This window comes from Geodermatophilus sp. SYSU D00691 (assembly GCF_054050275.1).
The window spans coordinates 1-55676 of record NZ_JBJGYZ010000039.1 but is presented as its reverse complement, the minus strand read 5'-3'; the positions used below and the strand labels follow the sequence as shown (position 1 = coordinate 55676).

Below are 55676 nucleotides of genomic sequence, written 5' to 3'. Positions count from 1 at the left end.
CCCCCCCCCCCCCCCCCCCCCCCCCCCCCCCCCCCCCCCCCCCCCCCCCCCCCCGCCCAGGCCCCCCCCCCCCCCCCCCCCCCCACCCCCCCCCGCCCCCCCCCCCCCCCCCCCCCCCCCCCCCCCCGGGGGTCGAGCCGAGCGGGCAGCTGCCGCTCGCGGCGATCGAGTCGCCGGTTGCTGGTGCTCACGTCAGGTCCTCACGTCGGGCCGGAGGGCTCCCGGCGACCACCTGGGTGCCCTCCTGCGGCGTGTCGTGACGATACGTCCCGGACGCATCCGGTCCGGGACATGACGCAGGGTGTGCCAGCACTGCAATCCCGTTCATCACACTGACCCCGTCCGTGCCGGACGCCGCCGTCCGCGCCGTCGTCGGTCGGGCGGCGGTGGCAGGACCGTCAACGCTCGCGCGGCGTCCCGTGGTTCCTCTCGGAGCGTCGGGGTGAACCGGTCCGTTCGACCGGAACACGGGTGCCCCCGGTGCGGATTTCCCATCTCCACGGCGGGTCGTGGACGTTCCGTGACCGGCCGGTGACCTAGCCTTCACGGGTCCATCGTCCGGTTCTCAAGTCACCCGCCCCGAGCGCCGATGTCATCGACGGTGGGGAGACGCCCGTCCCCCCACCGTCGTGCCGGCAGGCTCAGGCCATCGGAGGACCACCCCGTGCGCCGTACTTTCGCGCTCCTGGCGACGTTCCTCGCCGTGACCGCCACCGTGCTCGTGCTGCCCGTCTACGCCGCTCCCTCGCCGGAGGCGGTGCCCGTCGAGACGTCGAGCGACGAGGTCCCCATGGGCTCCGTCGCCGAGCCGGCCGGCGAGGCGGAGGTGCAGGAGGGGACGACGGAGCCGGTCGCCGGCGTCGCCGACACGGTTCCCACGCTGACGGTGACCGAGACCGACACCGACGAGTTCTCGCTCGTCGGTGTGACCTGGGCGCACGATCCGGCGGTCACCGACACGGTGGTGAAGATCCGCGTGCAGGACGGCTCCGGGAACTGGGGCGACTGGACCGAGGTCACCGTCGAGGACGCCGAGCAGAACAGCTCCGCCGACTCCGGAGCGGAACTGCGCGGCGGGACCTCGCCTCTGTGGACCGGCCCGAGCACCGGGGTCGAGGCCGAACTGGTCACCCGCTCGGGCGCCCAGCCGACCGACGTCACGCTCGACCTGGTCGACCCGGGGGAGAGCGAGGCGGACGGTTCGCTCGGGGCGGCCGACATCCAGGACACCGCGGACGCCGCCATGGCCATGCCGGCGGTCTACTCGCGCGCCCAGTGGGGCGCCGACGAGAGCATCCGGACGTGGGATCCGGAGTACGCCTCGACCCTGAAGGCGGCGACCGTCCACCACACCGCCGACAGCAACAACTACACCGCCGACGAGGTCCCGGCGATCATGCGGTCGATCTACCGCTACCACACGGTCAGCCGCGGCTGGGGCGACATCGGCTACAACGTGATCGTCGACAAGTTCGGCCGGCTGTGGGAGGGCCGCTACGGCGGCCTGGCCAGCACGGTCGTGGGCGCGCACGCCGGCGGGTTCAACACGTACACGTTCGGTGTCTCGATGCTCGGCAACTACGACGTCGCGGAGCCGCCCCGGGGTGCGCTGGACGCGGTCGCCGACATCATCGCCTGGAAGTTCTCGCTGTACGGCATCGACCCGCGGGCCACCACGCAGCTGACGTCGGGCGGCGGCGGCACCGCCCGGTGGGGGGCCGGCACGGTCGTGACCGTGCCGACCGTCTTCGGGCACCGCGACGTCGGGAACACCGCCTGCCCGGGCCGCTACGCCTACGCCCACATGGACGGGATCCGCGCCCGTGTGGCGGCTCAGGTGGACTACACCATGTCGGCGATCGAACGCCGGTACCTGCGCGAGCCGGACCTGCGCGCCTCGCTGGGCGCGCCCGAGGGTGGGGAGCAGTACGGGGACGGCTACGCCTGGCAGGAGTACGAGAACGGGCGGCTCTACTGGTCCGCGACGGCCGGCGTCCACCTGATCCGCGGTGACATCCTCAAGAAGTTCATCGCGCTGGGCGGGGCCACGGTCCTCGGTGTGCCGTCGACCGACGAGGGCGTCGCCGGTGGCTGGGGCGCGTTCAACCACTTCGAGAAGGGCGTCTCGATCTACTGGAAGCTCGAGACGGGCGCCCAGCCGGTCCGCGGTGGGATCCGCGAGCGGTGGATGGCCCTGAACGCGGAGTGGCGCCTCGGCTACCCCACCGCCGCGGAGACCCCGGTGAGCGGTGGGTACCGGCAGGACTTCACCAACGGCTCGATCTACTGGTCGGCCGCCACCGGCGCGGCCTTCGAGCTCCGCGGCGGCATCGCCACCGCGTGGACCGACCAGGGTGGCCTGTCGACTCTAGGCTTCCCGGCCAGCGGGGAGAAGTACGTGTCCGGCGGCACGGTGCAGGAGTTCTCCCGCGGCTTCACCCTCGCCTGGACCCCGGCGGGCACCTACCGGGTCCAGGGCGGGATCCGCGAGGCCTGGCTCGGCCGCGGCGGCGCGACCGGTGCCCTCGGCATGCCGCAGACCAACGAGTTGGCGACGTCTGGCGGTGGCGGCTTCTACACGACCTTCACCGGGGGCTCGATCGTCTGGACGCCGTCCGCGGGCGCCGTCGTCCTGACCGGCCCCATCGGCGACCGGTGGAAGGCGGCCGGCGGGGTCAACTCCTCCCTCGGCCTGCCGACCGGCCCGCAGCGGGCGACCGCCGACGGTCGCGGCCAGGTCGTCACCTTCACGTCGGGTGCGGCGATCTACCACTCGACCGGCACCGGCGCTCACGTGGTCCGCGGTGGCATCGGCGCCCGGTGGGCGGCGATCGGCGGCCTCAGCCGGCTCGGCTTCCCGGTCACGGACGAGACCGCGCTCGGGCGCGTCGGCGGGTGGTACCAGCTCTTCGTGGCCGGCAAGATCATGTGGTCCGGTACCACGGGGGCCTGGGAGATCTACGGCGCCATCGGCGCGAAGTACGACTCCATGGGCGCCGAGTGGTCGTCTCTCGGCCTGCCCACCAGCGGCGAGTACTGGATCCCGGGTGGTTCCCGGCAGAACTTCCAGCACGGCACGCTCACCTACAACGCCTCGACCGGTGTCGTGACGGCGGCGCCCTGATGGTCGCCTCCCCTCGACGGCTGGGTGGGAGCGCTCGCCGGGCGGTCCGGATCGCGGCGACCGCCGTCGTCGTCGTCCTCGGCCTGTCCCTGGTGGGCGGGTCCGGCCCCGCCGGTGCCGCGGCGACCGACCGGGTCACCTTCCCTGCCGACGGCGTGGTCAAGCTGGCCGGGCACGGCTACGGCCACGGCCGGGGGCTGAGCCAGTACGGGGCGAACGGCGGCGCCCGGTCCGGTGCGACGTCGGCGCAGATCCTCGACTTCTACTACCCGGGGACGGCGAGCGTCCGGTCGGCCCCGTGGGGCGTCAAGGTGCAGGTCACCAACGACGGCGACGACGTCCTCGTCCTGGCGGACGCCGGCCTGGCCGTGCACGACCTCGCCACGGGAGGCGGCGGCGTCCTGCCCGGCGGTCCGGTCGCCTGGCGGATCGTGCGGTCCGCCGGGAAGTACGGAGTGCACTTCCAGCAGCCCGACGGGCACTGGGAGGCCTGGACGATCGGCGGCAGCCAGCTCTTCGACGGTCCGGTCCAGTTCTCCGGCCCGGCGATCGTCCGCGTGGTGCGGCCGGGCGACGTGCGAGGCTACCGCGGCGCGGTGCTCGGTGTGGCGAGCGGCACCGGGCTGGTCACCGTGAACAACCTGTCGCTGCAGGACTACCTGCGCGGCGTCGTGCCGCGCGAGATGCCCGCCTCGTGGCCGGCCGCGGCGCTGGAGGCGCAGACGGTCGCAGCGCGCAGCTACACGGTCGCGAAGATGCTGCGCAAGCCCGCCGGCCAGTACTGGGACATCTGCGACACCACCGCCTGCCAGGTCTACGCCGGCGCGCGGACGTGGGTGAACGGCGCGCTGACGCTCAAGGAGGAGGCGTCCACCGACGCCGCGATCAACGCCACCGACGGGATCGTGCGGCAGAGCGGCGGCGCGACGATCCTCGCCGAGTTCTCCTCGTCCAACGGTGGCTGGACCGTGGACGGTGGAGTCGCCTACCTGCAGGCACGGCAGGACCCGTGGGACGGCGTGGTCGCCTCCGCGGCGCACTCGTGGTCGGCCTCGCTGAGCAAGGCCACGCTCCAGTCGGCGTTCCCCTCCGTCGGCACGCTGGTCTCGCTGGAGGTGACCAGCCGCGACGGCCGCGGCGAGTGGGGTGGGCGCGTGCTGACCGTCGTCCTGCGCGGGGTCAACTCCTCCGGCGCGGCCACCGCGGTCACGGTCACGGGCAACCAGATCCGCTCGGCCGCCGGGCTGCGCAGCAACTGGTTCACCTTCGACGTCCCCCTGTCGGCGATCGAGACGCGCTACCAGGGCGACTCCGCGCTGCGGTCGGCGCTCGGCAACCCGGTCGGCACCGAGGAGTACGGCAACGGCTTCGCCTTCCAGGCCTACGAGCGGGGCCGGCTCTACTGGTCGGCCGCCGCGGGCGTCCGCCTGGTCAAGGGTGGGATCCTCGAGGCCTACCTCGCGGCCGGCGGTGCCGAGCGGCTGGGTGTCCCCACCACGGACGAGGGCCCCGCCGGCAGCGGCGGCGCGTTCAACCACTTCGCGAACGGCGCGTCGATCTACTGGAGCTCCGCGACGGGCGCCCAGCTCGTGCGCGGGGCGATCCGTGACCGCTGGCTGGCCATGGGTGCGGAGTGGAGCCTCGGCTTCCCGACGTCAGCAGAGGTGCCGGTCGCCGAGGTCACCGGCGCGGTCCGCCAGTCGTTCACCGGTGGGTCGGTCTACTGGTCGGCGGGGACGGGTGCGCACGAGCTGCGCGGTGGTCTGGCCACCGCGTGGTCCGCGGCCGGCGGGCCCGGTCGGCTGGGCCTGCCCTCCACCGGCGAGACCGCCGTGGCCGGCGGTGCCTACCTGCAGAGCTACTCGCGTGGCTTCACGCTCGTCTGGAAGGACGGCGCTGCTCGCCTGGTCGGCGGCGGCATCCGCGAGGCGTGGCTGGCCAGGGGCGGGGCCATGGGAGCCCTCGGCCTGCCCACCTCCGATGAGGCCGACACGCCCACCGGCGGTGGGCGGTACTCCACCTTCTCGGCCGGGACCATCGTGTGGACCGCCTCCGCAGGAGCCGTCGTCCTCACGGGTCCGATCGGCGACCGGTGGACGGCGCTCGGCGGGCTGAACTCCGACCTCGGGCTGCCGACCGGTCCGCAGCGGGCGACCGCGGACGGGCGGGGCCAGTACGTGGCCTTCGCGAGCGGTGCCGGCATCTACTGGACCACGGGCGCCGGGACGGCCTACCGGGTCGGTGGCCCGCTGGGGCAGCGCTGGACAGCGATGGGCGGCGCCAACGGTCTCGGCCTCCCCGCCATGGAGGAGGCCGCGCTCGGCCGGGGGAACGGCACGTACCAGGTCTTCGCCAAGGGCAAGATCATGTGGTCGGCCGCCACAGGTGCTCACCCGGTCTACGGCGCCATCCAGACGAAGTACGACTCCCTCGGGGCCGAGTGGTCCCGGCTGGGCCTGCCCACCCGAGGGGAGTACGCCGTGCCGAGCGGCACCCGGGCCGACTTCCAGGGCGGATGGATCGCCTGGAACTCCGCAACCGGCGTCACCACGGTGACCTACCTGTAGGTCCGCCTGCGGGGGAGGGACCCCGGCACGGAGACCGTGCCGGGGTCCCCCGGTTGGTCGGTGAGATGGCCGGGAAGCCGGACAGCGCCGACCACCCCTCCCCGGACCGGGCTCCTCCTCACCTACGGGCCACTCGGTCGCCCACCACGTCCGCCAACCCCTGGGTGCGGCGCCGGTGAGCGCTCGCGTCTCCGTGAGATCGACCGGTGCCACGGGGTCGGCGAGAGCGCGACCGTCCCCCGGTCGAGCGGCAGGAAGCCGTCGACGACGTGCCCGCTCCACGGTGACCATGCCCCTCAGGGGGAGGGCGACGAGCGGACGGCCACCTGCGCCGCCTTCCTGACCCGGGCGGTGGCCTGGTCCACCACCCACGGCGTGACCGTCACCCGCGTGCTGACCGACAACGCGCTGGGCTACCGCCGCGCGGCCGCCTGGATCACCGCCTGCGAGCAGCTGGGCATCGCCCGCCGGTTCATCCGGCCCGGCCGGCCGTCGACCAACGGCACGGCCGAACGGTTCAACCGCACCCTGCAGACCCCATGGGCCTACGCCACCGCCTGGACCTCCGACGACGAGCGCACCGCCGCCCTGGACGGCCGGCTGGCGCACCACAACGCTGCCCGGAGCCACTCCGCCCTCGGAGGCCGCCCACCGGTCAGCCGCCTCGCCGCGTGAACGACGACAGCCAGGGGCAGATCCAGACAGACGCCCTCGGCGCTCTGCGGGACGCCCTCGTCCTCTCGAGCAGCGGTCGCGACCATCCGCGCCCCGACGTGTCCGGTGCACGACGACCGAGCGGCCGGTCCTCGGAGCGAGGACCGGCCGCTCGGCGGTGCGACGGTGTCAGGCGGGGCGGGCGCTGCCCGTGGGCTCAGGGGTGCGGTTCCCGTCCCCGTTCGGACCGGCTGTGGCAGGGGCGGACGAGGACGGGTCGTCGACCGGGAGCGGCGCGGGGGATGGGTGGCCAGGCTGCCGAGCCCCGGCGTCGTCGCCCTTCCCGGCCCGGTACCGGGCGATGAGCCGCCGGCCCATGAGCTGGCCCGGCTTCTCGATAAAGTGGTAGGTCAGTGCGGACGCTCCGATGGTCACCGCCACGAGCCCCGCGTAGAGCACGGGGCCGTCGACGTCCGGCAGCGGTAGGACGAGGACGAGGGCGTGCACCAGGTAGACGGAGTAGCTGATCGTGCCGAGGTAGACGAGCACACGGGGGAAGCGGAACCGGCGCAGCAGGAACAACGCCCCGAAGGTCAGGTACGCCGAGACGAAGGTGCCGGCCTCGGTCCACCACCGCGGGACCGTCCCGGTCAGAGGTTCGGGTGAGCCCACGTGGTAGCGGTGCTCGACGAGGGTGATCGCCACCACCGCGAAGGCGAAGACCCCGACGGCCGTCCGCCGGGGCAGTTCGCCGACGTCGTAGCGGTAGAGAACCGTGCCGAGGAACATCGAGCCGAGCAGGACCAGCGAGAACCACAGGTCGTGCGGCCGGTTCAGCAGGAGCAGGAGGACGGCGACGGTGATCGTCAGCGCCACCGAGCGCTGACCGCCGCTGAGTCGCGGGACGACCACGACGACGGCCAGGGCCAGCAGGCCGAACACGACCGCGGCCCACGATCGGATCTGGTACTGCACCAGGAAGTAGGGGACGAGGAAGCCGCCGAGCACGAGCGCCGAGACGTACAGGCCGGTCGCGATCCCTGCCGACCGGCGGTGCCAGCCCAGCATGAACAGCACCGTCATGAGCAGGTAGAAGACCATCTCGTAGCCGAGGGTCCACGACGCGCCGATGAACAGCGGCCGCCCCGTGAAGATCTGCAGCATCGAGGCGTTGACCGCCGTGTCCCACACCGGGTGGAAATTGGGGTTCGGCAGGGCACCGGGGACGGTGCGCACGATGACGACGGTGAGCAGCAGGAGCGACAGGTAGAGCGGGAAGAGCCGGAACGCGCGGCCGATCCAGAACTCCTTGAGGTCGCCCCGACGCTCCATCGATGCCGGGATGATGAACCCGCTGCAGACGAAGAAGACGACGACGCCGAATTCGCCGGGCCGCCACCAGAGGTGCGAGAAGGACACCAGCTGGGGCCAGATCACCTCACCGAGGTGCTGCAGGGCCACGACGAGCGCCGCGATGCCACGCAGGGTATCGAGGAACTCGAGCCGGCCGTTCTTGGTCCGGGCCGCGTGCACCTTGTCGCCGGCCCCCGTCTCCGGGGCCGGGCTCTGCATGGCGTCGGTGGTCAACACTGGGCTCCCTGTGTGGCTCCGCGGGCGCCGCCGGCGGTCGGACGGCCCGCGCCGACGGGCGGGGGCGTGGCGGTCCCGGTCGGGAAAGCTACCCGCGGGATGAGGCGGAACGCTCCTTATCGCAGGTGGCCGGAGTGGCGTGTGTCCGCTGTGACCCCTGGTGCCTCATGCCGATGTGGCGGACCGGTACGCCTCGGCGGTCGCGGCGGCGCAGCGCTGCCAGGTGAACGCGGCCGCCCGCGCCTGCCGGACCCGCCGCCCCGCCTCGTCGTCCGGCGCGGCGCTGACGCGGCGCAGCCCCTCGGCCAGCGCCTCCGGGTCGGTCGTGTCCACGTGGTCGCCGCAGTCCCCGAGCACCTCGCGCAGGACCGGCAGGTCGCTGGCCAGCACCGGCGTCCCGGCCGCCATCGCCTCCAGCGCCGGCAGCCCGAAACCCTCGTACCGGGTGGGGAAGACCAGTGCCGCGGCGCCGGCCACCAGCGCCCGGAGGTTCTCGGCCGGCTGGTAGGGCAGCAGGAGGACGTCGCGGTCGTCGACCACGTCCTCGCCCCACCCCGGAGGCCCGACCAGCACCAGCGGCAGCACGCCGCCCGCACCGGCCGCGCGGTGCGCGGTCAGCAGCATCCCCAGGTTCTTCCGCGGCTCCCGGGTGCCGACGGCGAGCAGATAGCGGTCGGGCAGACCGTGCCGGCGGCGCCACTCCGCCGACGGCGGGACGGCGTCGAACCACGCGCCGTCCACGCCCAGCGGCGTCGGCCGGACCCGGTCCGCGGGCACGCCGAGGTCCTCGACCACCTCGGCCGCGACCGCCGCGCTCGGGGTGAGGACGGCGTCGGCCTCGCGCGCCTGACGGCGGATCAGGCCGGCGATGGCGGCGGTCCTCGCGTGCACGAGCTCCGGGTAGCGCAGGAAGGTGAGGTCGTGCACGGTGACCACCCGGCCGACCCGGCGCGCCGGCGGGCCGACGAAGTTGGTCGCGTGGAGCACATCGGTGCGGGGGAGGAGGAGCCCCGCCCCGGGTCCCCTCCCGGCCGTCCAGAGGCGCTGCAGCGCACGAGCGGGGAGTATCCGGTGCAGCCAGTCGCCCGGCTGGACGTCGGCCGGCCGCCCGCCACGCCGGACGGTGAACGCGTACAGCCGCGGCCGGACGCCGGGTTCGTCCCGCAGGGCGGCGTACAGGTGGGCGACGTACTGGCCGACGCCGGTCCGGGGCCCCAGCAGCGGGGTCCCGTCGAGGATCACGTCCATGGGGGGCTCACGATAGAGGCGGGACGGCGGTGGCCTGCGGGGCCTGGTGTGACTCACCGGTCCGTCGCAATGGGCACGCGCGCAACCACGGCACGCTTACCCTGAACCGACGTCAGGGTTCGACGATTGGGACTTCTCATGGCTACGACAGGCACCGACGTGCGGTCATCCGACGGCGGTCCGCCTCCCCGTCTGCTCGACGAGGCTCCGGCGCCCGTGGCGCGGGCGGAGGCCGTCGAGGCGCTGCCCATGGAGCGGGTCAACCCGCCCCGCCGGTTCTTCCGGGGCGCCCTGCACGACGCGCGCGACATCCTGCGCTACCGGGAGCTGCTCGCCCAGCTGGTCCGCAAGGAACTGAAGGTCAAGTACAAGGACAGCGTCCTGGGCTTCTTCTGGACGCTGGTCCGGCCGATGACCCAGCTGATCATCTACTACCTGGCCTTCACCATCTTCCTGGGGAACAGCCAGCCGGCCTACGCCATCTTCATCTTCTCCGGCCTGGTCGTCTGGGGTCTGTTCACCGACATCGTCGGCGGCTGCACCGGCTCGATCGTCGGCAACGGCGGGCTGCTGAAGAAGACCTACTTCCCGCGCGAGATCTTCCCGCTGTCGGTGGTGGGCGCCGCGCTGGTCAACTTCCTCCTGCAGATGATCGTGCTCTTCGCCGCGCTGGGGATCGCCGCGCTGGCGGGATTCCGCGTCGTCCCCACCTGGGACCTCGGCCTGGTGCCGCTGGCGCTGGTCGTCTGCCTGCTGTGGGGGCTGGCCCTGGGGCTGTTCCTCGCGGCGGCGACCGTGTACTTCCGCGACCTGCAGCACCTGATCGAGATCGTGCTGCTCGCCCTGTTCTGGCTGGTGCCGATCGTGTACCCGGTCACGCTGCCCATCCACAACTTCACCGAGAGCGGCCACACCACGTTGCTGGAGATCTACCTGGCCAACCCGATGCTCAACGTCGTCACGGCGTTCCAGCGGGCCTTCTACACCATGGGGCCGGAGTACACCTTCGACGGCAACCTCTGGGCGCGCCTGGGGGTCCTGGCCGTCGTCGGCCTCGGCGCCCTCTGGCTGGCCCAACGCTACTTCGCCCGCGCGCAGGGCGACTTCGCCCAGGAGCTGTGACATGACGACGGTCATCCGCGTCTCGGACGTCAGCAAGAAGTTCTCGCTCAACGCCAACAAGTCGCTCAAGGAGCGGCTGGTCAACGCCCGGCAGACGCAGACCCATCGCGAGGAGTTCTGGGCGCTGCGCAACATCGACCTCGAGATCGCCTCGGGCACCTCGCTCGGCCTGATCGGCCACAACGGCTCGGGCAAGTCCACCCTGCTCAAGGTGATCGGCGGCATCCTCAGCCCGACCACCGGGCTGGTCGAGCGGCGCGGCCGGCTGGCGGCGCTGCTCGAGCTCGGCGCCGGCTTCCACGGCGACCTCACCGGCCGCGAGAACGTGTACCTGAACGCGTCGATCCTCGGTCTGTCGAGGGCCGACACCGACAAGTACTTCGACGCCATCGTCGACTTCTCCGGCATCGAGGAGTTCCTCGACACCCAGGTGAAGTTCTACTCGTCGGGCATGTACGTGCGGCTGGCGTTCGCCGTCGCCGTGCACGTCGACCCCGAGATCCTGCTCGTCGACGAGGTCCTGGCGGTCGGCGACGAGGCGTTCCAGCGCAAGTGCCTGGAGAAGGTGCGCTCCTTCATGCGCGAGGGGCGAACCGTCGTCTTCGTCACCCACGCCCTCGACCTGGTCCGCGACCTCTGCGCCCGGGCGGTGCTGCTCGACCACGGCGTGGTGCAGTACGACGGGGCCCCGCAGCAGGCGATCCGGATGATCCGGGACACCTTCAACGAGCAGGCCGAGGCTGAGGCGGAGGCCGCGGCGGCCAAGGAGCAGGCCAGCGCCGCCGGCGTCACCACCTACACGCCGATGAGCATCACCGACGTCGTCATCACCGACGGGGCCGGTAACCCGAAGACCGAGTTCTCGCCCGGCGACCCGTTCGGCGTGGAGTGCACGGTGACCTCGCCGAAGCCGGTGACCGACTGGGCCGTGGGCATCAAGATCGAGAACCACATGGACCAGAACTGCTACGCATCGAACACCCACCTGATGGGCCACCAGCTGGAGCCGATCGACGGCTCGCGGCGGGTGGTGTTCAACTACAGGTCGATCCCGCTGGTCGAGGGGCCGTACCACGTGACCCTGGCCGCCCACGGCATCAACGGGCCGCACTACGTCCGGGTCGCGCGGATCCGCAACTTCAAGGTCATCGACTCGGAGTGGCAGGACGGCATCGTGCGGATGCCCGCCACGGTCGACGTCCTCCCGCTCGACAAGCCATCGGTCGTGGTCGCGTGAGCGCCCGGGCAACGGCCGCCCTCCGTGCATCAGACCTTCCCACGACGAGGAGCACCACCGACGTGCCATCCAGCTCTGTCGACCGGACCGGACGTCTGGCCTTCGTGCCGGCGCGGTACTCCTCCGAGGGGGCGGGCGGCGGCGGCGCCGAACTCGTCATGGGGCGCATGGCGCGGGCTCTCCAGGAGCGCGGCTGGGATGTCGAGATCCTGACCACGACGGCGCTGGACTACATCACCTGGCGCAACGAGTTCCCGGAGGGCACCGCGGTCGAGGACGGCCTCACGGTCCGCCGGTTCGAGGCGGTGAAGTCGACCTCGGGGCGCGAGCGGCACGAGATCGGGATGCGGATGTTCGCCGGCGAGGCGATCCCGCTCGGCGAGCAGGAGCGCTGGCTCAACGACGACGTGCGCATCCCCGGCCTGTACTCGCACCTGCTCACGCACGGGACGGACTACCGGGCCATCGTCTTCGGGCCCTACCTGTTCTGGCCCGCGGTGGCGTGCAGCCAGGTGCACCCCACCCGGTCGGTGCTGTGGACCTGCCTGCACGACGAGCCCTACGCCTACCAGAGCATCTTCCAGCCGGTGCTCAGCGGCGTGGCCGGGCTGTTCTTCCAGACCGAGCCCGAGCACAAGCTGGCGCACTCGATCTTCCCGAAGCTGGCCCCGCACGACGTGGTCGGCTGCGGCGTGGAGGTGCCCGAGGGCTACCAGCCCGAGCGGTTCCGCGCCAAGTTCGGCATCGACGCGCCCTTCCTGCTCTACACCGGCCGCCGCGAGGGCGCCAAGGGCTGGGACGAGCTGCTGCAGATGTTCAGCCGTGCCGTGTCAACCCGCGGCCTGCCCTTCCACCTGGTCACGATGGGTGTCGGGGAGGTCCGCCCGCCGGCCGAGGTCGCGGGCCGGGTCCACGACCTCGGCTTCCTCTCCGACGAGGACCGCAACGACGCGTACGCGGCCGCCGCGGCCTACGTCCAGCCCAGCCGGTACGAGGCCTTCTCCCGGACGATCATGGAATCGTGGCTGGCCGGGACGCCGGTCATCGGGGTCGGCCAGGGCGGGGTGGTCCGATACCACATCGAGCGCAGCCGGGCCGGTGTCGTCTATGGCGACGAGGCCGAGTTCGTCGAGGCGTTGGTCTTCCTCGCCCAGCAGCCCGAGGCCGCACGGCGGCTCGGCAGCGCGGGACGGGCATACGTCCTCGAGAACTACACGTGGGACACGGTGATCCCGAAGGTGGAGGAGTCGCTGAGCAGGTGGACGTCGGCCCCGTCGCGGACGGCGGCCCGGACGGGGAGCGCGGCCTGATGCGGATCCTCATGGTCTCGCCCTACCCGCCCAAGCGGGACGGCATCGCGACCTACGCGGTGCAGACGGTAGCCAAGCTGCTGGCGGAGGGGCACGAGGTCGACGCCCTCTCCCCGGAGCCCTCCGCGGCCCGCTATCACCTCGACTTCCACGCCGGCCCGCGCTTCGGCCTGGCGCTGGCCCGCCGCGTGCCCGAGTACGACAAGGTCATCGTGCAGTGGCACCCGGCCTTCTTCTACCGCTCGGCCGAGCCGCGGCACCGCGCGGCCGTCGACGCCGCGCTGACCGTCGCCTTCCGGCGCAGCAAGCGCGTCGAGGTCGTCGTGCACGAGTGGGAGGGCGAGGTCGCCACAGGACCGGGTGTGCGGGCGCGGGCCTGCCGCACGCTCTTCCGCAGCGCCGACGAGCTGTACTTCCACAGCGAGACCGAGCGGACCCGCTTCCTCGAGGCGGTGCCGGTCGACCCGGCCCGTGCCCACCTGGCCGACCACGGAGCATCGTTCATCCGGCGCTCGGAGGTGGGCCGGGAGGAGGCCCGCGCGTCGCTGGGCATCCCGGTCGACGAGACGGTCTTCCTCTGCATCGGGTTCATCCAGGAGCACAAGGGCTTCGACCGCGCCGTCCGGGCCTTCGCCGGGCTCGGCGCGCACGGCTGCCGGCTGGACATCGTCGGCAGCACCCGCCTCGACGAGCAGTCCTTCATCGCGCACCTCAACGAGCTCGAGCGGCTGTGCGCCGAGACGCAGGGCGCGTACCTGCACGAGGGCTACGTCTCCGACGAGTTGTTCGACCGCTGGATCGTCGCCTCCGACGTGGTCGTGCTCCCGTACCGGGAGATCTGGTCCTCGGGCGTGTTGGAGCGCGCGGCGCTCTACGACCGGCCGGTCATCGCCACCCGCGTCGGCGGTCTCGCCGAACAGGCCGCGGACCGCTCGGTGACCTTCGTCGAGGACGACGCCGGGCTGGCCGTCGCCCTGCGCCAGGCGGCCGGTGTCAGCGTCCTGGAAGAACCCTTCGAGATCGGCGAGGGTGACCTCTGGGCCAACGTCCAGGCGACGGTCCGCGACCGGGCAGCCCGGGCCCGCGGCGGCGAACTGCCCCCGACCACCGACCACGGCTTCCGCCCCCGGCCCGTCGAGGGGGAGCCCGCGGCCGGCCGCTCGGCGGCCGCGGTCCGCCGGATGCCGCCCTACAGCCGTCCCCCGGCCACCTCCCTGCGGCCCGGCGTCTCGCAGCTCAAGCGGACGATCCGCCGGCTGATCGGGTGGGAGATCGAGCCGGTGGTCCACCACGTGCACATGCTCCAGCAGGCGGTGAGCGCCAGCCTGGACGCGCTGGAGGAGCGGGTCGCCGCGCTCGAGGCGCGCGCGCCGTCGGTCCAGCAGGTACCGCCGGGTGGCGACGAGCGGATTCCAGCCGCCGGGTGAAGACGCAGATCCCGGGGTCGCGCCCCGGGTGGGAGAGGGAACGGACATGTTGAAGCGGATGAAGCATGGGGTCGACCGGCTGTTCCCCGGTGTGGCCGAGGACCGCCGAGCGCTGCGTCGCTCGGTCGCGCAGGTCGACGACCTCGCGCGTGAGATCCGGGACCTGAGCCAGCTCGTGCAGCAGGTCGACCTGCGGGTCAACCACTTCCAGCAGTTCGACTTCCGGCTGCAGAAGCTGCGGGAGCTGGCCTCCCGGGTGGAGCCGTACCAGCCGGCGTACGGGCTCCCGGGCCTGATCGAGAAGCCCGCCCGGGACAGCGTCGACCGCTGCCGGGCGATCGAGAACCACTTCGGGGCGACCCTGCGCGGCAAGCGGTTGCTCGACGTCGGCTCGTCGCTGGGCTACGTCTGCTTCTACTTCGCCGACCGCGGCATGGACACCGAGGGGTGGGAGGGCAACCCGGCCAACGCCGAGGTGGCCCAGCTGATCGGCGAGCTCAACGGGGTGCCCAGCCGCATCCGCACGCAGCAGTTCGACGCGGACAGCGTCCGCTCCCTGGCGCCAGGTCAGTTCGACGTCGTGACGATCCTGAGCGTGCTGCACCACGTCGTCTACCACCAGGGCGTGGCGCAGACCCAGGAGCTGGTGCGCGAGCTGCTCGCCCGTGTGCCCGTGCTGGTGCTGGAGCTGGCCCGCAAGGGCGAGGACCCGGAGCTGTTCTGGGACGAGGCGCTGCCCGAGGACGAGCTCGAGGTGCTCGCGCTGGTGCGCGACCAGGTCGAGATCGTCCCCCTCGGCATGTTCGGCACCCACCTCTCCGACAAGGAGCGACCGCTCTACGTCGTCACCCGGCGGGACACCGTCACCGTGAACAACCGGGTCTACGGCTTCAACCGGTCCAAGGCCGAGGCGTACCCGGGTTCGGCCGCGGTGTTCGACCACGACAGCCGCCGCTACTACTGGGGCGAGGACGTCTTCATCAAGGAGTACCGGTTCCCCGACCGGCACTCGGACAACGCCCGGCTGATCACCCACGAGATCTCCGCGCTGCTGAGCATCCAGGACCTGCCGAGCGCACCGCGGCTGCTCGACTACGAGGTCTCCGGGGACCGGGCCGTCGTCGTGTACGCCCGGGTGGGGGGCGAGCTCCTCGGATCGTCCGGGCCGATGCCGGCCGATCAGGTCGAGGGCGTGGTGCGAGACGTGCTGGCGTCGCTGCGCGAGCTGCACGGCCGCGACCTCTGGCACAACGACGTCCGCAGCTGGAACGTCCTCTGGGACGGGGAGCGGGCCGTGCTCATCGACTTCGCCGACGTCACCCGCGCCGACACCGACGGCGACCTGGTGTCGGTGGTGTGGCTGGCGCACGCCCTCTCCACCGGGACGCGCGAACCCACCCAGCAGGGGAAGACCCAGCTACCGCCGCGCGACTCCCTGGACCCCCGGTTCCACGCCCTGTACGACCGCGTGGCCGGCGGGGTCCGGCGGGCGACCGACCTGGCGCTGTGACCCGCGCGTGCGGGTAGCGGTCCTCCTCGAGCAGCTGCTGGCGCCCGTCCCGGGCGGCACGGGTCGCTACTCCGCCGAGCTCGCCGCGGCGCTGGCGGCCACCGCGCCGGCGGACTCGGAGGTGATCGGGTGGACCGCCTGGCACCGGGACCCGTCCGCGGCCCGTGTGCCCGGGGTGGCCGGCCCGCGGCGGCTGCCGCTGCCGCGCCGGCCGCTGGTGCTGGCCTGGGAGCACGGCCGCGGCCCGCGCCCGCGGCGGGCCGACGTCGTCCACGCGCCCACGCTGCTGCTGCCGCCCGGGGACCGGCGCCCGCTCGTGGTCACTGTGCACGACGCCGTCCCGTGGACCCACCCCGAGACGCTCACGCCGCGCGGCGTGCACTGGCACCGCACGATGGCGGCGCAGGCCGCGGCCCGGGCGGCGGCGGTCGTCGTCCCCACCCGGGCGGTCGCCGCTCAGCTCGCCGGCCACCTCGCCCCCGCCTGCCCCGTGCATGTCGTCGGCCAGGGGGTGAGCGGCGCGCTGGCGCTGCCCCGCGACGCCGCGGAACGCGCACGACGGCTGGCGCTGCCCGACGGGCCCTTCCTGCTGAGCCTGGCCACCCTCGAGCCGCGCAAGGGCCTCGACGTGCTGCTGGAGGCGCTCGCCCTGCCCGACGCCCCGCCGCTGCCGCTGCTGCTCGTCGGCCAGCCGGGCTGGGGCGGCGTCGACCCGGCGGCGATGGCCGTCCGGCTCGGGCTCCCCGCCGATCGGGTCCGCACCCTCGGGTGGCTTCCGGACACCGATCTGGCGGTGGTGCTGCACCGCGCCACCGCGCTGGTGATGCCCAGCCGCGCGGAGGGCTTCGGCCTGCCGGTGCTCGAGGCGATGGCGGCCGGCACGGCCGTCGTCAGCTCCGACGACCCGGCGCTCGCCGAGGTCGGCGGTGACGCCACCTGCCGGGCGCCGGTCGGTGACGCGCCGGCGCTCGCGGCCGCGCTGGCCCGCGTGGCCGGCGACGACGCGCTCCGCCGGGGCATGGTCGAGCGCGGCCGCATCCTGGCGGGTGAGCACTCGTGGCCCCGGGCCGCGGCCCGGCTGTGGGAGCTCTACCGCGACCTCGGCGCCGCCCGCTCCGCCTGAGCGGCCCGCGTTAGGGTTGACCGGATCCCGCCGTGCGGCCGTTCCGCACCGCAGCAGCCGCCCACCTCGTGAGGAACCGACGTCCGTGCCCCTGCCCACCCCGCGCGTGCTGGTGGATGCCACGGCGGTCCCGGAGGATCGCGGGGGAGTGGGCCGCTACGTCGACGAGCTGCTGCCTGCGCTGCGCGCCGAGGGCGGGGACGTCGTCGTCGCCTGCCAGCCGCGCGACGTCGAGCACTACGCCGTTCTCGTCGGCGCTGACCGGGTGCGATCGGCGCCCGCTTGGGCGGGTTCCGTCCCCGGCCGCCTGGCCTGGGAGCAGGTCGGGCTGCCGGCCGCGGCCCGGGCCGTGGGCGCCGACGTGCTGCACTGCCCGCACTACACGATGCCGGTAGCCGCCCGGCGGCCCGTCGTGGTCACCTTCCACGACGCCACCTTCTTCACCGACCCCGGCGTGCACCTGGCGGTGAAGAGCCGCTTCTTCCGCACCTGGACACGGATCAGCCTGCGCCGGGCGCGCCGGGGTCTCGCGCCGTCGGCGGCCACCCGCGACGAACTGGTGCGGGTGGCCGGTGCCGACGCCGGCCGCATCGACGTGGCCCACCACGGCGTCGACCACGCCCGCTTCCACCGCCCGTCGGCCGACGACGTCGCCAAGGTGCGCGCAGCCCTCGGCGTGGGCGAGGCGCCCTACGTGGCGTTTCTCGGCACCTTGGAGCCGCGCAAGAACCTCCCGGCGCTCGTCCGCGGCTGGATCCGTGCCTGCGAGCAGCGGCCGGACCCGCCGGTGCTCGTCCTGGCCGGCGGCCGGGGGTGGGACGACGAGGTCGACCGCGCCGCCGCCGAGGTCCCCGCGGGGCTGACCCTGCTCCGCCCGGGCTACCTGCCCCTCGACCAGCTGTCCGGGCTGCTCGGCGGCGCGCAGGTGGTCGCCTACCCGAGCCTGGGAGAGGGCTTCGGACTGCCGGTGCTCGAGGCGATGGCCTGCGGGGCGCCCGTGCTGACCACGCGCCGGCTCGCCCTGCCCGAGGTCGGCGGTGATGCCGTCGCGTACTGCGGCGAGTCGCCGGAGGAGATCGCGGCCGCGCTCGGGGCGCTCCTCGACGACCCGGCGCGGCGGGCCGAGCTCGCCGCGGCCGCGCAGACCCGGGCTGCCGGCTTCACCTGGGCGGCGACCGCCCGGGCGCACCTGGCCAGCTACGCACGGGCGGCCGCGTGACCGCGCCGGTCCCGGCGGACGACGTGCTCACCGTCGTCGTAGTCACCTATTCGCCCGGCGAGGCGCTCGCCGCCTTCCTCGACTCGCTGGCCGAGGCCACGACTCGGCGCTACGAGGTGGTCCTCGCCGACAACGGGTCCACCGACGGCGTGCCGGAGAAGGCCGCGGCCGAGCGGCCGGAGGTCCGGCTGCTGCCCACCGGCGGCAACATCGGCTACGGCGCGGCGGTCAACGCGGCGCTGGCCGGTCGGCGCACCGGTCACGCGCTGGTGGCGAACCCCGACGTGCGCTTCGACCCCGGCTCGGTGGACACCCTGCTGGAGGCCGTGGCGCGCTGGCCACGGGCCGCCACCGTCGGCCCGGCCATCCGCACGCCGGAGGGCGCCGTCTACCCCTCGGCGCGGGAGCTGCCGTCGCTGTCGACCGGCATCGGTCACGCCGTCCTCGGCTGGGCGTGGCCGGCCAACCCGTGGACCGCGCGCTACCGGCGCGAGCGGGAGGACCCCACCGAGCGGACCGCGGGCTGGCTGTCGGGCAGCTGCTTCCTCGTCGACCTGGCTGCGTTCCACTCCGTCGGCGGCTTCGACCCGGGGTACTTCATGTACTTCGAGGACGTCGACCTCGCCCGCCGGCTCGGGCGGTGCGGCTGGCTGCACGTCTACGTGCCCACCGCCGTCGTCACCCACGAGGGCGGCCACGCCACCCGGCGCCAGCCGCACCGCATGCAGCGGGTGCACCACACCAGCGCGCTGCGCTACCTGTCCGCCGACTTCCCCGAGCGGCGGCACACCCCCCTGCGGGTGGCCCTGCGCGCCGGCCTGGGCGCCCGGATGCTCGTCTCCTACGTCAGCAGCAAGGTGGGGGCCGGTGCCCGGCCCCAGCAGACCGTCGCCCAGCTGCCGCGTGAGCGGGCCCGGCGGCGGCTGCTGCGCCGGGCGGTCGGCCGGTCCCGGTCCGCAACCGACGAGAGGTCCTGATGCGACACGCAGTGATCATGGCCGGCGGGTCCGGCACGCGGCTGTGGCCGCTGTCCCGGGCCGAGCGGCCCAAGCAGCTGCTCGACGTGGTCGCCGAGCCGGGCGGGGGTGCGCACAGCCTGCTCGCCGAGGCCTTCACCCGGCTGCAGGCGGTGCTGCCCACCGAGAACATCTGGGTCTGCACCGCCGCCCGCTACGGCGCCCAGGTGCGCGCCGCGCTGCCGGAGCTCGGCCCCGACCGCCTCGTGCTCGAGCCGGTCGCGCGCGACACCGCCAACGCCGTCGGCCTGGCCGCCGCGCTCGTCGCCGACGTCGACCCCGACGCCGAGCTGGCGGTGGTGAGCGCCGACCACGTGATCCGGCCGGTGGAGCGCTTCGCCGCGGCCCTGCGGACGGCGTTCGACGCCCTCGCTCCCCGCCCCGACGCCCTGGTCACTCTCGGCATCGTGCCCACGGCGCCGGCCACCGGCTTCGGGTACGTCCAGCGCGGGCCGGCCACCGAGGTGTCCGGCGTCGCCGAGGCGGCGTCCTTCCGGGAGAAGCCCGACCTCGGCACCGCCGAGCAGTACGTGGCCTCGGGGGAGTACCTCTGGAACTCCGGCATGTTCGTGTGGCGCGCCCGCACGGTGCTCGACGCCCTCGCCGACCACCTCCCGGAGACGGCGAAGGGGCTGGCCCGCGTCGTCGCCGAGCCCCCGGGCCCGGCGCGGGACGCCGTCCTGGCCGAGGTGTTCCCGACCCTGCCGAAGATCAGCGTGGACTACGCCGTCCTCGAGCCGGCCGCGACCGAGCCCGGCCGGGTGCTGGTCGCCGCTCTCGACGTCGAGTGGCTCGACGTCGGCTCGTGGCCGGCGCTCGCCCTGACCCTGGAGCGGACCGCGGACGCCGACGGCGGCAACGCCGTCCGCGGGCTCGCGGTGACCCTCGACGCCGACGGGAACATCGTCTTCAGCGACGACCCGGAGCACCTGGTGGCGCTGGTGGGCGTGCGCGACAGCGTCGTCGTCCACACCGCCGACGTGACCATGGTCGCGCCCGTGGCAGAGGCCGAGCGGGTCAAGGCGCTGCTGGCCGCGGTGGAGGGGAGACACGGCTCACGGTTCAGCTGAGCGGGCGGCTAGCGTGCCGGGCATGAAGACCTACGACGTCGCCGCCGTCGTCTCGGGTGGGGCCTCCGGGCTCGGCGAGGCGACCGTGCGCGAGCTGGCCGCCCGCGGGGCCGCCGTGACCATCCTCGACCTGCAGGAGGAGCGCGGGAAGGCGCTCGCCGACGAGCTCGGCGGGCACACCACGTTCGTCCGCACCGACGTCACCGACCCCGACTCGGTGCAGGCGGCGATCGAGGACGCCACCGGCAAGGACCGCCCGCTGCGGATCGCGATCAGCTGCGCCGGTATCGGCTGGGCGCAGCGGACGGTCGGTCGCGGCGGCGAGCCGCACGACTTCGGCGCCTTCGTGAAGGTCGTCACGGTCAACCTGGTCGGTACCTTCAACGTGATGCGGCTGGCCGCCTCGGCCATGTCGCAGACCGAGCCGCTGGAGGACGGCGAGCGGGGTGTGGTGGTCAACACCGCCTCGATCGCGGCCTTCGACGGGCAGATCGGCCAGCTGGCGTACTCCGCCTCCAAGGGCGGCGTCGTCGGCATGACCCTGCCGGCGGCCCGGGACCTGGCCACCGTCGGTGTCCGGGTGTGCACCATCGCCCCCGGGCTGGTGGACACGCCGCTGCTGGGCAGCCTCCCCGAGGAGGCCCGGGCGGCGCTGTCGGCCGGCATCCCGTTCCCGAAGCGGCTGGGCAAGCCGGCCGACTTCGCGGAGCTGGCGCTCGACATCGTCGAGCACGGCTACCTCAACGGCGAGGTCGTCCGGATGGACGGCGCCTTGAGGATGGCCCCGAAGTAGCAGTGCAACTCACCACGGAGTCTTCCCTGAGCACCCCTCCGTACGAATCGGTCTGGCGGCCCGACTGGCCGCTCGACGCCCGCCGGGCCCTCTCCCGCGACCTGCGGGGGACCGGCGACCCGACCCTCCGGCACACCGACACGGGCACCTGGCGGACGACGTCCACCCCCGACGGCCCGGCGACCGTGCACGTGCGCACGGTCGCCGGACCCGAGGGCACCGAGGTGCGGGTGCGCGCCTGGGGCCCGGGCGCGGTCTGGGCCGGCACCCGGGTGCCCGGCTGGCTGGGCGCCCACGACCGGCCCGACGAGTTCGACCCGTGCGGGCACCCGCTGCTCACCGAGACGCACCGGCGCTCGCCCTGGCTGCGGCTGGGCCGCACGGGGCGCACCTGGGACGCCCTGCTGCCGGCGGTGCTGGAGCAGAAGGTGACCACCATCGAGGCGCACCGGGTGTTCCGCGCGCTGCTGCGGCTCTGCGGCGAGCCGGCGCCCGGACCGGCGCCGGAGGGCATGCGCGTCGTCCCGATCCCCGAGCGGGTGCTCGCGGTCACCGACTGGCAGTGGCACCGGTGCGGGCTCGACGGGGCCCGCCGGCGGGCGCTGCGCGCCGTCGCGTCGGTCGCCTCCCGGCTGGAGCCGTGCGACGCCGCACCCGACTCCCCGACGCTGCAGAAGCGGCTGCAGACCGTCCCGGGCATCGGGGTGTGGACGGCGGCGGAGGTCGTGCAGCGCACCTTCGGCTGCCCCGACACCGTCAGCTACGGCGACTACCACCTGAAGAACCTGGTGGGCTGGTCGCTGGCCGGACGCAAGACCGACGACGACGGCATGATGGAGCTGCTCGAGCCCTGGCGCGGCCACCGGCAGCGCGTGGTCCGGCTGCTGGAGATAGGGGGCAGCCGCCCGCCGAAGCGGGGGCCGCGGGTGGCGCCGACCGACTACCGGCGGATCTGAGGCGCTACCGTCGGCCGTCCTCGAGCAGGCCGAGCAGGTAGTCGCCGTAGCCGCTCTTGCCCAGCGGCTCGGCGACGGCCCGCAGACCCTCGTCGTCCAGCCAGCCCTGCCTCCAGGCGATCTCCTCGATGCAGCCGATCTTGAGGCCCTGGCGCTCCTCGACCACCGAGACGAACTCGGTGGCCTGGCGCAGCGAGGAGAAGGTGCCGGTGTCCAGCCACGCCGTGCCGCGGTCGAGGACGGTGACCGTGAGCCGGCCCTGGGCCAGGTAGTGCTCGTTGACCGCGGTGATCTCGAGCTCCCCGCGGGCGCTCGGGGTGATGTCGCGGGCGATCTCCACGACCTGGTTGTCGTAGAAGTACAGGCCGGGTACGGCGTAGGAGCTCTTCGGCCGTGCCGGCTTCTCCTCGATGGAGAGCACCCGGCCGTCGACGTCGAACTCGACGACGCCGTAGTCGCTGGGGTTGGCCACGTGGTAGGCGAACACGTGCCCGCCGTCGGGCTCGGGCAGGCGGCCCAGCGCGGTGCCCAGGCCGGCGCCGTAGAAGATGTTGTCGCCCAGCACCAGGGCGGCGGCGGAGTCGCCGAGGAAGTCGGCGCCGATGAGGAACGCCTGCGCGAGGCCCTCGGGCCGCGGCTGGACGGCGTACTCGAGGCGCATGCCGAGCCGGCTGCCGTCGCCGAGCAGGGCGCGGAACGCCTCGCTGTCGCCCGGGGTGGTGATCACCAGCACCTCGCGGACGCCGGCCATCATCAGCGTCGAGAGGGGGTAGTAGATCATCGGCTTGTCGTAGACCGGCATGAGCTGCTTGCTCACGGCCTGCGTGATGGGGAACAGCCGGCTGCCGGTGCCCCCCGCGAGAATGATGCCGCGCACGACCGGAGACCCTACGGCGCCGGACCTGCGGGATCGTCCCTCCATGGGATGAGGTGCACCGGGCACGCTCCCGGCGCGTCCGGCGGCCCGGGCTACCGTTGCCCCATGCGTGTCCTGGTCACTGGCGGAGCCGGCTTCATCGGGTCCCACTACGTCCGGACCATGCTGTCCGGTGGGTATCCCGGCTTCGAGGACGCCGAGGTGACCGTGTTCGACGCGCTCACGTACGCGGGCAACCTGGCCAACCTGGCGCCGGTGGCCGACTCGCCGCGCTACCGGTTCGTGCGTGGCGACATCCGGAGCGCCGCCGACCTCGACGCCGCGCTGCCCGGGCACGACGTCGTGGTGAACTTCGCCGCCGAGTCGCACGTCGACCGCTCGATCAGCGGCGGCGCGGCGGACTTCGTCTCGACCAACGTGCTCGGCGCCCACCAGGTCTTCGAGGCCGCCGTCCGGCACGGGGTCCCGCGCGTGTTGCACGTCTCGACCGACGAGGTGTACGGCTCGATCGACGAGGGCTCGTGGACCGAGGACCACCTGCTCCAGCCCAACTCGCCGTACTCGGCGGCCAAGGCCGGCGGCGACCTGCTGGCCCGCGCCTACGCCAGGACGTACGGGCTGAACATCTCGGTCACCCGCTGCAGCAACAACTACGGGCCCTACCACTTCCCGGAGAAGGTCATCCCGCTGTTCGTCACCAACCTGCTCGACGGGCAGAAGGTGCCGCTCTACGGCGAGGGCGCGAACGTCCGCGACTGGTTGTTCGTCGACGACCACTGCCGCGGCATCCAGCTGGTGGTCGAGAAGGGCCTACCGGGTGAGTTCTACAACATCGGCGGCGGCCGCGAGCTGTCCAACAGGCAGCTCACGGAGAAGCTGCTCGAGGCCACCGGCCGCGACTGGAGCTACGTCGAGCACATCGTCGACCCGCGCGGCGGCGGGCACGACCTGCGGTACTCGGTCGACCACTCCAAGACCGCGCAGCTCGGCTACGCCCCCCGGATGACCTTCGAGGACGGTCTCGCGCTGACCGTGCAGTGGTACCGGGACAACCGCGCCTGGTGGGAGCCGCTCAAGGCCGCCGCCGCGACCGCCCGGTGAGCGGCACCGCCTGGCTGATCACCGGCTCCCGCGGGCAGCTCGGGCAGGACCTCCAGGCGGTCCTGGCCGAACGCGGCGAGGACGTCGTGACGGCGGTCGGACGCGCGGAGCTGGACCTGCGGGACGAGGCCCGGGTGCGCACGGTCCTGCGCGACTGGATGGCCGCGGCCGGGTCCCGCCGCCCCGTGGTGCTCAACGCCGCGGCCTACACGGCCGTCGACGCCGCCGAGGAGCACGAGGCCGAGGCGCTCGTCGTCAACGGCGCTGCACCCGGCTGGATCGCCGAGGAACTGGCGGGCCGGGGGCGGCTGGTCCACGTCTCCACCGACTACGTCTTCGACGGGACGTCGACGCGGCCCTACGGCGTCGAGGACGTCCCGGTGCCGCGGACCGCCTACGGGCGCACCAAGCTCGCCGGGGAGCGTGCCGTGGCGGCTGCCGGCGGCGACGCCGTCGTCGTCCGGACGGCCTGGGTCTACGGGGCCCACGGCACCAATTTCCTGAAGACGATGCTGCGCCTGGAGCGGGAGCGACCGGAGGTGACCGTCGTCCAGGACCAGACCGGCACGCCGACCTGGTCGCGGGACCTCGCCGAGGGCCTGGTCGCGACCGCCGCCTCGTCGGCTCAAGGGGTGCTGCACGCCACCAATGCCGGGTCCACCACGTGGTGCGGCTTCGCCAAGGAGATCTTCGCCCTCGCCGGAGCCGACCCAGGGCGCGTCCGGCCCACCGACACGTCGTCCTTCCCGCGGCCGGCGCCCCGACCCGCCTACTCGGTCCTGGACCCGGCCAGCTGGCACGCCGCGGGACTGCCCGCGCTGCCGCCGTGGGAGCAGTCGCTGCGGAGGTGCATGGCCGACATGGGAGTAGCGGCCGGACGCGGGGTCCCTCAGGGTCGGTGAACCGCCGAGGCGGGCCCGGACGTCACCGCTCCCGCAGCTGCCGGTAGCGGGTGACGCACTGCTCCATGGTCGGGAGCAGCCCGCGCGCGAGCGCTTCGGACAGCGTGGGTGCCCCGGCGTCCTTCGGCGAGAGCTCGAACTCCAGGTCGTCGGGCCAGGGGAGGTCGAGCTCGGGGTCCATCGGGTCGATGCCGAACTCGCGATCCGGGGCATAACCGCTGGAGACCAGGTAGGTGACGGAGGTGCCGTCGGCCAGGGAGACGAACGCATGGCCGAGGCCCTCCGCCAGGTACACCGCCCGAGGGGTCTCGCTGTCCAGGAGCACCGAGTCGTGCACCCCGAAGGTCGGTGATCCCACGCGGATGTCGACGACCACGTCGAGGAGCCTGCCCGCGGGGCAGTACACGTACTTGGCCTGCCCGGGCGGAACCAGGGCGAAGTGGACACCGCGGAGCGCGCCGCGAGCGGAGACGCTGTGGTTGGCCTGGGCGAGCGGCAGCGCGGAGCCGGTGGCGCTCGTCAGGACGTCGGCCCGGTACCACTCGGTGAACCGCCCGCGGGAGTCCCCGTGCGGGACGAGGTCCAGCACGTAGCTGTCCGGTACGGCCAGTTCGCGGATCTCCACAGCGGCGACGCTAGCGGAACCGCAGTTCAGGGCCCGTCGGAACCCAGCCACAACCGCCCGACGAGGGAGCTGCCGCCCGGCGTGCCGACCGGCTCCCACCTGGTCCGCCACCCCTCGGCGTGCAGCTGCACGATCACCGCGCCGAGCAGCGCCCCGAGGTTGAGCGCAGCCGTGGTGGTGGCCCGGTCGGGCAGGTGGACGTCGACGACGCCGTCCCCCTCGCCGCCGTGCCGCAGGACGACGGGGAACTCCGGCAGGGCGGCGCTGGCGATCCGGAACGCCGCGGCGACGGCCTCCAGCTCGCCCGGGCGGGGCACGAGGTCGGCGGCCGGTTCGCGGGAGGCGAGCAGGTCGCGGGTGCCGTAGGGGAACAGGTCCCCGGGACCGAGGCGGACCAGCGGCCGGGTGCCGGGGTCGTCGCCGGGCGGCCGGGCGACCGGCAGGCCGCGCACCACCGCGACCGGGACGCCGGCGAGCTTGCCCTTCACCAGGTCGGCCGCGGCGGCGAGCTCGTCGACCACGGCGACCTGGGTGGTCTCGAGGGTGTTGCCGTGGCGGTCGACCGCGCCGCGGTGGTCCTCGAGCGGGACGATGCCGGCCGCGCCGACCGCGACATCGGTCAGGCCCTCGCGCCAGGTGCGGCCGAAGGTGTCGCTGACGACGACGGCGACGTCGACCCCGAGGAGCTCGGCCAGCCGCTCCCGCAGCCGGCGGGCGGAGGCGTCGGCGTCCTCGGGCAGCAGCACGAGGGCGTCGCCGGGCACGTTGGACGCGTCGATGCCGGCGGCCGCCACGACCCAGCCGTGCCGGGTCTCCACGATGCGCAGCGGGCCGCGCCGGGCGACGACCCGCACCGTCTCGTCGTCGATGGCCCGCTGGCGGGCGGCCTCGCGGTCGGCACCGGGTGGCACCCGGACCAGCCGGCCCTCGACCTTGGACACGACCTTCGAGGTGACGACGACGACGTCGCCGTCGGCCAACCACGGCGCCGCGCCGGCGATGGCCGCGGCGAGGTCGTCACCGGGGGAGAACTCCGGCAACCCGAGGACAGGGTGGACGGAGTAACCGGATGGAACGGCCCTGTCCAGGGCCCCGCCGCGAGCGTGCGAGGGGTGGGAGGGACGGGGTCCTTTCTCAGACACCGGCGGCGTCCAGGGCGGCGCGCGCCAGCGCGGCCGTCTTCCCGGCGTCGGACATGAGCAGCGGCACCTGCCGGACGTCGACCCCGGGCACGGTGGCGTCGTCACCGGGCGCCACGAGCCAGGCGTCGAGGAGGCCGCCCTCGCCGCGGGCGCCGTAGTGGCGGCCGACGCCCTCGGCGCTCACCTCGATGCCGAGGACGGGCAGGCACCGGTCGGCCATGCCGCGCACGACCGAGCCGCCGATGATCGGCGAGACGCCGACGACGCGGGCCGCTGTGCTCCGCAGGGCGTCACGGATCCCCGGCACACCGAGGATCGTGCCGACGGAGACCACGGGGTTGGACGGCGCGATCAGGACGGCATCGGCGGAGCCGATCGCTTCCGTCACACCGGGTGCCGGACGCGCCGAGTCGACGCCGACCTGCACGAAGGCCGACGGCTCGAGCGCCGCGCGGTGGCGCACCCACCACTCCTGGAAGTGGATCGCCCGCTGCCGGCGGCTGGGCTGCTCCGGGTCGTCGGGGTCGGCGACCACCACGTGCGTCTCGACCCGCTGGTCGCTCATCGGCAGCACCGTGATCCCGGGCTGCCAGCGCGCCGCGAGGCCGGCGGTCACCTGGGAGAGCGGGTAGCCGGCGTCCAGCATGCGGGTGCGGATCAGGTGGGTGGCGAGGTCGCGGTCGCCGAGGCCGAACCAGGCGGGGTCGGCGCCGTAGGCGGCGAGCTCCTCCTTGACCGTCCAGCTCTCGCCGGCCCGGCCCCAGCCGCGCTCCTCGTCGATGCCGCCGCCGAGGGTGTAGAGCACCGTGTCGAGGTCGGGGCAGATGCGCACCCCGTGCATCGTCACGTCGTCCCCGGTGTTGACGATCCCAGTGATGTCGGCACCCGGTGCCGCGGCCTTGAGTCCACGGAGGAAACGGGCGCCGCCGACACCTCCGGCGAGTACGACGAACTGCACGAAACGCATCGTGCCGCATGGCAGTTGTCGACTGTTCGACCGGCGTGTCGGGGGCCTTGGCGAGATTCTGACGAACGACTGTGACGCCTGGGTCACCTGTGGCGATCCGCTTACAACGAGCGAAGTTGACGGCTTCGGAGCGACACGCGTGTAATTCCCGCGGTGTCATCCAGTGCAGAGCGGCCCGGGAACGTCTCGGAGAACGCGCACCGGGACGAGAGCGAGAGGGGACGCATCGTCATGGCGGAGGTGTCGTGGTTGAGCGACTACATGGGGGCGTCCGAGCGGTCGGCTGACCGATTCGGCCTGGGGTCGGACCACGGCGTCGCGGGGCCGCTGGGTGGCCAGGGCATCGCCGGGCTGCTGGGCATCGGCCTGGAGGCCGACGCGCAGTCGTGGCAGGAGCGGGCGCTGTGCGCCGAGACCGACCCGGAGGCCTTCTTCCCCGAGAAGGGCGGCTCCACCCGCGAGGCGAAGAAGATCTGCACCGGCTGCGAGGTCAAGGCCGAGTGCCTCGAGTACGCGCTGGCGAACGACGAGCGCTTCGGCATCTGGGGCGGTCTGTCCGAGCGCGAGCGGCGCCGCCTCCGCCGCCGCGCCGTGTGAGCGAACCGCTGTCCTCCGCCACAGCCGCCGACTCCCGGGAGTCGGCGGCTGTGGTCGTATGAGGGCGTGTTCACCCGGGTCGTGAGCGGTCGGGCCCGGGTGGTCCGGGAGGTCCGCGCCGCCGCGCCGCTGATGGCCCGCCTGCGCGCGCCGGTGCCGGCCCGCGGCCCGTGGCTGACCGCCGTCCTCACGACCGCCTCGTCCTGGTCGAAGCCGGTGGCGGTCGTGGTCGAGGCGCACCGCCAGGGCCGCCCCGATGCCCTGGCCCTGCTGGGGCTGCGGTCCCGAGGCCCGGTCGTGCAGGCGACGCTGCTCGGCGACGGCCCGGCCACCCCGGCCCCCGAGGGTCGGCCGCCCTTCCGCCTGCTCGCCGCCGACCCCGCGGCCGCCGACCTCCTCGCGGCCGGCGTGGTCGACCTGCTCGGCTCGCTGCGCCGCCCCTGGACGCTGCGGCTGGCAGGTCTCCCGCTCGGCTGCCCCACGACCGCGGCGCTCGCTGCCCGCATCCCGTCCGCCACGTTCGGCAGCGGCCGCACCGAGCGGCTGGTGGACGCCCTCGACCGGCTCGGCCCGGTGCACCGGACGACCGACGCCCGCGTGCTCGAGCGGGCGCTGCCCGCCCTGCTCGCCGGCGAACGGGACGGGCGGGCGCGCACCTTCGTCCGCACCACGAGCCGCGTGCACGCGGCCATCGGCCAGCTCGAGCTGGCCGTGGTGGGGGAGCCGGAGCGCCCGCGCGCCGCGCTCCTCACGCTGCTCGACGGTGCCGACCGCTGGCCCTGGCGGGGTGTCGCCGCGCCCGACGCGCTGCCGCGGGAGATGGGCGCGCCCCTGGTCTCGCTCACCGCGATCGGCGGACCGCGCCCGCAGCTGCCCTGGACACCCTGGCCGCCGAGACTCCCGCGGGCGCTGGTGGAGCTCCTGCCGACCCGGCGCGGCTGAGCTGCGGCATCGCTCTCCTCGCGGTCAGAACGGTGGCGGGTCGTCGCCGGGTCCGGCCAGCGGTGGCTCGGGTTCGGGTGGTGGTCGTCGGCGCATGCCCGGTGGGTGGTGATCCTCGTCGCCGTCGGGTCCGTGCTCGGCGAACCGGGCGATCAGCGCCGCCTCGCGGGCGGCGGCCCGGGCCCGGTCGCGGTCGATCCGCTGCAGCTCGGCGGCGACCTGCTCCTGGGTCATCCACTCCACCGGCACCCGCGCGAGAGGCGCCGGCTGGTCGACCAACCAGTCGATCAGCACCCCCACGAACGTCGAGGAACCGGAGACCCGCGGCACGACCCCGAGCTACGGAGCAGGTACGACGATTCCGGGCCGCTGACCAGCGGCGACGATCAGCGGGCGAGGACGGCGCTGAGCGTGGCGTCGTCCACGGACGGCACCCGGCCGCCCCCTGTCGAGAGCTCGCCCGACGCCGCGGTCCAGCCCTCCGCGTCGGCGTCGTCCGGACGGACCACGACGTCGAGCGCGTACACCCGGCCCGTGAAGACCGGCGGCCCCCCGGACGGCTCGGTGTAGGTGGGGAACCGGCCCGACAGCTGCAGCTCGTCGCCGGACCGCACCACGGCCAGGGCCGGGGTCGGCAGGTCGGCCTGCTCGACGACCGAGGCGCGGCAGCCCGCCACCGCCGGGTCGGCGGGCGGCCGGTCGGTCATGCAGTTCCACGTCGGCAGCAGCACGTGGGCCAGCGCGGTCCCGTCGCCGGCCACCGTGACGCTGAGGGCCGGCGTCGACACCGTGATGCCCACCTCGTGCCGGGCCAGGACGACGGTCCCGAACACGAGCCGCGCCGCCGTGCCGTCGGCCCCGAGCGGCACCGAGAGCGCGGCCAGCTCGCCGGGCCCCGAGGGGGTGACCGGTGCGCTCGTCGCGGCGGCTCCCGAGGTGCCTGCCGACCGCGGCCCGGGGTCGCGGGTCCGGTCGCCGGTGGTCGCGGCCACCGCGGCCGCGGCCGCGATCAGCAGGAGGGCGACCAGCGCCAGCACGGCGAGGGCGCGGACCGGGTTCGTCCCGGGGGTGGCCGGCCCGACCGCCGTCCGCCGCTGGTCCGTCGCGCCGGGCGGACGGGGGCCGGGGAAGCCGGGCGGGTGCTCGCGGAAGGCGGGCAGGTCGTCGTCCGGGAACACCCCCGGCGGCGGGGGCCGGTCCCCGCGCCCCGCGGAGCCGTCCGGGCGTCGCCAGGTGACCGCCAGCGCCACGGCGACCGCCAGCGCGAGCACCCCGACGGCCACCGCGATGCCGAGCGCGAGCGACGGCCCGGCAGCCGCGGTGGAGACGTCCATCCCGCCCAGCATCGCAGGACCGGGTCGCCGACCCGCCGGGTCCGCGCCGGCGTGCCAGGATCGCGGCGATGAGCGACGCGCGACGACCGGCCGACGAGGGGGCCCGCGCACGCATCGCGGCGCTCCTGTCCGAACTGGGCGTGGACCAGCCCCTGCTGTCGGCCACCGACCTCGCCGCGCGGCTCGGCGTCGTGCAGGGCGTGCTCGCCGACCGGGTCGTCGACCTCGCGGTCACCGAGAGCGGCCGGCTCCGGCTGCGCGCCGAGCTGCGGGGCCGCCGCTGGGCCGAGGAGCGGGACGTCGGTGTGCCGGCCACGCTGGCGGCCAACGACGACGGCCGGTGGCTGGTCTCCGCGCGGGTGCACGGCGCGCCGGTCGGCGGTCCGCGGTGGACCGCCGCCGCGGTCGAGGCCGCCGTGCGCGTCGCCCCGCTGCCCGCACCGCCCGGTGAGCCCTGGTCGCCGCCGCGCGGCCCGGCCATCGGCCGCGCCCGGGCGTCGGTGGAGGACACCGGCCGGCTGGTGCGCGGCGGGGTGCGGCTGGGGGAGCTGCGGGCGGTCCGGGCCGCGGCGCGCCAGCTCCCGCTGTCGGAGGTCAGCCACGGCGACTTCCGCGCCGCCAACGCCGTCCTCGACGAGGACCGCGACCGCGTGGTGGTCCTCGAGTGGTCGGGCGTGTGCCCCGGCCCCCGCCACCGCGACCTGCTGACGCTCTGGGCGACCACCCCCGACGCCGAGGACCGCCGCACCGTCGCCGACGTCGTCCTCGACCGCACGGCGGGGTGGGAGGAGCCCGACGTCGGCCTGCTCTGGCACGCGGTGGCGCTGGAGCAGCTCGTCGCCCGGCTGACCCGCCCCGACCGTGGCGACGGCCTCGACGCCGCCTTCGCCCGCGGCCGCCTGGCCGAGGCGCGCCGCATCGCGCGGGACCTCGGCAGCCCGACGGCTTAGCCGGTCGGGTCGATCTCCTCCGGGTCGCGGCCCAGCAGCACCGCCACCTGGTCGACGACGACGTCGCGCACGAGGTCGGCCAGGTCGTCGCGGTCGTGCGCGCGGATCTCCAGCGGCCGCCGGTAGACGATGATCCGCGGCGGGACCTCGCGGCCGTTCTCCCGGTGGGCGGGCAGCACCCGCGCCAGCGGCACGCTGCCGTCCTCGAGCACGTCCGGGTCGAGCACCACCTCGTCCGGGCTGGTGTGGTCCACCCACGGGACGTCCTCGACGGCGAACTCCACCCCGGCGAGCTCGCGCTCCCACCGGCGCTCGAGGTCCTCGACCGCGTCGAGCACGAGGTCGTCGAACTGCTCGGCCCGGCTGCGGGCCAGCGGGACGCCGTCGGGCACCAGCCGTCCCCGCAGGCCGCGACCGTGGCGGTCGCGTCGGGAACGGCGGGGCGGACGGGTCATGACGGGTGCGAGCGTACGGCGGTGGCACCCGGTCAGCGGGGCAGCCGCCGCCAGAGCGCGCGCGGCAGCAGCCGCATGCCGGACCAGACCGGCCGCAGGACGGCGGGGACCCACACCGTCGTGCGCCCTCGCGCGAGCGCGGCCACGACCGCGTCGGCCACCTCCGCCGGCGTGGTCGAGAACGGCGCGGGCCGCATGCCCCGCGTCATCCGCCCGATCACGAAGCCGGGGCGCACGAGCACCAGCGACACGCCCGAGCCGTGCAGGGCGTCGGCGAGCCCGGAGGCGAACCCGTCGAGCCCTGCTTTGGCCGAGCCGTAGACGTAGTTGGCCCGCCGCACCCGGACCCCGGCCACCGACGAGAGGACGACCAGCGTGCCGTCACCGGCCCGGCGCAGCCGGTCCGCCAGGAGGGTCAGCAGGTGCACCGGCGCCACGTAGTCGGTGTGGACGACGGACACCGCCGTGGCGGGGTCGCGCTCGGCCGCGGCCTGGTCGCCCAGGACGGCGAAGGCGAGCACGACCGTCGCCGGCACCCCGGCGCGCTCCTCCACCTCGGCGAGGACGGCGGCGTGCCGGTCGAGGTCGTCGGCGTCGAACTCCACGCGGTGCACGGCAGTGGCGCCCGCGCGGCGCAGGCGGGCCTCCTCCTCGTCCAGCTCCGCGGCCCGCCGCGCGGCCAGGACCACGGTGCCCGCACCGCAGCCGACCAGCCGCTCGACCAGGGCGGTCCCGATCTCGCTGCGGCCGCCCAGCAGCAGCACCGGACCGGTGTGGATGCCCATGGGGTGATCGTGCAGGATGTGCAGCCCTGCCACTTTCACGGTGCGCCTGCTGCGAAGTCCGCGCGGGCGGCGTTACTGTGCCCAGCGTGAGGAACCGGTGGTGAGGCAGTCACGTCGCTGCTCGCGCAGCGGCTGCGCGCAACCGGCAGCGGCGACCCTGACCTACGTCTACGCGGAGTCGACCGCCGTCGTGGGCCCGTTGGCGACGTTCTCCGAGCCGCACAGCTACGACCTGTGCGAGTTCCACGCCGAGCGGCTGACCGTGCCGCGCGGCTGGGAGGTCGTGCGCCACGAGATCGACGTCGAGGACTCCGGCCCGACCGGCGACGACCTGCTGGCCCTCGCCGACGCGGTCCGGGAGGCCGCCCGCCCGGAACCGCCGCGGAACCCTGCCGACGACGGCAGCGGCACCCGCCGCGGTCACCTGCGCGTCCTGCCCGACCTCAGCTGACCGGCTGACGTCGCAGGCCGCGCCCGTCGGCGCTGGCGCCTGCCCGCGACACCTCGCCCCCGGCCGCTCCCGCGAGCCGCCCCGCCCGCCGTTAGTGTTTGGCCATGCGCGATCTCTCGGCGGTGGTCAAGGCCTACGACGTCCGCGGTGTCGTCCCCGGCGAGTGGGACGAGGACGTCGCCCGCGCGCTGGGCGCGGCGTTCGCCGAGTTCGTCCACGGTGAGAGCGGGGCCACCGCCGTCGTCACCGCCCACGACATGCGCGAGTCGTCGGTGCCGCTGTCCCGGGCCTTCGCCGAGGGTGTGATCAGCCGCGGCCTCGACGTGGTCGAGGCCGGCCTCGGGTCCACCGACCTGCTCTACTTCGCCGCCGGCTCGCTGGACCTCCCGGGCGCGATGTTCACCGCCAGCCACAACCCCGCGCAGTACAACGGCATCAAGATGTGCCGCGCCGGCGCCGCCCCGATCGGGCAGGAGTCGGGGCTCGTGCAGATCCGCGAGATGGCCGAGCGGGACGGCTACCACCGCGTCCCCGACCGGGTCGGCTCGGTGACCGCGCGCGACGTCCTGCACGAGTACGCCGCCCACCTGCGGTCGCTGGTCGACCTCTCCGCCGTCCGGCCGCTGAAGGTCGTCGTCGACGCGGGCAACGGCATGGGCGGGCACACCGTGCCGGTCGTGCTGGAGGGCCTGCCTCTGGAGATCGTCCCGCTCTACTTCGAGCTCGACGGCTCCTTCCCCAACCACGAGGCGAACCCGCTCGACCCGGCCAACCTGGTCGACCTGCAGGCCGCGGTCCGCGAGCACGCCGCCGACATCGGCCTGGCCTTCGACGGCGACGCCGACCGCGTCTTCGTCGTCGACGAGCGGGGTGAGGCGGTCAGCCCCTCGGCGATCACCGCGCTGGTCGCCGTCCGCGAGCTGGCCAAGGGCCGGGGGACGACGATCATCCACAACCTGATCACCTCCCGGGCGGTGCCGGAGATCGTCCGCGAGCACGGCGGCGAGCCGGTGCGCACCCGGGTGGGGCACTCCTTCATCAAGGCCGAGATGGCCCGCACCGACGCCGTCTTCGGCGGCGAGCACTCGGCGCACTACTACTTCCGCGACTTCTGGCGGGCCGACACGGGCATGCTGGCCGCCATGCACGTGCTCGCCGCGCTGGGGGAGCAGAGCCGGCCGCTGTCGGAGCTGGCCGCCGCCTACTCCCGCTACGCCGCCTCCGGGGAGATCAACTCCACCGTGGCCGACGCCGCCGAGCGCACCGCTGCCGTCCGCAAGGAGTTCGAGGCGGAGGACGGCGCCGGCGTCGACGAGCTCGACGGGCTCACCGTCACGCTGCCCGACGGCGCCTGGTTCAACCTGCGGGCCAGCAACACCGAGCCTCTTCTGCGGCTCAACGTGGAGGGACCCGACGCGGCGCGCATGGCCGAGCTGCGCGACCGCGTCCTCGCCCTGGTGCGGGCGTGAGCGGGCCGCTGGGGCTCGACCCGGTCCTGCTGGAGATCCTGGCCTGCCCGGACACCCACCACACGCGGCTGACCGTCGACGAGGCGGCCGGCGCGCTGGTCTGCCCCACCTGCCGGCGCGCCTTCCCGGTCCGCGACGGCATCCCCGTGCTGCTGCTGGACGAGGCCCGGCAGACGTGACCCACCCCGAGCTCGCCGAGGAGGTCCTCGACGACCTCGAGGTGCTCCGCGCCCGCGACCCGCGCGGGCTGCTGCCCGCCGTCGCCGGTGCCGGCGCGCAGGTGCGGGAGACCGCCCGGCTGACCGAGGAGGCCGGGCTCGACCGGGTCACCGCCGGCGGCCGGCCGCGTGGCCTGGTCATCGTCGCCCGCCGCGAGGGCGCCGTCGCGGCCGGCGTGCTCCGTGCCCTGCTCGGCCCGTCGAGCCCGGTCACGGTCGACGTCGTCCCCGGCCCGGCGCTGCCGGTGTGGACCGGGCCGGCCGACATCGCCGTCGTCGCCACCCGGACCGGCGCCGGCCAGTACGCGGTGGCGCCGGCGTACGACGCCGCCCGCCGCGGTGTGGCGCTGGTCGGCATCGGCGCCGAGGACGCGCCGCTGCAGGGCGCGTGCTCCACCGCCCGCGCCCCGTACGTCGCGCTGCCGCGCAGCCGCGTGCGGCACACCACGTTGTGGTCGCTGCTCACCCCGCTGCTGCGCCTCGCCGTCGACCTGGAGCTGCTCTCCGCGGCGACCGCCGACGCCGACGCCGTCGCCACCGCCCTCGACGACATCGCCACCGAGTGCGGCCCGGCGCAGGAGTCGTTCGTCAACCCGGCGAAGACCCTCGCGCTGGAGCTGCTGGACGCCCTGCCGGTCATCGCCGCCGAGGGCCCGCTGGCCGGCGCGGCGGCGGTCCGCGTCGCCGACCAGCTGGCCACGCTCGCCGGGCTGCCGGCGACCACCTTCCGGCTGCCCGACCAGCGGGTGGCCGCCAACGCCGTCCTGGGTGGGCCGCTGACCACCTCCGACGCCGAGGACGACTTCTTCCGCGACCGCGCGGAGGACACCGGTCGCCGGCTGCGGCTGCTCACCATCCGCGACCCGGAAGCCGCCGCGCACGACGGCGGGGAGCGGGACCCGCGGTCGGCGGGCGAGGCGGTGAACGAGGTGCTGCGGACCGCGGCCGCGCACAACGTCCCCGTGAGCGGGCTCGCCGAGCACGGGGAGCCCGAGCGGTTCCCCCGCCTGCCGCGGCTGGCGCGGCAACTCGCCGTGGCCGACTTCAGCTCCGTTTACCTGGCGCTGGCGCTGGACAACGAGCGGAACCTATCGAGGTGACCGCTGCGATGCCCGGGCCGACGGCGTCCGACGGCTGACCCGACCGGGAGGACCTTCCATGGCAGGTGGACTTGCCGCGCTCCTCGACGACGTGGCGACGCTGGCCCGCGCGGCCGCGGCCTCCGTCGACGACATCGGCGCCGCCGCCGGGCGCGCCAGCGTGAAGGCGGCCGGCGTCGTCGTCGACGACACCGCGGTCACGCCACAGTACGTCCACGGTCTGGCCGCCGAGCGCGAGCTGCCGATCATCCGGCGCATCGCCGTCGGGTCGCTGCGCAACAAGCTGCTGATCATCCTCCCGGCGATCATGCTGCTCAGCCAGTTCCTGCCCTTCCTGCTCACCCCGATCCTCATGCTCGGCGGCGCCTACCTCTGCTACGAGGGCGCCGAGAAGGTGTGGGAGAAGTTCGGCGGCGGGCACCACGGCGGCCACGGCGCGGAGGAGCAGGCGGCGCCGGACGAGGACACGATCGTGTCCGGCGCCGTGCGCACCGACTTCATCCTCTCGGCCGAGATCATGGTGATCTCGCTGAACGAGGTGGCCGACGAGCCGTTCCTGTCGCGGCTGTTCATCCTGGTCATCGTCGCGATCGGCATCACGGTCCTCGTCTACGGCGTCGTCGGCCTGATCGTGAAGATGGACGACGTCGGGCTGAACCTGTCCGAGCGCCCGGGCAAGGCCGTCTCCGCCCTGGGGCGCGGCCTGGTCCGCGGCATGCCGAAGCTCCTCGCCGTCCTCACCGTGGTCGGCATCGCGGCGATGCTGTGGGTCGGCGGGCACATCCTGCTGGTGGGCTCCGACGAGCTGGGCCTGCACGTCCTGTACGACACCGTGCACCACCTGGAGGAGGCCGCGCACGAGGCCACCGGGGCGCTCGGCGGGCTCGTGGGGTGGCTGGTCAACACGCTGGGCAGCGCCGTCCTGGGGCTGGTCGTCGGCGGGCTGATCGTGCTCCTCGGCTCCCTGACCTGGCACCGGCGGAAGAAGCACACCGGCGAGGCGGGGCACGCGGACGAGACGGGGCACGCGACGGAGCACCGCTCGGACGGCGCACCCGCCGACGGGAACCGCGCCAGCGGGGCCCACGCCAGCGGGGCTGGCCCGGGCGGGGAGCCCGAGACCCGCTGAGACCGCGGGTGTGACCGGGTCCACCGTCCAGGCGCCGGCAGCGGGGGGACAGTCGTGGGCGTGCGCACCGAGCTCTCGCCCGCCCGGCGGCGGGCGGACCGGGCGCGGTTGCCGCGGGAGGTCGTCGACGTCGTCGTGATCGGCGGCGGCGTGACCGGCGCCGGCGCCGCCCTCGACGCGGCCAGCCGCGGGTTGTCGGTCGCGCTGCTCGAGGCGCGGGACTGGGCCGCGGGCACCTCCAGCCGGTCGAGCAAGCTCGTCCACGGCGGACTGCGCTACCTGGAGCAGTTCGCCTTCCCGCTGGTGCACGAGGCCCTGCACGAGCGGGCCCGGCTGGTGCGGACGATCGCCCCGCACCTGGTCACGCCGCTGCCGTTCCTGCTGCCGCTCACCGCGCCGGTCTGGCAGCGGGCCTACTACGGCGCCGGTGTCGCGCTCTACGACCTCCTCGGGGCGGCGCTGGCCGCCGACCGCGGCATCCCCACCCACCGGCACCTGTCCCGGCGGGCCACCCTCGAGGCGTTCCCGGCGCTGCGCGGCGACGTCGTCCACGGCGCGATCCGCTACTGGGACGCCCAGGTCGACGACGCCCGGCACACGCTGGCCGTCGTCCGCACCGCCGCCGGCTACGGCGCCCGGGTGCTGTCCAGCGCGCGGGTGACCGGGCTGCTGCGCGACGGCGGTGGGGGAGCGGTGGTCGGCGTGCGCGTCGCCGACCTCACCGACGGGTCGGCGTTCGAGGTCCGGGCGCGCAGCGTCATCGCCGCGACCGGGGTGTGGAGCGACGACGTCGGCGCGATGCTCGGCGTCGAGGCGCCCAGCCTGCGGGTGCGCGCCTCCAAGGGTGTGCACCTGGTCGTGCCGCGGGAGGCGATCGCCGGGCACGACGCCGGGCTGATCCTGCGCACCCCCACCAGCGTGCTGTTCGTCATCCCGTGGGGGCGGCACTGGATCGTCGGCACCACCGACACCCCGTGGCGGCTCGACCGGGCCCACCCGGCGGCCAGCAGCGCCGACATCGAGTACCTGCTGGGCCAGGTCAACCGGGTTCTCACCCGGCCGCTGACCGGGGAGGACGTCGTCGGGGTGTACGCCGGGCTGCGGCCGCTGCTGGCGGGGGAGGCCGACCAGACCAGCCGGCTCTCCCGCGAGCACGCCGTCGTCACGCCGGTGCCCGGCCTGGTGCTCGTCGCGGGCGGCAAGTACACGACCTACCGCGTGATGGCGAAGGACGCCGTCGACGCCGCGGTCGCCGCGCTGCCCGGGGTGCCCGGCTCGCGGACGGCGCACCTGCCGCTGGTCGGGGCGCACCGCTGGGCCGCCGTCCGCGACTCGGGGCCGCGCCTGGCCGCGGCCACGGGGCTGACCGAGGAGGCCGTGGGCCGGCTGCTGCGCCGGCACGGGGACCGGGTGGACGACGTGCTGGCCCTGGTGCGCGCCGACCCCGCCCTCGGCCGGCCGCTCGCCGGGGCGCCGGACCACCTCGCCGCCGAGGTCGTGCACGCCGCGACGGCCGAGGGCGCCCTCCACCTCGACGACGTCCTGACCCGGCGCACCCGCGTGTCGATCGAGACGGCGCACCGCGGCGTGGAGTCGGCCGAGGACGTCGCCGACCTGGTGGCGGGCCCGCTGGGCTGGGACGCCGCGCAGCGGGCTCGGGAGGTCGAGCACTACGCGGCGCGGGTGGCCGCCGAGCGGGAGTCGCAGCGGATGCCCGACGACCGCACGGCCGACGCCGCCCGGCTGGGTGCGCCGGACGTGCGCGCCTCCGCCGTGTGACGCACGCGCACGAGGGTGACGGACGGGGCCGTCACGGCGCGTGGGAGCGCGTGGCCGGGCGCCAGGGCGGCTAGCCTCGGGGGTGATGTGGCAACTGACGAATGCGGTCCGGCACTACGCGTGGGGCTCGCGCACGGTCATCCCCGAGCTGCTCGGCGAGCCGTCGCCGGCGGACGAACCCTGCGCCGAACTGTGGATGGGCGCGCACCCTGACGACCCGAGCGTGCTCTCCGACGGCGTGCCCCTGGACAAGGCGATCGCTGCCGACGCCGACGCGCTGCTCGGCCCGGCAGTGGTCGAGCGGTTCGGCCGGCGGCTGCCGTTCCTGCTGAAGGTTCTGGCGGCCGACGCGCCGCTGTCCTTGCAGGCGCACCCCACGATGATGCAGGCGGAGACCGGGTACGCCGCCGAGGAGGCCGCGGGGATCCCCAAGGACGACCCGACGCGCACCTTCAAGGACCCGTACCACAAGCCCGAGCTGCTGCTGGCACTGACGACGTTCGAGGCGCTGTGCGGCTTCCGCCCGGTCGAGGAGTCGCTGCACTGCCTGGCCAAGCTGCAGCTGCCGGAGCTCAAGCCGACCATCGCCGCCCTGGCGCGTGGTGGTCTGCAGACGGCGATCCCGCAGCTCCTCGCGCTGTCGCGGAAGCGGCGCGACTCCCTGGTCGAGGCGGTCGCCGCCAAGGCCGGCTCCTACGTCGAGGCGCACGACCCCGAGTTCATCAACACCTACCGCTGGGCGGCCGCGCTGGCGGAGGCCTACCCGGGTGACCCCGGCGTGGTGATCTCCCTGATGTGCAACCACCTGAAGCTGGCCCCCGGCGAGGCCGTGTTCATGCCCGCCGGCAATCTGCACGCCTACCTCTCCGGGGCCGGCGTGGAGGTCATGGCCAGCTCCGACAACGTGCTGCGCGGCGGCCTGACCAGCAAGCACGTCGACCTGGGTGCCCTCATCGAGGTGCTCGACTTCACCGACGGCAAGATCCCGGTCATCCACCCGGTGCTCGGCCCCGGCGGTCTGCGCTACCCCGTGCCGGTGCAGGACTTCGACCTCACCCGCGTCCAGCTGGACGAGCTGGCCGGTGACCTGACCACCGCGGGCCCGCAGATCCTGCTCTGCACCGAGGGCGAGGCCGTGCTCAGCTCGTCCGACGGCGAGCTCGTCGTCCGCAAGGGTGGGTCGGCGTTCGTGCCGGCCGGTCAGCCGGTGCGGGCCGCCGGGCCGGCCGTGCTCTTCCGGGCCACGACCGGCCTGGGCTGAGGCCGGGCCCGTCCCCTGGGCGGCGTCTTTCAACTACCCTGGTCGACGGCACGAGCCCCGCCGAAGCCTCGGCATGCTCGCCTCCACCCAAGCGACCGACCGATGCCTGGCCGCCGTGGGCCGGGCCGTTCCCTGGAGCGACATGACCGCCAGCACTGGCACCCGTGTACTGACCGACGGCGACTTCAAGGTCGCCGACCTCTCCCTCGCCGGCTTCGGCCGCAAGGAGATCTCCCTCGCCGAGCACGAGATGCCCGGCCTGATGGCCCTGCGGGCCGAGTACGGCGACGAGCAGCCGCTGGCCGGGGCCCGCATCGCCGGCTCGCTGCACATGACCGTGCAGACCGCCGTCCTCATCGAGACGCTGACGGCGCTGGGCGCCGACGTCCGCTGGGTCAGCTGCAACATCTTCTCCACCCAGGACCACGCCGCCGCGGCGATCGTCGTCGGCGACGGCACGCCCGAGCAGCCCGCCGGTGTCCCCGTGTTCGCCTGGAAGGGCGAGACGCTGGAGGAGTACTGGTGGTGCACCCAGCGGCTGTTCGAGTTCCGCGACGAGAACGGGGACGTCGTCGGCCCGAACATGCTCCTGGACGACGGCGGCGACGCCACCCTGCTGGTGCACCTGGGCACCCGCTTCGAGGCCGACGGCGTCGTCCCGGACACCACCGAGGCCGACTCGGAGGAGTACGCCGTCATCCTCGACGTCCTGCGCGGCAGCCTGGCCGCCGACGGTCGGTACTGGACCCGCATCGGGCAGGGCATCAAGGGCGTCACCGAGGAGACCACCACCGGCGTCATGCGGCTCTACGAGCTGGCCCGCGACGGCCGGCTGCTGTTCCCGGCGATCAACGTCAACGACTCGGTGACCAAGAGCAAGTTCGACAACCTGTACGGCTGCCGGCACTCGCTCATCGACGGCATCAACCGCGCCACCGACGTGATGATCGGCGGCAAGGTCGCCGTCGTCTGCGGCTACGGCGACGTCGGCAAGGGGTGCGCGGAGTCGCTGCGCGGCCAGGGCGCCCGCGTGATCGTCACCGAGATCGACCCGATCAACGCGCTGCAGGCCGCGATGCACGGCTACGAGGTCACCACGCTCGACGAGGTGATCGGCAAGGCCGACATCATCATCACCGCGACCGGCAACAAGGACATCATCACCGCCGAGCAGCTCGGTCGGACCAAGCACCAGGCGATCATCGGCAACATCGGGCACTTCGACAACGAGATCGACATGGCCGGTCTCGCGCGGACCCCGGGCATCACCCGGACGACGATCAAGCCGCAGGTCGACGAGTGGCGCTTCGCCGACGGCCACATGATCATCGTGCTCTCCGAGGGCCGGCTGCTGAACCTCGGCAACGCCACCGGGCACCCCAGCTTCGTCATGAGCGCCTCGTTCTCCAACCAGGTGCTCGCCCAGATCGAGCTGTGGGGCAACCGCGCCGCCTACGAGGGCAGGACGCCCGGCGTCACCGTCCTGCCCAAGGTCCTCGACGAGAAGGTCGCCCGGCTGCACCTGGACTCGCTCGGCGTGAAGCTGACCGAGCTCACCAAGGTGCAGGCCGACTACATCGGCGTCCCGGTCGAGGGCCCGTACAAGTCGGACCACTACCGCTACTGAGGAAGGACCCCCTCCCTCCCCACCCTTCGCAAGCTCAGGGCGGGACCCGGGGAGGGGGCCGTTCCAACACGTCACCTGCCACCCGCCCGTGTGTCCTGCGGGCGGGTGGCGTCGTCTTCCGCGCTGGACAGCGCAGAATGGGCGCCGTGCCACCCACCGCTCCGCAGAACGGGCCGAGCCGAGGCCGTGTCCTGGTAGTCGACGACGACGCCGCTCTCGCCGAGATGCTCGGGATCGTCCTCCGCCGCGAGGGCTACGAACCGGCGTTCGTCTCCGACGGCAACCGGGCCGTCGGCGTCTTCCAGCAGACCCGGCCCGACATCGTCCTGCTGGACCTGATGCTGCCCGGCCGCAACGGCCTGCAGATCTGCCAGGACATCCGGCAGCAGTCGACGGTGCCGATCGTGATGCTCACCGCCAAGGGCGACACCATCGACGTCGTCCAGGGCCTGGAGGCCGGCGCCGACGACTACGTGACCAAGCCGTTCAAGCCGGTCGAGCTCGTCGCCCGCGTCCGCGCCCAGCTCCGCCGCGGCGAGACCGGGCAGGCGGAGAACCTCTCGATCGGCGACGTCCAGATCGACGTCCCGGCCCACCAGGTGACCCGCGGCGGGGTGCCGATCCCGCTCACCCCGCTGGAGTTCGACCTGCTCGTCGCGCTCGCCCGCAAGCCGCGCCAGGTGTTCACCCGGGAGCTGCTGCTCGAGCAGGTGTGGGGCTACCGGCACGCCGCCGACACCCGGCTGGTCAACGTCCACGTGCAGCGGCTGCGGGCCAAGATCGAGAAGGACCCGGAGAAGCCCGAGGTCGTGCTGACGGTGAGGGGGGTCGGCTACAAGGCCGGCCCGCCGTGATGCCGTGATCTCCCCGCACGACGCCGCCCGCTCCACCGGCACGCTCGCCCCGGGGCCCGAGGCCCCGTCGCGCCCCCGCGTGGCCCTGTCGCCCCAGCCCGGCCCCGCGCCGGCGGAGGAGGGCGCCCGCCCGCTGCTGCCGCGGCTCGGCCGGGAGACGGTCGAGTGGCTGCGGTGGTCGGGACGGCGGACCGCGGACCTCGCCCGCCGGGCCACCGCCCGCGCCGTGCGGGCGTGGCGGTCGTCGCTGCAGGTGCGCATCGGCGCGATCACCATGGCCGTCGCCGGCACCGTCGTGATCATCGTCAGCGTCGTGCTGTTCAGCCAGATCCGCGACCAGCTGCTGTCGGTGAAGAAGCAGGCGGCGATCGACCAGGCCCAGGACGGCGTCTTCTACGCGCAGAGCCAGGTGACCGGCATCGCCGCCGGCGACGCGGCCAGCGTGCGCTCGACCCTCGACCGCACCGTGCAGGCGCTGCTCAACCGCGGCGGCCCGGCCGGCGACTTCGACGTCGTCATGGTCTACCGGGCCGGCGACGCCCAGCCCCGCACCGCGACCACCCGCGGGCCCGTCTGGAACGCCGTCCCGGCCGACCTGCGGGCCGACGTCGACGCCGGCGGGCAGTCCTACCGCTACGCGCTGGTGCCCGATGACGAGGGCACGCCGCAGCCGACGCTGCTCATCGGCGCCTCGGTGCCCGGGGACGCCGGCGGGGCGGAGCGGATCGGGCTGTTCTACGCCTTCCCGCTGGACCAGGAGGCGGAGAGCCTCGGGCTGATCCGCAGCACCGTGATCATCAGCGGGATCGCCCTGACCCTGTTCGTCGTCCTGATCGCCGTCCTGGTCACCCGGCTGGTGGTCGACCCGGTGCGGCGGGCCGCCGGGACGGCGCAGCGGCTGGCCGAGGGGCAGCTCGAGGAGCGGATGCTCGTGCGCGGCGAGGACGACCTCGCCCGGCTGGCCACCAGCTTCAACGCGATGGCCGACAGCCTGCAGCGGCAGATCACCCAGCTCGAGGGTCTCTCGCAGCTGCAGCAGCGGTTCACCTCCGACGTCTCGCACGAGCTGCGCACGCCGCTGACCACCGTGCAGATGGCCGCCGACGTGCTGCACGAGTCGCGCGGCGACTTCCCGCCGCACGTGGCCCGCTCGGCGGAGCTGCTGCGCGCCGAGCTCGACCGGTTCGAGGCGCTGCTGACCGACCTGCTGGAGATCAGCCGCTACGACGCCGGCGCCGCCGTCCTCGAGGCCGAGCCGGCCGGCCTGGGTGCCCTGGTCGACCGGGTGGTGGCCGCCATGCGCTCGCTGGCCGAGATGCACGCCACCCAGCTGGTGGTGCACCGGCCGGCCGAGGAGGTCATCGCCGAGATCGACGCCCGCCGGGTCGAGCGGATCCTGCGCAACCTGGTCGGCAACGCCATCGAGCACGGCGCGGGCCGGCCGGTCGAGATCACCGTCGCGTCCAACCCCTCGGCCGCGGCGGTCACGGTCCGCGACTTCGGCGTCGGGCTGAGCCCCGCCGACGCCCAGCACGTCTTCGACCGCTTCTGGCGGGCCGACCCCTCGCGGGTGCGCACGGTCGGCGGTAGCGGCCTCGGGCTGTCGATCAGCCTGGAGGACGCCCGCCTGCACGGCGGCTGGCTGCAGGTGTGGGGGCAGCCCGGCCAGGGCGCCCAGTTCCGGCTGACCCTGCCGCTGACCGCGGGCGGGGAGCTGACCAGCTCGCCGCTGCCGCTGCGGCCGGCGATCGTCCGCCGTCCCGAGCACCGGCCCGGGGTGCGGCCGTGAGGCGCCGGCTGGGCCTCCTGGCCGCGGCGGTGCTCGCGGCGGCCGGTTGCTCCACCGTCCCCACCAGCTCGCCGACCGTGCAGATCACCCAGCCGCCGGACCGCCCGGTCGAGATGGTCGGCATCGAGCCGCTGTCGCCGGAGCCGGGAGCGACGCCCGAGGAAGTCGTGAGCGGGTTCATCGACGCCGCCGCGAGCACCACCCGCGGCCACCCGGTCGCCCGCGAGCACCTCACCGGCGAGGCGGCCGAGACCTGGTCGGACGAGACCGGCATCACGATCATCAGCCAGGACTACTCCGCCGTCACCACCGAGGTGGGGACCATCCGGGTCACCGCCGACCTGGTCGGCACGGTCGACCCGCGCGGGGTCTTCACCATCGGCGACCAGGAGCCGTTCACGCGCGAGTTCACCCTCCAGCAGGTCGAGGAGGAGTGGCGGATCACCGACCCGCCGGACGGCCTGCTCATGCTCGAGCCGGACTTCGTCCGCCTCTACGACGAGCTGCCGGTGTACTTCCTCGACCCCACCGGTCAGCGGCTGGTGCCCGATCCCCGCTACCTGATCGCCGGCGAGGCGCAGCCCACCACCCTGGTCAACCGGCTGCTCGAGGGGCCGTCCGCGGCGCTCAACGCGGGCGTGCGCAACCCGCTCGCCGGCGCCGAGCTGCGCGGTGCGGTGACCGTGTCCGGGCAGACCATCACCGTCGACCTGACCAACCTGTCGCCGGAGCCGTCGCCGCAGCTCGAGGAGGTCTGCGCCCAGCTGGTGTGGAGCCTCGAGCCGCTGTCGGCCCGGGACGTGCGGATCCTGGTCGACGGCGAGCCGCTCGAGGGCATCCCGCTGGTGCAGACGGTCGACGACTGGGCGCGCTTCGACCCCGGTGGCGTCGCGGTCGACGCCACCGGCCACTACCTGAGCGGCGGGGCGCTGTACACGGTGAATGGCCGGCAGGCGCCCGGCCCGGCCGGCACCGGCGCGTACGGGCTGACCAGCGCGGCGGTGTCGGCCGACCCGCGCACCGGCGAGCTCGTCTCCATGGCGGGGGTGGCCCCCGCCGGCGGGGGGCAGACCCTGCTCGCCGGGGCGTACGGGGGCGACCTCGCCCCGGTGGTCACCGCCGGCACGCTGAGCGTCCCGACCGTCGCCGCCACGCGCGCCGAGTTCTGGGCGGTCCGCGACGGGGAGGCCGTCGTCCGGGTGCCGGCGCAGGGCCCGCCGCAGGCGGTGAGCACCCCCACGCTCCCCGGCCTGGGCCGCACCACGGTGCTGCAGCTCTCGCCGGACGGCGTGCGCGCGGCCGTCGTCGTCGACGGGCCGGAGGGCCCCAGCCTCTACGTGGGCACCGTGGTCCGCTCCGACAACGGCGCGGTCGCGCTGCCCGACCTGCGGCAGATCGCCCCCGCGCTCACCCAGGTCGTCGACGTCGCGTGGCGCGACGCCGGCAGCCTGATCGTGCTGGCCGGCGACGCCGGGGAGGACCAGGTCGAGCCCTACACCGTGGGCGTCGACGGCTGGGGGCTGGACCGGGTCGGGACGGCGGGCCTGCCCAGCCAGCCCACCGCGGTCGCCGCCGCGCCCAGCCGCGCACCGCTGGTCAGCGCCGGCGGGACGATCTGGCAGCTGTCCGGCGGCACGTGGTCGACGCTGATCCGCGGTCAGGAGCCGCTGCCGGGCATCGAGCCGTTCTTCCCGCTGTAGTCCACAGATCCGGCCGGCGGGGGCGCCCCGGCCGCCGCCGCGGACAGGCTGAACGGGTGCTCGCCGCCCTCGCCGACCTGGTGCTGCCGCGCACCTGCGCCGGCTGCGGGCTGCCCGGCGTCGTCCTGTGCCGCCGCTGCGGCCGGCTGTTCGCGGTGCCGCACCTGGCCGCACCGCGACGGTTCCCCACCGGGTTCCCGCCCACGGTCGCGGCCGGGGCGTACGCGGGGCCGGTGCGGGCGGCGGTGCTGGCGTTCAAGGAGCGCGGGCGGGCCGAGCTGGGCGCGGCGCTCGGGACGGCGCTGGCGCTGGCCGTCGCCGCCGTCGTCTCCGGGGTGCCGGGGCGGGGGGCCGGCCCGGTGCTGCTGGTCCCCGTGCCCCCGTCGGCGGCGGCGCTGCGCACCCGCGGCCGCGACCACGTCCGCGAGCTGACCCGCCGGGCGGAGGCGGAGCTGCGGGCGGCCGGGGTCCCGGCCGCCCAGGCGCGGCTGCTGCGACGGCGGGGCCGGGTGCGCGACTCGGCGGGGCTGTCGGCGGTGCAGCGGCGGGCCAACCTGGCCGGCTCGTTCCTCCTGGCCGGGGCCGCACCGCCCGGCGCGCTGGTGGTGCTGGTGGACGACGTCGTCACCAGCGGCGCGACCCTCACCGAGGCCGCTGCCGTGCTCGGCCGGGCGCGCGCCGTGAGCGCCACGCCGGTCCTCGGGGCGGCCGTTGCGGCGACGCCGCGCCGTGACCTCACGGGGACCCGCGGCAACCGCCGTCCGAGGTGAACGCGCGGCGTCCCACGATCGACTGTCGGAGGCCCACCCGAGGGACTAGCGTCGAAGCGATCACAGCCCGCAACAACGGGAGGTCTCATGGAGATCGTGGTCCGTGGTCGCAATGTCGAAGTCCCCGACCACTTCCGGCAGCACGTCTGGGACAAGCTCACCCCGCTGGACCGTTTCGACGGCAAGCTCAAGATCCTCCGCATCGACGTGGAGCTCTTCCACGAGAAGAACCCCCGCCAGTCGGGCAACTGCCAGCGCGTCGAGATCACGATGCGTGGCAAGGGCCCGGTGGTCCGCGCCGAGGCCAGCGCGTCGGACTTCTACTCCGCCCTCGACATGGCCGAGGGCAAGCTCGACGCCCGTCTCCGCCGCGCGGCCGACCGCCGGCGCGTGCACCACGGGCGCCGGACCCCCGACAGCGTCCGCCTCTCCGGCAACACCGCCCCCGAGCTGGACCTCGGCGCCGCGCTCGACCTCGACAAGCAGCTCGCCGAGGGGCCGCACGTCACCGACCTCGACGAGCACCTGCCCGGGCGCGTGGTGCGGGAGAAGCACCACCCCGCCACTCCCATGACCGTCGACCAGGCCCTCCACGAGATGGAGCTGGTCGGCCACGACTTCTACCTCTTCCAGTGCGCCGACACCGGACGGCCGACCGTCGTCTACCGGCGCCACGCCTTCGACTACGGCCTCATCCGGCTGGTCGAGACCCCGCTCAACGGCGACGCCTCGCACGCCGGCACGACCGCGCAGCAGCCCGCGGCCCCGGCCACCGTCTGAGAAAGGACCGGAGGCCGGGAGCGCTGGAGACCTGCGCTCCCGGCCTCCGCTCATTCCCCGGGCAGGCGCGAGAACAGCACCGCGTCGCCCCGGGTGCCGTCGCGGTACGGGATGCAGGAGCGGACCACCCCCTCCTGCGTGAAGCCCGCGCGACGGGCCACGGACTGCGAGGGCGTGTTGCGCACGTCGGCGAGCAGGTGCACCCGCGGCGCGCCCAGGCCCAGCGCCCATTCAGCCAGCGCCGAGGCCGCCTCGGCCGCGTAGCCCCTGCCGCGGGCGTGCGGTGCGATCCAGTAGCCGATCTCGGGGCCGAGGTAGCCCTCGCGCAGGTGCACCCCGCTCGAGCCGACCAGGGCGCCGTCGGCCTCGACCACCACCGGCATGCCGCGGCCCGCGGCGCGCTCGCCCGGCGCCACCTCGGTCACCCAGGCGCGGGCCACCTCGCGGGTGTAGGGCACCGGCAGGGCGTGGATCCAGCGCTGGATGCCCGCGTCCTGGCACGCCTCGTAGACGGCGTCCTCGTCATCGGGGCGGTAGGGGCGCAGCACCAGGCGCTCGGTGCGCACCACCTCGGTGGTCAGATCGACGGCGCTGAGGTCCACCGGCACATGGTCAGGCGTTGCCGAGCACGCGGTCGACCCATATCTGCAGGACGACGCGGCGCGGGTTCTCGCGCGGCTGCCGGTAGCGCACGGCGTAGCGGGCCTCGGCGTCGCGCACCGACGCGGCGTCGTCCCGCACCTCCGCCGTCCCCTCGAGGGTGAGCCACCGGCGGCCCTCCACCTGGCACAGCGCGACCCGGCCCTGCCCGGCACGGACGTGCCGGGCCTTGGCGGAGGTGCCGGAGGTGATCACCCGGGCGGTGAGGGTGCCGGGGTCGAAGGTGAAGCCGACCGGGACGACGTGCGGGGTGCCGTCGGCGCGCAGCGTGGTGAGGGTGGCCAGGTGCCGCTCGGTGAGGAAGGTGAGCAGGCCGGGGCTGAGGTGGTGCAGGTCGACGGCCACCGGGGGAGCGTACGGACAGCTTGTGCGTTGCAACTGCCAACGCCGCTGGTTGTCACGCCTACCCTGGAGCCGTGGTGTTCACGAAGCTGTTGCGTGCCGGTGAGGGCAAGATCGTCCGCCGCCTGTCCAAGATCGCCGACGCGGTCGAGTCGCTGGCGGACGAGACCTCCGAGCTCACCGACGCCGAGCTGCGGGCCAAGACCGACGAGTTCAGGGAGCGCTACGCCGACGGCGAGACGCTCGACGAGCTGCTGCCGGAGGCGTTCGCCGTCGTCCGGGAGGCGGCCACCCGCACGCTGGGCCAGCGGCACTACCGGGTGCAGATCATGGGCGGCGCCGCCCTGCACCTGGGCAACGTCGCGGAGATGAAGACCGGTGAGGGCAAGACGCTGACCGGCGTCCTGCCGGCCTACCTCAACGCGATCGCCGGCGAGGGCGTGCACGTCATCACCACGAACGACTACCTCGCCAAGCGCGACGCCGAGTGGATGGGCCGCGTCCACCACTTCCTCGGCCTCAAGGTCGGCGTGATCCTGTCGGGCCAGTCGCCGGCGGTGCGCCGAGAGCAGTACGCCTGCGACATCACCCACGGCACGAACAACGAGTTCGGCTTCGACTACCTGCGCGACAACATGGCCTGGAGCAAGGCCGACCTGGTCCAGCGCGGGCACTTCTACGCGATCGTCGACGAGGTCGACTCGATCCTCATCGACGAGGCGCGGACGCCGCTGATCATCAGCGGCCCGGCCGAGCAGAGCGCGAAGTGGTACCAGGAGTTCGCGCGGATCGCGCCGCTGCTGAAGAAGGACGTCCACTACGAGGTGGAGGAGGCCAAGCGCACGGTCGCCATCACCGAGGAGGGCGTCGAGTTCGTCGAGGACCAGCTCGGCATCGAGAACCTCTACGAGGCGGTCAACACGCCGCTGATCGGCTACCTGAACAACGCGCTCAAGGCCAAGGAGCTCTTCCACCGCGACCAGCAGTACATCGTCAGCAACGGCGAGGTGCTCATCGTCGACGAGTTCACCGGCCGCGTGCTGGCCGGCCGGCGCTACAACGAGGGCATGCACCAGGCCATCGAGGCCAAGGAGAAGGTGCAGATCAAGGACGAGAACCAGACGCTCGCCACGATCACCCTGCAGAACTACTTCCGGCTCTACGAGAAGCTCGCCGGGATGACCGGTACGGCCTCCACCGAGGCCGCCGAGCTGCACCAGACCTACAAGCTCGGCGTCGTCCCGATCCCGACGAACAAGCCGATGGTCCGCGAGGACCGGCCCGACGTCATCTACAAGACGGAGAAGGCGAAGTTCGAGGCCGTCGTCGACGACATCGCCGAGCGGCACGAGGCCGGCCAGCCGGTCCTCGTCGGCACCGCGAGCGTGGAGAAGTCGGAGATCCTCTCGAAGTTCCTGCTCCGGCGCGGGATCCCGCACGAGGTGCTGAACGCGAAGAACCACGCGCGGGAGGCGTCGATCGTCGCGATGGCCGGCCGGCTCGGCGCGGTCACCGTGTCGACCAACATGGCCGGCCGCGGTACCGACATCCAGCTCGGCGGCAACCCCGACTTCATCGCCGACGAGGCGCTGCGCGCCCGCGGCCTGTCGCCCGCGGAGACGCCGGAGGAGTACGAGGCCGCCTGGGACGACGCGCTCGAGGAGGCCAAGGCCCAGGTCAAGGCCGAGCACGAGCAGGTGGTCGAGGTCGGCGGCCTGTACGTGCTGGGCACCGAGCGGCACGAGAGCCGGCGGATCGACAACCAGCTGCGCGGCCGCTCCGGCCGGCAGGGCGACCCGGGGGAGTCGCGGTTCTACCTCTCCCTCGGCGACGACCTGATGCGCCGGTTCAACGGCCCGATGCTCGAGTCGATGATGAACACGCTGCGCGTCCCCGACGACCAGCCGATCGAGTCGAAGATGGTCACCCGGGCGATCCGCTCGGCGCAGACGCAGGTGGAGCAGCAGAACTTCGAGGTCCGCAAGGACGTCCTCAAGTACGACGAGGTGCTTAACCGGCAGCGCACCGTCATCTACGACGAGCGGCGCAAGATCCTCGACGGCGTCGACCTGGCCGACCAGATCCAGTCGATGCTCGACGACGTCGTCCGGGCCTACGTGGTCGGCGCGACCGAGACCGGCTACGCCGAGGACTGGGACCTCGACCAGCTGTGGACCGGGCTCAAGGCCCTCTACCCGGTCGGCGTCACCGTCGACGAGGTGCTGGACGAGGTCGCCGACGGTGAGCAGGCCGCGCTGACGGCCAAGGACCTCGAGGAGCAGCTGCTCGCCGACGTGCACCGCGCCTACGACGAGCGCGAGGCCAAGCTCGGCGCCGAGGTGATGCGGGAGCTCGAGCGGCGGGTGCTGCTGTCGGTCCTCGACCGCAAGTGGCGCGAGCACCTGTACGAGATGGACTACCTGCGGGCCGGCATCCACCTGCGCGCGATGGCCAACCGCGACCCGGTCGTGGAGTACCAGCGCGAGGGCTACGACATGTTCAACGCGATGCTCGACGGCATCAAGGAGGAGTCGGTCGGCTTCCTGTTCAACCTCGAGGTCAAGACCAAGGAGGAGCAGGAGGCCGAGGCCAAGGCCAAGCAGGAGGAGGCCGAGGCCCGCGCGCTGGCCGCCGCCCAGGAGGGCACGGCGCGGGTGCTGGCCCGCCAGGCGGCGCAGGAGGAGGCCGCGAGGAAGGCTGCCGCCTCCGGTGGCGCGGCGACCGCCCGCCGGGCGAAGAAGCCGGCCGCCCCCGTGGCCGCAGCCGCCCCGGCTGCCGAGGTGGAGGAGGAGCCGGCACCGTCGGGGACCGGTCCGCAGCTGGCGGTGAAGGGCCTCGACGCCCCGAAGCCGGCGCAGAACCTGAGCTACTCCGCGCCCAGCCTCGACGCCTCGCCCAAGGAGAGCGGCTCGGCCAAGGCGGCCAAGACCGCGACCGTGACCGGCACGAAGGAGCCCTCGCGGAACGCGCCGTGCCCCTGCGGCTCGGGCAAGAAGTACAAGTTCTGCCACGGCGCCGCGCACTGACGCCGCTGGTCCGCGGTCGCCTCAGGAGACGAAGTGCTCCTGGGGGAACGCCGTGACGATGCCGTCGGTCACCGTGAACTCGAAGATCCTGAAGTAGCTCTCCCCGAAGAGCCCGCCGACCACCTCGGCCAGCGGAGCGGTGCGCTCGCTGCCGGAGCCCCAGTCGATGTAGGTGATCTGCGCGTCCTCGGCGACCTCGAGGGCCCGGACCAGGTCGTTCACGTCGCGGTAGTAGTAGTCGTTGCACCACGCCTGCTGCTCGTGGACCGCGACGCCGTCCTCGCGGCAGGCCTGCTGGGCGGCTGCCTCGCCCTCGAACCACTCGACCACGTTGACCAGCACCGTGCTGCCGTCGCCGCCGCTGATCACCCCGGCGTAGCTGCCGTCGGGCAGGCCGGCGTGGTCGACCGGCTGGGAGGTGCGCGCCTCCCAGCGCCGGCCCAGCACGAAGCGGTCACCGTCCCAGCGGTACTCGGCCCGGCCCCAGTGCCCGGCGCAGCACTGCGGGTCGTCCCCGGCTTGCGTCGGACCCTCGAGGACGACCGTCGCGTCGTCGACGGTCACGGTCGGGCCCTGGAAGACCAGCTCGCCGTCGAGGAAGCCCAGCACGTCCGGCTCGCCCGACGAGCTGTCGAACACCACGACGAAGGACGCGGTGGTCGACGTCGGGGTCGGGCAGGACGTCTGCACGACGGTCTCGGGCGTCCCGTCGCCGGTGACGTCGCCTCCGGTGGTGGTCACCGGCCAGTCGTCCCACGTCGCCGTCTCGCCGAGCTCGGCGAGCCACATCTCGCGGGTGTAGCACTCGGCCGCGTCGAAGGCGACCGCCTTCCAGTCGACGGCCGCCTCGGGAGTGGTGGGTGCGGGAGCGGTCGGGGGCGGTGTCGGGGCCGGCTCGGCGGCGGCGACGTCCCCGCCGCAGGCGGCCAGGGCGAGGCAGGAGATCAGCGCCGGGACGGCGGCCAGCCGCATCGCCCGGGCCCGGTGGGTGTGCATGGGGAAACCTCCGTGCCCGGTCGAGCCGGGCAGGTCCGTGGACGGGGGAGGCCCCGGTGGAGCGCCGTCGCCGGCGCCCCACCGGAGCAGAGGTGGGGTCAGTCCCAGAACGTGACCTCGAGGTCGTCGGCCGACCCCGTGACCTCGCCGTCGACGGAGAAGCGGACCTCCGTCTCGTACGGGCGCTGCTCCGGGTCGCTGAAGAAGTACTCGACGGTCTCGGTGCCGGTCAGCTGGAGCGAGCCGTAGGAGTCGGTGACGATCTCCAGGCTGTTCGCCGACTCGTCGTAGACCAGCGAGTACTCCGGGTCCTCGGTGACCGTGATGTGCACGTCGGTCAGCTCGTCCTGCCAGTAGTAGCCCGTCAGGAACGGGCAGTTCTCCAGCGGCAGCTCGGTGGCGGTCGCGCAGTCGGCGATTGCGGCGTCCACCGCGTCCCGGGCCGCGTCGAGCGCCTCCGGCTTGACCTCCGGCGACAGCGTCGCGCCGTACGAACGGTCCGTGGTGACGACGACGGGCGCGTCGGCGGCGGTCAGCAGCGCGTGGTCGGCCGCCGAGACGGTGTAGCGGCCCGGCAGGGCCAGGTACGTGCCGTCGGCCAGGTCCGTCCCGGCGATCTGCGCGCCGAGGCTGCTGCCGGACCAGACCTCGAGGGTCGGCAGCGACTCGGCCACCTCCCAGGTGCCGAAGAGGCCGAAGCGGTCCTCGCCCGGCGTGAGGCTGATGGTGTCCTCCACCGGCCGGTTGCCCACGACGTAGGTGACCGCCACGGTGGCCGAGGAGCCGTGCTCCTCGACCTCGCCGATGACGACGTGGTCGATGCCGGTGTAGCTGTCGCTGCCGAGCACCGCCTCGCCGAGCAGCGGCTGGTCGGCGAGGTCCGGCGCGTCGGCGAGGTGGACGACGGCGGCGGCGACGTCGCCGTCGGCGAGGGCGTCCAGGTACTCCTCGGCCGCGGCCTGCGGCGTGAAGAGCGTGGCGTTGAGCACCGCGACGACCGCCGCGCCGACGGCGGCCACGGCGACCGCGACGGAGGTGGCGACGGCGGCGCGGCGCAGCGCGACCGACCGGTGGCCGGCCGGGGCCGGCGCCGTGCCGTCCAGCGCAGCGGCCCACACGGGGCTGATCCGGCGGCCGGCGATCAGCCGGGTGACCCGCGGGGGCAGCGACAGGGCCAGGGTCGGCCCGAGGCGCAGCGCCCAGACGACGGCCGCGGCCCAGACGGCACCCAGGAGCGGTGCCCACAGCAGCGACGGCGACGCGCTGAGGCCGGCCGTGCCGCTGATCTCCACGACGACGCCCGGGTCGCCGGACGCGGAGGCGTCGCCCGACACGGCGACGCGCACGGCCACGGCGGCGAGCAGCGCGGCGGCGGCGCCGGTGCCCGCGGCCACCTTGAGCGAGGCGGTGGAGACCTGCGTGCCGGGGTCGCGCAGCGTGCGGCGGACGGCGGTGGCCAGCGCCACCGCGACCGGGACGAGGAGCGCCAGGAGCAGCCACGGCTGGTCGGTCAGGCCGAAGGAGCGGCCGGCGCCGGCCTCCACGGCCTCGTCGAGCAGCTCCATGAGCTCGGCGCCGCCCGCGCTGTGCGCGTCGAGCGCCGCGGGGACGCCCAGCACGCCGAGGCCCAGGACGACGACGGCGTTGACCCCGAACAGCAGCAGGCCGCCGAGGACGCCGAGGCGGGCGCCGTCGAGGTCGTCGGTGAGGAACGCGGTGTAGAGGTAGGTGAGCACCAGGGCGACGGCGACGGTGGCCAGCAGGCCGACGGCGAAGGTGCGCAGCGTGCGCAGCACCGCACGCAGCTCGGGGGTGCGGCCGGCCGCGGGCACGGCGACCCCGGCCGACCGTGCGACGACAGCGCGGGCGGCGGCGGCGGTGAGCCCGACGAGCAGCGTCGCGCCGAGGAAGCTCCCCAGCGCGCCGGCGCCGGTGGACACCGACCCCGCGACGTCGAACTCCTGGGCGAGGTCGAGGCCGTACGGCGCCGTCGTGCTGCCCAGCAGGACCAGCGCGCCGGTGCCGGCACCGGCGACCAGCCCGGTGACCGCCGAACGGAGCGCCAGCCGACTCGTCGTGCCCGACGGGGCGGCGTGCTCGGCGCGGGCGGTGGCCCGGGCGACCAGGCCCAGGACGGCGACGGTGACGACCAGCGGCACGAGGCGCAGGCCCACGCTCGCCTCCGCGGTGGCCAGCTCGTCGATGCCGATCGACCCCTGCACGACCAGGCGGCCGCCGAGGGCGAGGGCCAGGACGGCGATCGCCGTCTGCAGCCAGTCGGCCAGCGAGCCGTTGTGGTCGTCCGGCAGGACGACCGCGGAGAGCACGGCCACGACCACCGTCACGACCGCCAGCACCGGGAGGACCGCGCGGGCGACGACGGTGAGCGACGCCCGGACGTCCTCCGGCCCCACGTCGCGCCGGATGCGGGCGAGGAGGGGTTCGGCCGGAGCCGGGGTGGGGGCGACCGGCGCCGGGGCGACCGGTGGTTCCAGGACCATCTCGGGACCGACGTCCCGTCCGTCCTGCGGTGTCATCTCGATTCCCTTCCGTGGGTGGCTCTGCGGGGCTGCTCCCAGCTCGGCCGCTGCATCGGCACGGAAGGCTTCAAGATCCACGAAATGCGAGACGGTACCGGCTGGAATCCCCCTCAGGGGTGAGCTCACCCGACCTGCAGGGCGGTGCACCGCCACCGGCCGTCGATGCCCTCCAGCCGAGCGGCGAGGGCGTGCGCCCGGCCGTCGCGGCGGGCCACCGCGCTGATCTCCGCGACCCCGTCGACCGGCTCGCAGACGTGCACGGGGCCGAGCAGCAGGGGTGAGGTGCTCTCGGTGCACCAGCGCGGCCGGTTGCCGCGGGCGAGCGCGGCGTGGACCCCGTGCGAGGTGAGGGGCGCGAGCTGGCTGAGCGGGCGGCGGCCGGCCAGCACCTCGAGCGCCGTCACGAGGAGCCGGCGACCCGCGTGGCGCACGTCGGGCAGGGGGGGGGGCGGCGCCCACGGCGCGGGGCAGTTTGCCCCCCCCCGCCCCCCCCCCCCCCGCGGGCGCGGCGCCGCCGGGGGGGCGCGGCGGGCGCGGCGCGC

General features: G+C 74.3%; 48 protein-coding genes. 33 read left to right on the top strand and 15 right to left on the bottom strand.

The annotated features are described in order from the left end of the window. The first annotated feature begins 664 nt into the window (after positions 1-664). From ACI797_RS23345 to ACI797_RS23335, 3 genes are all read left to right on the top strand, one after another. Positions 665-3124: an N-acetylmuramoyl-L-alanine amidase gene (locus tag ACI797_RS23345; protein WP_456861894.1), complete on the top strand. Its 2460-nt coding sequence runs from the start codon at positions 665-667 to the stop codon at positions 3122-3124. After that, a complete protein-coding gene (locus ACI797_RS23340) occupies positions 3124-5691 on the top strand; it encodes a SpoIID/LytB domain-containing protein (protein ID WP_456861892.1) in 2568 nt (855 codons plus the stop codon). The genes ACI797_RS23345 and ACI797_RS23340 overlap by 1 nt, the downstream gene beginning before the upstream one ends. A 375-nt stretch (positions 5692-6066) precedes the next feature. Further along, positions 6067-6366 carry an integrase core domain-containing protein gene (locus ACI797_RS23335; protein ID WP_456861890.1) on the top strand — a complete coding sequence of 100 codons (300 nt, stop codon included), beginning with the start codon at positions 6067-6069 and terminating at the stop codon, positions 6364-6366. 168 nt (positions 6367-6534) lie between these two features. Here the strand turns inward: ACI797_RS23335 and ACI797_RS23330 are convergent, their stop codons facing one another. Both ACI797_RS23330 and ACI797_RS23325 read right to left on the bottom strand, forming a co-directional pair. Beyond that, complete coding sequence (locus ACI797_RS23330) at positions 6535-7932, bottom strand: acyltransferase family protein (RefSeq protein ID WP_456861888.1); 1398 nt, start codon at positions 7930-7932, stop codon at positions 6535-6537. A gap of 168 nt (positions 7933-8100) precedes the next feature. Continuing rightward, positions 8101-9183, bottom strand: coding sequence for a glycosyltransferase family 4 protein (locus tag ACI797_RS23325; protein ID WP_456861886.1), 1083 nt, complete (start codon positions 9181-9183; stop codon positions 8101-8103). Positions 9184-9399: 216 nt separating this feature from the next. Here ACI797_RS23325 and ACI797_RS23320 point away from each other — a divergent pair, with 216 nt between their 5' ends. From ACI797_RS23320 to ACI797_RS23270, 11 genes are all read left to right on the top strand, one after another. Further along, positions 9400-10305 carry an ABC transporter permease gene (locus ACI797_RS23320; protein WP_456861884.1) on the top strand — a complete coding sequence of 302 codons (906 nt, stop codon included), beginning with the start codon at positions 9400-9402 and terminating at the stop codon, positions 10303-10305. Between the two features lies 1 nt (position 10306). Next, positions 10307-11542: an ABC transporter ATP-binding protein gene (locus ACI797_RS23315; RefSeq protein WP_456861882.1), complete on the top strand. Its 1236-nt coding sequence runs from the start codon at positions 10307-10309 to the stop codon at positions 11540-11542. 62 nt (positions 11543-11604) lie between these two features. Next, positions 11605-12852 (top strand): glycosyltransferase family 4 protein, encoded by a 1248-nt coding sequence (locus tag ACI797_RS23310; protein ID WP_456861880.1) that lies wholly within the window; start codon positions 11605-11607, stop codon positions 12850-12852. Continuing rightward, positions 12801-14279 carry a glycosyltransferase family 4 protein gene (locus ACI797_RS23305; RefSeq protein WP_456861878.1) on the top strand — a complete coding sequence of 493 codons (1479 nt, stop codon included), beginning with the start codon at positions 12801-12803 and terminating at the stop codon, positions 14277-14279. The genes ACI797_RS23310 and ACI797_RS23305 overlap by 52 nt, the downstream gene beginning before the upstream one ends. Positions 14280-14337: 58 nt before the next feature. Beyond that, positions 14338-15789, top strand: coding sequence for a phosphotransferase (locus ACI797_RS23300; protein WP_456861876.1), 1452 nt, complete (start codon positions 14338-14340; stop codon positions 15787-15789). Between the two features lie 7 nt (positions 15790-15796). Next, complete coding sequence (locus tag ACI797_RS23295) at positions 15797-16912, top strand: glycosyltransferase family 4 protein (RefSeq protein ID WP_456861874.1); 1116 nt, start codon at positions 15797-15799, stop codon at positions 16910-16912. An 85-nt stretch (positions 16913-16997) separates the two neighbouring features. After that, on the top strand, positions 16998-18131 hold the full coding sequence (locus tag ACI797_RS23290; RefSeq protein ID WP_456861872.1) for a glycosyltransferase family 4 protein: 1134 nt from the start codon (positions 16998-17000) through the stop codon (positions 18129-18131). Continuing rightward, the gene (locus ACI797_RS23285) at positions 18128-19108 is read left to right on the top strand and encodes a glycosyltransferase family 2 protein (protein ID WP_456861870.1); all 981 of its coding nucleotides are present in this window, start codon (positions 18128-18130) and stop codon (positions 19106-19108) included. The genes ACI797_RS23290 and ACI797_RS23285 overlap by 4 nt, the downstream gene beginning before the upstream one ends. Next, positions 19108-20217 carry a mannose-1-phosphate guanylyltransferase gene (locus ACI797_RS23280; RefSeq protein ID WP_456861868.1) on the top strand — a complete coding sequence of 370 codons (1110 nt, stop codon included), beginning with the start codon at positions 19108-19110 and terminating at the stop codon, positions 20215-20217. Before ACI797_RS23285 ends, ACI797_RS23280 begins: the two co-directional genes overlap by 1 nt. A gap of 22 nt (positions 20218-20239) precedes the next feature. After that, complete coding sequence (locus ACI797_RS23275) at positions 20240-21010, top strand: SDR family NAD(P)-dependent oxidoreductase (protein ID WP_456539188.1); 771 nt, start codon at positions 20240-20242, stop codon at positions 21008-21010. A gap of 2 nt (positions 21011-21012) precedes the next feature. Continuing rightward, positions 21013-21966: a DNA-3-methyladenine glycosylase family protein gene (locus ACI797_RS23270; RefSeq protein WP_456861866.1), complete on the top strand. Its 954-nt coding sequence runs from the start codon at positions 21013-21015 to the stop codon at positions 21964-21966. 4 nt (positions 21967-21970) lie between these two features. On the opposite strand, the gene rfbA is transcribed toward ACI797_RS23270, so the two are convergent. After that, entirely contained in the window at positions 21971-22843 is an 873-nt protein-coding gene (gene rfbA / locus ACI797_RS23265) for a glucose-1-phosphate thymidylyltransferase RfbA (protein WP_456861864.1), read from the bottom strand. A 105-nt stretch (positions 22844-22948) separates the two neighbouring features. Here rfbA and rfbB point away from each other — a divergent pair, with 105 nt between their 5' ends. Further along, positions 22949-23944, top strand: coding sequence for a dTDP-glucose 4,6-dehydratase (gene rfbB / locus ACI797_RS23260; RefSeq protein ID WP_456861862.1), 996 nt, complete (start codon positions 22949-22951; stop codon positions 23942-23944). Then, positions 23941-24846: a dTDP-4-dehydrorhamnose reductase gene (gene rfbD, locus ACI797_RS23255; protein WP_456861860.1), complete on the top strand. Its 906-nt coding sequence runs from the start codon at positions 23941-23943 to the stop codon at positions 24844-24846. Before rfbB ends, rfbD begins: the two co-directional genes overlap by 4 nt. 22 nt (positions 24847-24868) lie before the next feature. Here rfbD and ACI797_RS23250 read toward each other — a convergent pair whose 3' ends face one another. Genes ACI797_RS23250 through cofD form a run of 3 tightly spaced genes read right to left on the bottom strand, consistent with a single transcriptional unit; the run spans position 24869 to position 27580 of the window. Then, positions 24869-25471: a dTDP-4-dehydrorhamnose 3,5-epimerase family protein gene (locus tag ACI797_RS23250; RefSeq protein ID WP_456861858.1), complete on the bottom strand. Its 603-nt coding sequence runs from the start codon at positions 25469-25471 to the stop codon at positions 24869-24871. 26 nt (positions 25472-25497) lie between these two features. Then, on the bottom strand, positions 25498-26559 hold the full coding sequence (locus tag ACI797_RS23245) for a coenzyme F420-0:L-glutamate ligase (protein WP_456861898.1): 1062 nt from the start codon (positions 26557-26559) through the stop codon (positions 25498-25500). A 46-nt stretch (positions 26560-26605) separates the two neighbouring features. Next, positions 26606-27580 carry a 2-phospho-L-lactate transferase gene (cofD, locus tag ACI797_RS23240; RefSeq protein ID WP_456861856.1) on the bottom strand — a complete coding sequence of 325 codons (975 nt, stop codon included), beginning with the start codon at positions 27578-27580 and terminating at the stop codon, positions 26606-26608. A gap of 327 nt (positions 27581-27907) precedes the next feature. Here cofD and ACI797_RS23235 point away from each other — a divergent pair, with 327 nt between their 5' ends. Continuing rightward, positions 27908-28177 carry a WhiB family transcriptional regulator gene (locus ACI797_RS23235; RefSeq protein ID WP_456861896.1) on the top strand — a complete coding sequence of 90 codons (270 nt, stop codon included), beginning with the start codon at positions 27908-27910 and terminating at the stop codon, positions 28175-28177. A gap of 66 nt (positions 28178-28243) precedes the next feature. Beyond that, a complete protein-coding gene (locus tag ACI797_RS23230) occupies positions 28244-29119 on the top strand; it encodes a hypothetical protein (protein ID WP_456861854.1) in 876 nt (291 codons plus the stop codon). A 24-nt stretch (positions 29120-29143) separates the two neighbouring features. On the opposite strand, the gene ACI797_RS23225 is transcribed toward ACI797_RS23230, so the two are convergent. Both ACI797_RS23225 and ACI797_RS23220 read right to left on the bottom strand, forming a co-directional pair. Next, complete coding sequence (locus ACI797_RS23225; RefSeq protein ID WP_456861852.1) at positions 29144-29449, bottom strand: hypothetical protein; 306 nt, start codon at positions 29447-29449, stop codon at positions 29144-29146. A gap of 56 nt (positions 29450-29505) precedes the next feature. Then, positions 29506-30453, bottom strand: a complete 948-nt coding sequence (locus ACI797_RS23220) for a hypothetical protein (protein WP_456861850.1) — start codon at positions 30451-30453, stop codon at positions 29506-29508. 68 nt (positions 30454-30521) lie between these two features. Here ACI797_RS23220 and ACI797_RS23215 point away from each other — a divergent pair, with 68 nt between their 5' ends. Continuing rightward, the gene (locus tag ACI797_RS23215) at positions 30522-31403 is read left to right on the top strand and encodes a phosphotransferase (protein ID WP_456861848.1); all 882 of its coding nucleotides are present in this window, start codon (positions 30522-30524) and stop codon (positions 31401-31403) included. On the opposite strand, the gene ACI797_RS23210 is transcribed toward ACI797_RS23215, so the two are convergent. Then, complete coding sequence (locus tag ACI797_RS23210; protein WP_456861846.1) at positions 31400-31858, bottom strand: metallopeptidase family protein; 459 nt, start codon at positions 31856-31858, stop codon at positions 31400-31402. The genes ACI797_RS23215 and ACI797_RS23210 overlap by 4 nt on opposite strands. Before the next feature lie 32 nt (positions 31859-31890). Then, entirely contained in the window at positions 31891-32643 is a 753-nt protein-coding gene (locus ACI797_RS23205; RefSeq protein WP_456861844.1) for an SDR family NAD(P)-dependent oxidoreductase, read from the bottom strand. Between the two features lie 100 nt (positions 32644-32743). Here ACI797_RS23205 and ACI797_RS23200 point away from each other — a divergent pair, with 100 nt between their 5' ends. From ACI797_RS23200 to hpf, 13 genes are all read left to right on the top strand, one after another. Then, entirely contained in the window at positions 32744-33094 is a 351-nt protein-coding gene (locus tag ACI797_RS23200; protein ID WP_448627028.1) for a DUF3499 domain-containing protein, read from the top strand. Positions 33095-33198: 104 nt separating this feature from the next. Continuing rightward, on the top strand, positions 33199-34563 hold the full coding sequence (locus ACI797_RS23195; RefSeq protein ID WP_456861842.1) for a phosphomannomutase/phosphoglucomutase: 1365 nt from the start codon (positions 33199-33201) through the stop codon (positions 34561-34563). After that, positions 34560-34742 (top strand): Trm112 family protein, encoded by a 183-nt coding sequence (locus tag ACI797_RS23190; RefSeq protein WP_456861840.1) that lies wholly within the window; start codon positions 34560-34562, stop codon positions 34740-34742. Before ACI797_RS23195 ends, ACI797_RS23190 begins: the two co-directional genes overlap by 4 nt. After that, positions 34739-35881, top strand: a complete 1143-nt coding sequence (locus ACI797_RS23185) for an SIS domain-containing protein (protein ID WP_456861838.1) — start codon at positions 34739-34741, stop codon at positions 35879-35881. The genes ACI797_RS23190 and ACI797_RS23185 overlap by 4 nt, the downstream gene beginning before the upstream one ends. A gap of 58 nt (positions 35882-35939) precedes the next feature. After that, the gene (locus ACI797_RS23180; RefSeq protein ID WP_456861836.1) at positions 35940-37010 is read left to right on the top strand and encodes a DUF808 domain-containing protein; all 1071 of its coding nucleotides are present in this window, start codon (positions 35940-35942) and stop codon (positions 37008-37010) included. Positions 37011-37070: 60 nt separating this feature from the next. After that, entirely contained in the window at positions 37071-38789 is a 1719-nt protein-coding gene (locus ACI797_RS23175; protein ID WP_456861834.1) for a glycerol-3-phosphate dehydrogenase/oxidase, read from the top strand. An 85-nt stretch (positions 38790-38874) separates the two neighbouring features. Then, complete coding sequence (gene manA / locus ACI797_RS23170; RefSeq protein WP_456861833.1) at positions 38875-40050, top strand: mannose-6-phosphate isomerase, class I; 1176 nt, start codon at positions 38875-38877, stop codon at positions 40048-40050. A gap of 142 nt (positions 40051-40192) precedes the next feature. Further along, positions 40193-41677, top strand: coding sequence for an adenosylhomocysteinase (gene ahcY / locus ACI797_RS23165; protein WP_456861831.1), 1485 nt, complete (start codon positions 40193-40195; stop codon positions 41675-41677). 137 nt (positions 41678-41814) lie between these two features. After that, entirely contained in the window at positions 41815-42531 is a 717-nt protein-coding gene (mtrA, locus tag ACI797_RS23160; protein WP_456539170.1) for an MtrAB system response regulator MtrA, read from the top strand. Positions 42532-42535: 4 nt separating this feature from the next. After that, positions 42536-44320, top strand: a complete 1785-nt coding sequence (mtrB, locus tag ACI797_RS23155; RefSeq protein WP_456861828.1) for an MtrAB system histidine kinase MtrB — start codon at positions 42536-42538, stop codon at positions 44318-44320. Continuing rightward, positions 44317-46020, top strand: a complete 1704-nt coding sequence (locus ACI797_RS23150) for an LpqB family beta-propeller domain-containing protein (protein WP_456861826.1) — start codon at positions 44317-44319, stop codon at positions 46018-46020. The genes mtrB and ACI797_RS23150 overlap by 4 nt, the downstream gene beginning before the upstream one ends. Before the next feature lie 56 nt (positions 46021-46076). Continuing rightward, positions 46077-46790, top strand: a complete 714-nt coding sequence (locus ACI797_RS23145) for a ComF family protein (RefSeq protein WP_456861824.1) — start codon at positions 46077-46079, stop codon at positions 46788-46790. Positions 46791-46877: 87 nt separating this feature from the next. Beyond that, positions 46878-47570, top strand: a complete 693-nt coding sequence (gene hpf, locus ACI797_RS23140; RefSeq protein WP_456539166.1) for a ribosome hibernation-promoting factor, HPF/YfiA family — start codon at positions 46878-46880, stop codon at positions 47568-47570. Between the two features lie 50 nt (positions 47571-47620). Here the strand turns inward: hpf and ACI797_RS23135 are convergent, their stop codons facing one another. Then, the gene (locus tag ACI797_RS23135) at positions 47621-48172 is read right to left on the bottom strand and encodes a GNAT family N-acetyltransferase (protein WP_456861821.1); all 552 of its coding nucleotides are present in this window, start codon (positions 48170-48172) and stop codon (positions 47621-47623) included. Positions 48173-48182: 10 nt separating this feature from the next. After that, positions 48183-48575, bottom strand: a complete 393-nt coding sequence (locus ACI797_RS23130; protein WP_456861819.1) for a PPOX class F420-dependent oxidoreductase — start codon at positions 48573-48575, stop codon at positions 48183-48185. A gap of 71 nt (positions 48576-48646) precedes the next feature. Between ACI797_RS23130 and secA the strand changes: the two genes are divergently transcribed. Continuing rightward, positions 48647-51598, top strand: a complete 2952-nt coding sequence (secA, locus tag ACI797_RS23125; protein WP_456861817.1) for a preprotein translocase subunit SecA — start codon at positions 48647-48649, stop codon at positions 51596-51598. Between the two features lie 21 nt (positions 51599-51619). Here the strand turns inward: secA and ACI797_RS23120 are convergent, their stop codons facing one another. From ACI797_RS23120 to ACI797_RS23110, 3 genes are all read right to left on the bottom strand, one after another. Beyond that, positions 51620-52594: a hypothetical protein gene (locus ACI797_RS23120; protein ID WP_456861815.1), complete on the bottom strand. Its 975-nt coding sequence runs from the start codon at positions 52592-52594 to the stop codon at positions 51620-51622. A 98-nt stretch (positions 52595-52692) separates the two neighbouring features. Beyond that, entirely contained in the window at positions 52693-55131 is a 2439-nt protein-coding gene (locus tag ACI797_RS23115; RefSeq protein WP_456861813.1) for a hypothetical protein, read from the bottom strand. Between the two features lie 125 nt (positions 55132-55256). After that, positions 55257-55565 (bottom strand): Rv3235 family protein, encoded by a 309-nt coding sequence (locus tag ACI797_RS23110; RefSeq protein ID WP_456861811.1) that lies wholly within the window; start codon positions 55563-55565, stop codon positions 55257-55259. Between the last annotated feature and the right edge of the window lie 111 nt (positions 55566-55676).

Excerpts from the sequence above, each read along its gene's own strand:
- ACI797_RS23340 (WP_456861892.1), top strand. The coding sequence starts at position 3,124 with ATGGTCGCCTCCCCTCGACGGCTGGGTGGGAGCGCTCGCCGGGCGGTC.
- ACI797_RS23325 (WP_456861886.1), bottom strand. The coding sequence starts at position 9,183 with ATGGACGTGATCCTCGACGGGACCCCGCTGCTGGGGCCCCGGACCGGC.
- ACI797_RS23315 (WP_456861882.1), top strand. The coding sequence starts at position 10,307 with ATGACGACGGTCATCCGCGTCTCGGACGTCAGCAAGAAGTTCTCGCTC.
- ACI797_RS23300 (WP_456861876.1), top strand. The coding sequence starts at position 14,338 with ATGAAGCATGGGGTCGACCGGCTGTTCCCCGGTGTGGCCGAGGACCGC.
- ACI797_RS23280 (WP_456861868.1), top strand. The coding sequence starts at position 19,108 with ATGCGACACGCAGTGATCATGGCCGGCGGGTCCGGCACGCGGCTGTGG.
- ACI797_RS23275 (WP_456539188.1), top strand. The coding sequence starts at position 20,240 with ATGAAGACCTACGACGTCGCCGCCGTCGTCTCGGGTGGGGCCTCCGGG.
- rfbB (WP_456861862.1), top strand. The coding sequence starts at position 22,949 with ATGCGTGTCCTGGTCACTGGCGGAGCCGGCTTCATCGGGTCCCACTAC.
- cofD (WP_456861856.1), bottom strand. The coding sequence starts at position 27,580 with ATGCGTTTCGTGCAGTTCGTCGTACTCGCCGGAGGTGTCGGCGGCGCC.
- ACI797_RS23220 (WP_456861850.1), bottom strand. The coding sequence starts at position 30,453 with ATGGACGTCTCCACCGCGGCTGCCGGGCCGTCGCTCGCGCTCGGCATC.
- ACI797_RS23215 (WP_456861848.1), top strand. The coding sequence starts at position 30,522 with ATGAGCGACGCGCGACGACCGGCCGACGAGGGGGCCCGCGCACGCATC.
- ACI797_RS23210 (WP_456861846.1), bottom strand. The coding sequence starts at position 31,858 with ATGACCCGTCCGCCCCGCCGTTCCCGACGCGACCGCCACGGTCGCGGC.
- ACI797_RS23205 (WP_456861844.1), bottom strand. The coding sequence starts at position 32,643 with ATGGGCATCCACACCGGTCCGGTGCTGCTGCTGGGCGGCCGCAGCGAG.
- ACI797_RS23195 (WP_456861842.1), top strand. The coding sequence starts at position 33,199 with ATGCGCGATCTCTCGGCGGTGGTCAAGGCCTACGACGTCCGCGGTGTC.
- ACI797_RS23180 (WP_456861836.1), top strand. The coding sequence starts at position 35,940 with ATGGCAGGTGGACTTGCCGCGCTCCTCGACGACGTGGCGACGCTGGCC.
- manA (WP_456861833.1), top strand. The coding sequence starts at position 38,875 with ATGTGGCAACTGACGAATGCGGTCCGGCACTACGCGTGGGGCTCGCGC.
- ahcY (WP_456861831.1), top strand. The coding sequence starts at position 40,193 with ATGACCGCCAGCACTGGCACCCGTGTACTGACCGACGGCGACTTCAAG.
- mtrA (WP_456539170.1), top strand. The coding sequence starts at position 41,815 with ATGGGCGCCGTGCCACCCACCGCTCCGCAGAACGGGCCGAGCCGAGGC.
- hpf (WP_456539166.1), top strand. The coding sequence starts at position 46,878 with ATGGAGATCGTGGTCCGTGGTCGCAATGTCGAAGTCCCCGACCACTTC.
- ACI797_RS23120 (WP_456861815.1), bottom strand. The coding sequence starts at position 52,594 with ATGCACACCCACCGGGCCCGGGCGATGCGGCTGGCCGCCGTCCCGGCG.
- ACI797_RS23115 (WP_456861813.1), bottom strand. The coding sequence starts at position 55,131 with ATGACACCGCAGGACGGACGGGACGTCGGTCCCGAGATGGTCCTGGAA.